General features: G+C 63.9%; 50 protein-coding genes and 1 tRNA gene (1 of these 51 running past the window's edge). 26 read left to right on the forward strand and 25 right to left on the reverse strand.

Annotation, left to right across the window (positions count from 1 at the left end):
• Positions 1 to 301 precede the first annotated feature (301 nt).
• Positions 302 to 1,303: an AraC family transcriptional regulator gene (locus tag I6F33_RS23440; RefSeq protein ID WP_074448034.1), complete on the reverse strand. Its 1,002-nt coding sequence runs from the start codon at positions 1,301 to 1,303 to the stop codon at positions 302 to 304.
• Between the two features lie 424 nt (positions 1,304 to 1,727).
• Between I6F33_RS23440 and I6F33_RS38185 the strand changes: the two genes are divergently transcribed.
• From I6F33_RS38185 to I6F33_RS23460, 4 genes are all read left to right on the forward strand, one after another.
• A complete protein-coding gene (locus I6F33_RS38185; protein ID WP_244429400.1) occupies positions 1,728 to 1,985 on the forward strand; it encodes an AraC family transcriptional regulator in 258 nt (85 codons plus the stop codon).
• Positions 1,986 to 2,130: 145 nt separating this feature from the next.
• Entirely contained in the window at positions 2,131 to 2,799 is a 669-nt protein-coding gene (locus tag I6F33_RS23450) for a hypothetical protein (protein WP_225144267.1), read from the forward strand.
• An 81-nt stretch (positions 2,800 to 2,880) separates the two neighbouring features.
• Positions 2,881 to 4,311 (forward strand): DUF1254 domain-containing protein, encoded by a 1,431-nt coding sequence (locus tag I6F33_RS23455; protein WP_036030373.1) that lies wholly within the window; start codon positions 2,881 to 2,883, stop codon positions 4,309 to 4,311.
• Between the two features lie 236 nt (positions 4,312 to 4,547).
• On the forward strand, positions 4,548 to 5,549 hold the full coding sequence (locus I6F33_RS23460; RefSeq protein WP_225144326.1) for a transporter: 1,002 nt from the start codon (positions 4,548 to 4,550) through the stop codon (positions 5,547 to 5,549).
• A 398-nt stretch (positions 5,550 to 5,947) separates the two neighbouring features.
• On the opposite strand, the gene rpoD is transcribed toward I6F33_RS23460, so the two are convergent.
• Positions 5,948 to 8,083 (reverse strand): RNA polymerase sigma factor RpoD, encoded by a 2,136-nt coding sequence (gene rpoD, locus I6F33_RS23465; protein ID WP_036009578.1) that lies wholly within the window; start codon positions 8,081 to 8,083, stop codon positions 5,948 to 5,950.
• A 377-nt stretch (positions 8,084 to 8,460) separates the two neighbouring features.
• Complete coding sequence (gene dnaG, locus I6F33_RS23470) at positions 8,461 to 10,461, reverse strand: DNA primase (RefSeq protein ID WP_225144268.1); 2,001 nt, start codon at positions 10,459 to 10,461, stop codon at positions 8,461 to 8,463.
• A gap of 253 nt (positions 10,462 to 10,714) precedes the next feature.
• Here dnaG and I6F33_RS23475 point away from each other — a divergent pair, with 253 nt between their 5' ends.
• Complete coding sequence (locus tag I6F33_RS23475; RefSeq protein WP_225126761.1) at positions 10,715 to 11,278, forward strand: chlorite dismutase family protein; 564 nt, start codon at positions 10,715 to 10,717, stop codon at positions 11,276 to 11,278.
• 56 nt (positions 11,279 to 11,334) lie between these two features.
• Here I6F33_RS23475 and I6F33_RS23480 read toward each other — a convergent pair whose 3' ends face one another.
• Complete coding sequence (locus I6F33_RS23480; RefSeq protein WP_225144269.1) at positions 11,335 to 11,733, reverse strand: gamma-glutamylcyclotransferase; 399 nt, start codon at positions 11,731 to 11,733, stop codon at positions 11,335 to 11,337.
• Between the two features lie 76 nt (positions 11,734 to 11,809).
• On the opposite strand from I6F33_RS23480, the gene I6F33_RS23485 reads away from it, so the two are divergent.
• The gene (locus I6F33_RS23485; protein WP_225144270.1) at positions 11,810 to 12,613 is read left to right on the forward strand and encodes an N-formylglutamate amidohydrolase; all 804 of its coding nucleotides are present in this window, start codon (positions 11,810 to 11,812) and stop codon (positions 12,611 to 12,613) included.
• Between the two features lie 4 nt (positions 12,614 to 12,617).
• Here I6F33_RS23485 and I6F33_RS23490 read toward each other — a convergent pair whose 3' ends face one another.
• Positions 12,618 to 13,238 carry a LysE family translocator gene (locus tag I6F33_RS23490; protein WP_081494564.1) on the reverse strand — a complete coding sequence of 207 codons (621 nt, stop codon included), beginning with the start codon at positions 13,236 to 13,238 and terminating at the stop codon, positions 12,618 to 12,620.
• 125 nt (positions 13,239 to 13,363) lie between these two features.
• On the opposite strand from I6F33_RS23490, the gene I6F33_RS23495 reads away from it, so the two are divergent.
• The gene (locus I6F33_RS23495; RefSeq protein ID WP_036009566.1) at positions 13,364 to 13,678 is read left to right on the forward strand and encodes a helix-turn-helix transcriptional regulator; all 315 of its coding nucleotides are present in this window, start codon (positions 13,364 to 13,366) and stop codon (positions 13,676 to 13,678) included.
• Positions 13,679 to 13,706: 28 nt separating this feature from the next.
• Positions 13,707 to 14,219 carry an SRPBCC family protein gene (locus I6F33_RS23500; protein WP_225144271.1) on the forward strand — a complete coding sequence of 171 codons (513 nt, stop codon included), beginning with the start codon at positions 13,707 to 13,709 and terminating at the stop codon, positions 14,217 to 14,219.
• A 172-nt stretch (positions 14,220 to 14,391) separates the two neighbouring features.
• Here I6F33_RS23500 and I6F33_RS23505 read toward each other — a convergent pair whose 3' ends face one another.
• Entirely contained in the window at positions 14,392 to 15,162 is a 771-nt protein-coding gene (locus I6F33_RS23505) for a DUF2189 domain-containing protein (protein ID WP_128264068.1), read from the reverse strand.
• 240 nt (positions 15,163 to 15,402) lie between these two features.
• Between I6F33_RS23505 and I6F33_RS23510 the strand changes: the two genes are divergently transcribed.
• Positions 15,403 to 17,631: an ATP-binding protein gene (locus I6F33_RS23510; protein WP_225114071.1), complete on the forward strand. Its 2,229-nt coding sequence runs from the start codon at positions 15,403 to 15,405 to the stop codon at positions 17,629 to 17,631.
• A 1-nt stretch (position 17,632) separates the two neighbouring features.
• On the opposite strand, the gene I6F33_RS23515 is transcribed toward I6F33_RS23510, so the two are convergent.
• The 7 genes from I6F33_RS23515 to I6F33_RS23545 all read right to left on the reverse strand — a co-directional run bounded on the left by I6F33_RS23515 (position 17,633) and on the right by I6F33_RS23545 (position 23,382).
• Positions 17,633 to 18,076, reverse strand: coding sequence for a hypothetical protein (locus I6F33_RS23515; protein ID WP_036030342.1), 444 nt, complete (start codon positions 18,074 to 18,076; stop codon positions 17,633 to 17,635).
• Positions 18,077 to 18,078: 2 nt separating this feature from the next.
• Positions 18,079 to 18,432, reverse strand: coding sequence for a nuclear transport factor 2 family protein (locus I6F33_RS23520; RefSeq protein ID WP_036009556.1), 354 nt, complete (start codon positions 18,430 to 18,432; stop codon positions 18,079 to 18,081).
• 98 nt (positions 18,433 to 18,530) lie between these two features.
• Positions 18,531 to 18,998, reverse strand: coding sequence for a MarR family transcriptional regulator (locus I6F33_RS23525; protein ID WP_225144272.1), 468 nt, complete (start codon positions 18,996 to 18,998; stop codon positions 18,531 to 18,533).
• A gap of 9 nt (positions 18,999 to 19,007) precedes the next feature.
• Positions 19,008 to 20,618 carry an acyl-CoA synthetase gene (locus tag I6F33_RS23530; protein ID WP_225144273.1) on the reverse strand — a complete coding sequence of 537 codons (1,611 nt, stop codon included), beginning with the start codon at positions 20,616 to 20,618 and terminating at the stop codon, positions 19,008 to 19,010.
• A gap of 190 nt (positions 20,619 to 20,808) precedes the next feature.
• Positions 20,809 to 21,945 carry an epoxide hydrolase family protein gene (locus tag I6F33_RS23535; protein ID WP_225144274.1) on the reverse strand — a complete coding sequence of 379 codons (1,137 nt, stop codon included), beginning with the start codon at positions 21,943 to 21,945 and terminating at the stop codon, positions 20,809 to 20,811.
• A 221-nt stretch (positions 21,946 to 22,166) separates the two neighbouring features.
• A complete protein-coding gene (locus tag I6F33_RS23540) occupies positions 22,167 to 22,622 on the reverse strand; it encodes a GatB/YqeY domain-containing protein (protein ID WP_036009550.1) in 456 nt (151 codons plus the stop codon).
• A 31-nt stretch (positions 22,623 to 22,653) separates the two neighbouring features.
• Positions 22,654 to 23,382, reverse strand: a complete 729-nt coding sequence (locus tag I6F33_RS23545) for an alpha/beta fold hydrolase (RefSeq protein ID WP_225144275.1) — start codon at positions 23,380 to 23,382, stop codon at positions 22,654 to 22,656.
• 146 nt (positions 23,383 to 23,528) lie between these two features.
• On the opposite strand from I6F33_RS23545, the gene carA reads away from it, so the two are divergent.
• Positions 23,529 to 24,719, forward strand: coding sequence for a glutamine-hydrolyzing carbamoyl-phosphate synthase small subunit (carA, locus tag I6F33_RS23550; RefSeq protein WP_225144276.1), 1,191 nt, complete (start codon positions 23,529 to 23,531; stop codon positions 24,717 to 24,719).
• A 245-nt stretch (positions 24,720 to 24,964) separates the two neighbouring features.
• Positions 24,965 to 25,486: a cupin domain-containing protein gene (locus tag I6F33_RS23555; protein ID WP_225144277.1), complete on the forward strand. Its 522-nt coding sequence runs from the start codon at positions 24,965 to 24,967 to the stop codon at positions 25,484 to 25,486.
• A 139-nt stretch (positions 25,487 to 25,625) separates the two neighbouring features.
• On the opposite strand, the gene I6F33_RS23560 is transcribed toward I6F33_RS23555, so the two are convergent.
• Positions 25,626 to 26,150 carry a Dps family protein gene (locus I6F33_RS23560; RefSeq protein WP_036009542.1) on the reverse strand — a complete coding sequence of 175 codons (525 nt, stop codon included), beginning with the start codon at positions 26,148 to 26,150 and terminating at the stop codon, positions 25,626 to 25,628.
• Positions 26,151 to 26,255: 105 nt separating this feature from the next.
• On the opposite strand from I6F33_RS23560, the gene I6F33_RS23565 reads away from it, so the two are divergent.
• From I6F33_RS23565 to greA, 3 genes are all read left to right on the forward strand, one after another.
• Positions 26,256 to 26,957 carry a class I SAM-dependent methyltransferase gene (locus tag I6F33_RS23565; protein WP_225144278.1) on the forward strand — a complete coding sequence of 234 codons (702 nt, stop codon included), beginning with the start codon at positions 26,256 to 26,258 and terminating at the stop codon, positions 26,955 to 26,957.
• A 433-nt stretch (positions 26,958 to 27,390) separates the two neighbouring features.
• Positions 27,391 to 30,855, forward strand: coding sequence for a carbamoyl-phosphate synthase large subunit (gene carB / locus I6F33_RS23570; protein WP_225144279.1), 3,465 nt, complete (start codon positions 27,391 to 27,393; stop codon positions 30,853 to 30,855).
• 213 nt (positions 30,856 to 31,068) lie between these two features.
• A complete protein-coding gene (gene greA / locus I6F33_RS23575) occupies positions 31,069 to 31,542 on the forward strand; it encodes a transcription elongation factor GreA (protein WP_036009537.1) in 474 nt (157 codons plus the stop codon).
• A 239-nt stretch (positions 31,543 to 31,781) separates the two neighbouring features.
• Here the strand turns inward: greA and I6F33_RS23580 are convergent, their stop codons facing one another.
• On the reverse strand, positions 31,782 to 32,261 hold the full coding sequence (locus I6F33_RS23580) for an Lrp/AsnC family transcriptional regulator (protein WP_008135853.1): 480 nt from the start codon (positions 32,259 to 32,261) through the stop codon (positions 31,782 to 31,784).
• A gap of 267 nt (positions 32,262 to 32,528) precedes the next feature.
• On the opposite strand from I6F33_RS23580, the gene trxB reads away from it, so the two are divergent.
• The 5 genes from trxB (at position 32,529) to I6F33_RS23605 (ending at position 36,493) form a co-directional block, all read left to right on the forward strand.
• A complete protein-coding gene (trxB, locus tag I6F33_RS23585; RefSeq protein ID WP_036009535.1) occupies positions 32,529 to 33,494 on the forward strand; it encodes a thioredoxin-disulfide reductase in 966 nt (321 codons plus the stop codon).
• A 4-nt stretch (positions 33,495 to 33,498) separates the two neighbouring features.
• Positions 33,499 to 34,422 (forward strand): LysR family transcriptional regulator, encoded by a 924-nt coding sequence (locus I6F33_RS23590; RefSeq protein WP_025032176.1) that lies wholly within the window; start codon positions 33,499 to 33,501, stop codon positions 34,420 to 34,422.
• A gap of 446 nt (positions 34,423 to 34,868) precedes the next feature.
• Positions 34,869 to 35,777: a 4-hydroxy-tetrahydrodipicolinate synthase gene (locus tag I6F33_RS23595; RefSeq protein ID WP_225142200.1), complete on the forward strand. Its 909-nt coding sequence runs from the start codon at positions 34,869 to 34,871 to the stop codon at positions 35,775 to 35,777.
• A 290-nt stretch (positions 35,778 to 36,067) separates the two neighbouring features.
• On the forward strand, positions 36,068 to 36,217 hold the full coding sequence (locus I6F33_RS23600) for a hypothetical protein (RefSeq protein WP_167361666.1): 150 nt from the start codon (positions 36,068 to 36,070) through the stop codon (positions 36,215 to 36,217).
• Between the two features lie 129 nt (positions 36,218 to 36,346).
• Positions 36,347 to 36,493: a hypothetical protein gene (locus I6F33_RS23605; protein ID WP_197424417.1), complete on the forward strand. Its 147-nt coding sequence runs from the start codon at positions 36,347 to 36,349 to the stop codon at positions 36,491 to 36,493.
• 69 nt (positions 36,494 to 36,562) lie between these two features.
• Here I6F33_RS23605 and I6F33_RS23610 read toward each other — a convergent pair whose 3' ends face one another.
• Together I6F33_RS23610 and I6F33_RS23615 are read right to left on the reverse strand one after the other, a co-directional pair.
• The gene (locus I6F33_RS23610; RefSeq protein ID WP_025032179.1) at positions 36,563 to 37,240 is read right to left on the reverse strand and encodes a ParA family protein; all 678 of its coding nucleotides are present in this window, start codon (positions 37,238 to 37,240) and stop codon (positions 36,563 to 36,565) included.
• A gap of 393 nt (positions 37,241 to 37,633) precedes the next feature.
• Positions 37,634 to 37,984: a hypothetical protein gene (locus I6F33_RS23615; protein ID WP_225126779.1), complete on the reverse strand. Its 351-nt coding sequence runs from the start codon at positions 37,982 to 37,984 to the stop codon at positions 37,634 to 37,636.
• 359 nt (positions 37,985 to 38,343) lie between these two features.
• Between I6F33_RS23615 and I6F33_RS23620 the strand changes: the two genes are divergently transcribed.
• The 3 genes from I6F33_RS23620 to I6F33_RS23630 all read left to right on the forward strand — a co-directional run bounded on the left by I6F33_RS23620 (position 38,344) and on the right by I6F33_RS23630 (position 40,995).
• Entirely contained in the window at positions 38,344 to 39,510 is a 1,167-nt protein-coding gene (locus I6F33_RS23620) for a CaiB/BaiF CoA-transferase family protein (protein WP_225142201.1), read from the forward strand.
• Positions 39,511 to 39,512: 2 nt separating this feature from the next.
• Entirely contained in the window at positions 39,513 to 40,436 is a 924-nt protein-coding gene (locus I6F33_RS23625; protein WP_225144280.1) for a CoA ester lyase, read from the forward strand.
• Between the two features lie 154 nt (positions 40,437 to 40,590).
• Complete coding sequence (locus tag I6F33_RS23630; RefSeq protein WP_225114083.1) at positions 40,591 to 40,995, forward strand: nuclear transport factor 2 family protein; 405 nt, start codon at positions 40,591 to 40,593, stop codon at positions 40,993 to 40,995.
• 28 nt (positions 40,996 to 41,023) lie between these two features.
• Here the strand turns inward: I6F33_RS23630 and I6F33_RS23635 are convergent, their stop codons facing one another.
• The gene (locus tag I6F33_RS23635) at positions 41,024 to 41,521 is read right to left on the reverse strand and encodes a DinB family protein (protein WP_225114084.1); all 498 of its coding nucleotides are present in this window, start codon (positions 41,519 to 41,521) and stop codon (positions 41,024 to 41,026) included.
• 454 nt (positions 41,522 to 41,975) lie between these two features.
• The gene (locus I6F33_RS23640; protein ID WP_225144281.1) at positions 41,976 to 42,182 is read right to left on the reverse strand and encodes a hypothetical protein; all 207 of its coding nucleotides are present in this window, start codon (positions 42,180 to 42,182) and stop codon (positions 41,976 to 41,978) included.
• On the opposite strand from I6F33_RS23640, the gene I6F33_RS23645 reads away from it, so the two are divergent.
• Both I6F33_RS23645 and I6F33_RS23650 read left to right on the forward strand, forming a co-directional pair.
• Positions 42,181 to 42,381, forward strand: a complete 201-nt coding sequence (locus tag I6F33_RS23645) for an AEC family transporter (protein ID WP_225114085.1) — start codon at positions 42,181 to 42,183, stop codon at positions 42,379 to 42,381. The two genes, I6F33_RS23640 and I6F33_RS23645, sit on opposite strands and share 2 nt — an antisense overlap.
• Positions 42,382 to 42,727: 346 nt before the next feature.
• Positions 42,728 to 43,132: a nuclear transport factor 2 family protein gene (locus I6F33_RS23650; RefSeq protein ID WP_036040132.1), complete on the forward strand. Its 405-nt coding sequence runs from the start codon at positions 42,728 to 42,730 to the stop codon at positions 43,130 to 43,132.
• Between the two features lie 181 nt (positions 43,133 to 43,313).
• On the opposite strand, the gene I6F33_RS23655 is transcribed toward I6F33_RS23650, so the two are convergent.
• Positions 43,314 to 44,564, reverse strand: coding sequence for a vanadium-dependent haloperoxidase (locus I6F33_RS23655; RefSeq protein WP_225114086.1), 1,251 nt, complete (start codon positions 44,562 to 44,564; stop codon positions 43,314 to 43,316).
• Between the two features lie 329 nt (positions 44,565 to 44,893).
• Here I6F33_RS23655 and I6F33_RS23660 point away from each other — a divergent pair, with 329 nt between their 5' ends.
• The gene (locus I6F33_RS23660; RefSeq protein ID WP_225144282.1) at positions 44,894 to 45,049 is read left to right on the forward strand and encodes a hypothetical protein; all 156 of its coding nucleotides are present in this window, start codon (positions 44,894 to 44,896) and stop codon (positions 45,047 to 45,049) included.
• 407 nt (positions 45,050 to 45,456) lie between these two features.
• Here I6F33_RS23660 and I6F33_RS23665 read toward each other — a convergent pair.
• Together I6F33_RS23665 and I6F33_RS23670 are read right to left on the reverse strand one after the other, a co-directional pair.
• Positions 45,457 to 45,533, reverse strand: a tRNA-His gene (locus I6F33_RS23665).
• Positions 45,534 to 45,952: 419 nt separating this feature from the next.
• Positions 45,953 to 46,387: a phasin gene (locus I6F33_RS23670; RefSeq protein WP_225144283.1), complete on the reverse strand. Its 435-nt coding sequence runs from the start codon at positions 46,385 to 46,387 to the stop codon at positions 45,953 to 45,955.
• A 719-nt stretch (positions 46,388 to 47,106) separates the two neighbouring features.
• On the opposite strand from I6F33_RS23670, the gene I6F33_RS23675 reads away from it, so the two are divergent.
• Complete coding sequence (locus I6F33_RS23675; RefSeq protein WP_225144284.1) at positions 47,107 to 50,433, forward strand: PAS domain S-box protein; 3,327 nt, start codon at positions 47,107 to 47,109, stop codon at positions 50,431 to 50,433.
• 133 nt (positions 50,434 to 50,566) lie between these two features.
• Here I6F33_RS23675 and I6F33_RS23680 read toward each other — a convergent pair whose 3' ends face one another.
• The 3 genes from I6F33_RS23680 to serA all read right to left on the reverse strand — a co-directional run.
• Positions 50,567 to 52,540 (reverse strand): methyl-accepting chemotaxis protein, encoded by a 1,974-nt coding sequence (locus I6F33_RS23680; RefSeq protein ID WP_225144285.1) that lies wholly within the window; start codon positions 52,538 to 52,540, stop codon positions 50,567 to 50,569.
• Positions 52,541 to 52,744: 204 nt separating this feature from the next.
• Positions 52,745 to 53,917, reverse strand: a complete 1,173-nt coding sequence (locus tag I6F33_RS23685) for an acetyl-CoA C-acyltransferase (protein WP_036030944.1) — start codon at positions 53,915 to 53,917, stop codon at positions 52,745 to 52,747.
• A gap of 355 nt (positions 53,918 to 54,272) precedes the next feature.
• Positions 54,273 to 55,750 carry the 3' portion of a phosphoglycerate dehydrogenase gene (serA, locus tag I6F33_RS23690; RefSeq protein WP_036030940.1) on the reverse strand. Its footprint extends 112 nt past the window's final position, so the window shows 1,478 of its 1,590 coding nt (coding positions 113-1,590); its start codon lies beyond the right edge, outside the window; its stop codon occupies positions 54,273 to 54,275.

Genomic DNA, 55,750 nt, shown 5'->3' on the forward strand with positions numbered 1-55,750 from the left:
GACCCGACCTCGGCCCGCCGAATTGCGCGGCAGCCTCGACGGCGGCGAGCCGCGCGCAACCTCATTGGGAGCAGCATCGAGAGTCGCGTAAAAGAGTGGGAGGTCGGCGCTGGAGATCGAGCGGATTGAAAGGAGGCGAAGAAGAAGCAGGGTTCGGCCCTATCCCCGTCATTGCGAGCGCAGCGAAGCAATCCAGAGATGCGTCTGTGGGGATGGGCGGCAGAGCAGACCTGATTTGCTCAACTTGAGTTCTTCGCATTGTGCCCCCGAAGCGGACATGATGCAGCGAATGACAACTCGACTATCGAGCCCTCCATTGCTCGCGGAATTGCCCGGGCGTCACGCCTGCAACCCGGCGGAATGCACGGGTAAAATGGGCGGGATCTGCGTAGCCCGAAGCAAACGCAATCTCGATGATCTTGGAATCCGTATCTCGCAAAAGCTTTCTGGCATTTTCAAACCTCACGGTATCCAACAGCCGCGAATATGTCATCCCGGCGCGAGATAGCTTGCGTTGAAGGCTGCGTGCGCTGACCCCCGCCATCTCCGCGACTTCCGCCAGCGCCGGAGGCCGCTCGTCCATGTAGGATGGCAGCATCAGCTTAAGTGCGTGGATAAAGTCAAAGTTCGAATGTTCGACAAAGTCGCTCTTCGGATGAGAAGGAGCTTGCTTCAATCTGTTAGGAAGGCCCAGCAATGAAACAGGTACGTCGATCCACGAAGCTTCTTGACCAGACAGGAATTGAGACGTCGGCCAGAAAGACCGACATGCCGGACCCGGCGTGTACCGCGCCTCAAAGGCGATAGTTGCCGGAGCCCAGTCCGGTCCGGCGAATTGGCGGACGATGTAAATCGGGAAAACGTTCTGAAGCCATTGTGAATGCTCGAGATGCTGAAGTCCGGCAGTGCCGGCTAGCTTGCTGCAATAGCGAACATGGTCGCCGTGGCGCTCGACCCAGTTGCTCAAGTTTGAATCTTCGAGCGAAGCTAATCTACAGGCCTGGTGCAGCGCGACGAGCAAAGTCGGAGAATGACTGATTAGATACCTGGTCTTCTCACTAAGGTGTCCGAAATTGAGCGACTTAGCAGCGTGGAATCCAAAATCTTCAATACCTTGCGACCGGCTGGCAAACTCCGCAAATTCGATAGCAGGCAAAATCGGGACGTAATGATCGGCTTTTTCCTCCAGAGAAGCGGGCAGCAGATACTTTTCCAGTAAAGAAGCGGTTGGCGCGCCGAGATTATCCAGAATGTCAGCGAAGGGACTGAGGTGCTGACAACGCGTCAAATGAATCTTTGGCATTGGTGCGTCTCGATCACTTAATTCAGCGCACGAGCGGCGTCGCAGGACGACAACTCCCTAAACAGGGAGCGCCGACGCCTGTCACACGCTTAGATTATCAGGACTGCAAGGCTCTTTGCGTGCTTTTTGTCGCCTGGCTATGCCTCCAGAGGATCGCAGTCTCAGCTCATTCCATTCGACGAACATTTTGGCGCCCAATGGCCAGATGCGCCTCTCAGCTTCCCTAATCCTATGGATCGATTTTCCGCTGTAGGAGCATAGGCTTCAGGCCTGACGTCAAACGATGAGAGCCGTCCGCTTGCCTTCATCCACGGCGGTCCGCACCGCCATCGTTGCATCACTGCGGCACGGTGACGCAACCCTCGATAGCACAGCGCATGCGCTCAGAATTAGCGGGCGCACATTACAGCGTCATCTAGAACGCATGGGCACAAGCCACAGCAAGATCCTCGACGAAGTCCGATTGGAGATTGCGTGCCGCCTGCTGGCCGATACGAGTAAGCGCTTGTCGGATATTGCAGAATTTCTAGGATACACGAACGCCAGCAGCTTCAGCCGCGCTTTCGTGCGTTTGATGAAAATTCAACCCATCGTTTATCGGCGGCAGCAACGCGGCCGCAAGCATGATCGGTCGCTCGTCCGCCGACGTTCTCACCCCACCAACCCGTTGAATGATTCCTGACGATTGGCGCGAAATGGCAAGACGCGCCGCGTGATTTGGCGCGAAATGCAGAGATGCCGCCGCCACTAGCGACGCTCTTGTCGCTTCCGAATTGCTCACGTGCTGTTCGAGGAAGAACGACCAGCCTGCAAAGGAGAGGATCATCATGACAATCCGCGTTGCCTTGATTGCGGTCTGCGCCGCTGGCTTAGTGGCAATTCCGCACAAGCTTCTTGCTCAATCTCAGGCCGAACCCAAGCCGCACATTCCGCTTGAGAAATCGATTGGTCAGGCCAAGCCGGAAGTGGTCCCATCGCTTTTTGTACTCAACTCACGCGGGGTGAGCCTGAAGGAGGGTAAGCTGGTGCTGAGTGCAATTTCTCCGAATGCGATCGTGTTTGCCGACCGGCCGGTTCGTGCCGCCGGGCATGATCTGACCTCCCGGATTATCGAGGACTGGGGCAATGGCAGCGACAACTTCGCTAAAGACCCGCCCAACGCCACGGTGTCAGGATTCAAGAAAGACGGATCGTCGGTGTTGGATGCCGTCGTCGTGTTGAAATCCCCCAAGCTTGAGGGTGATAAGCTGACGTTCGACGTCGATCTCCTCGAAGGTGATCTCGCCGGGGCGGACGGGCCGGCATCTGTCTTTATCGATATCATTGGCCGTCCGTTGACGCCGTTGTCTTTCGCCGGCGTCGCTCGCCGCACCGCCTGGCGCGGAGCGTTCTACCGCGGCGCTGCCGTGGCAGGAGCCGCTGCTGTGGCCGGGGCTGCGGCGTATCCCTATTACTCACCGCGCTGCGGCTACTACCCCTATCCGCCCTGCTATTGAACCGTTCGCCCGAGTGGCTCCGTTACAAAGGCGTGAACTGCGAATCCACGTGACTGGTTTTCTATAGGAAGGAGATTAGCGATGAACATCACCCGTCGATCCCTTGCATTTGGCGGAATGGGGCTGCTCGCGGGAGCCGCCGCCACACGACCGGCTCTTGCCCAGGATTCATTTTTCGGAGTGGGACAAGGCCTGGAGGATTTCTGGCTGGCCAGCGACGCCTACATCTTTGGCTACCCGCTGGTGACGATGGAGATGACCCGGCGGATCATCACGAATGTCGCCGAGCCCGTCGGCACGCGCGGTCCGATGGGACACATCATCAAGCTGCGCCAGTATCCCGATGCCTCCTTCAGGGATGTGACGGCACCGAATGCCGACACCTTGTACACGACATCCTTCTTCGACGTCGGAAAGGAGCCGTGGATACTCAGCATTCCGGACATGAAGGGCCGCTATTTCCTGATGCCGATGCTGGACGGCTGGACCACCGTGTTTCACGTGCCAGGTAAGCGCACCACCGGCACCGGGGCGCAGACCTACGCGATCACGGGGCCGGGTTGGAAGGGCACGCTGCCGGCGGGTGTCAAGGAGTACAAGTCTGCCACCAATATCGTGTGGCTGCTCGGCCGCATCTATTGCACCGGCACGGCGGACGATTACGCTGCGGTGCACAAGTTGCAAGACGAATGCAAGCTCGTTCCGCTCAGCGCTTATGGCAAAGCCTACACGCCCGCCCCCGGGAAGGTGGATCCAACAATCGATATGAAGGCGGCGGTCCGCGAGCAGGTCAATCGCATGGACGCGGTCTCATACTTCAAGCTGCTTTGCGAGTTGATGAAGACTAATCCGCCATACGCCGCGGACGCGCCTCAACTTGCGAAGTTTGCCCGCATCGGCATCGTCCCAGGGCAGGATTTTGATGAGAGTAAGCTGAAGGCAGACTTTCTGAGGCGCCTGCCGGAGGTGTCGTTCGACCGGATCATGCTGCAGTTCAAAATCAACAAGGCCATCAAAGACGAGAATGGGTTCGCGTTCACGACCAAGACCGGCATCTACGGCACCGACTATTTGATGCGGGCTTTGGTAACCGCGATCGGGCTTGGTGCCAACCGGCCGCAGGATGCCGTCTATCCGACCTCGCAAAAAGACGCCGACGGTCACAAGTACAGCGGCGCGAACAAGTACGTGATGCGATTTCCGAAAGGTCACTTGCCTCCAGCGGAGGGATTCTGGTCGCTTACGATGTACGACAGCGGCTATTTCTTCGTGAAGAACCCGCTCAACAGGTACTCCGTCAGCGCTCGGGAAGACTTGAAGGAGAATCCGGACGGATCAACTGATCTGTACATCCAGAAGGACTCTCCCGGCAAAGAGAAGGAGTCGAACTGGCTACCTGCGCCTGAGGGAGATTTCATCCTCATGTTGCGTATGTACTGGCCCCAGGAGACGGACCCCTCGATCATCAACGGCACATGGACGGTCCCGGCCGCCAGAAAAGTCGGAGCCTAGAGCAGGCAATCATGCCGGCGCGCATGCGCCGGCATGATTGCTAGGCCGCTCCCAGATGCCCCACAGCACGCTGTACTCGCTTTGGGTTTTCTGGGGCGAATGACACGGTATTCGCGATGCAGGAGGCCATGATGTCGGCACTTCACCTTGGAAAAGGAAAACAGCGCGTTGGAAGGAGCGCGACAAAGCCGTCTCTCTCTTCTGCGTTCAGGAATGCAGCCATTGCCTCGGCAGTCATGACGCTGTCGGTGCCTGCTGCCACGGCTTACGCCGACGAAGGTGGCGTTTCCTACTGGCTCCCTGGCCGCTTCAGCAGCCTTGCCGCCACCCCTCAAGCCCCCGGCTGGTCAATGGCAGCGGTCTACTACCACACCAGCGTAAGTGCATTCGGCACCGCGGCTGCCGCAAGGGAAATTCACGTCGGCAGAATCCCCGCAACAGTAAACGTCGATCTGAACTTGCGTCTGAATGGGCGGGGGGATCTCGTCCTGCTCAATCCTACATACACGTTCGCAACCCCCGTGCTGGGCGGGCAACTGGCCATCGGAGTGACAGGACTGTTCGGACGATCGAGCGCTGATCTAGCAGGAACGCTCACCGCAACTGTCGGCCCCCTGGCCGTGACGCGCACGGGCAGGTTCGGCGACTCGATCACGTCAGTCGGGGATCTCTACCCGCAGGCGACGCTCAAGTGGAATGCAGGCGTCCATAACTTCATGACCTACGTAACCGGAGATGTTCCCGTCGGCGCTTACAGTTCGTCCCGTCTCGCCAATCTCGGCATCGGGCATGGCGCCATCGACGGCGGCGCCGGCTACACCTACTTCAATCCGCAAACTGGCCACGAGTTTTCCGCGGTGGCGGGCCTCACCTACAATTTCAAGAATCCGGATACGCAGTACCAGAACGGCATCGATCTTCACGTTGACTGGGGAGCCTCGCAGTTTCTGTCAAAGCAAACTTTCGTCGGCCTCGTTGGTTATGCCTATCAGCAGATAACTGATGACGTTGGCCAGCATCCCGCCCTAGGCGGCTTTCGGTCCCGAGTCTTCGCAGTTGGTCCGCAGATTGGCTTTCTATTTCCGGTAGGCGATATGCAGGGGTATTTGAATCTGAAGGGATATGGCGAGTTCGCTGCGGAGAATCGGCCGGCTGGCTGGAACACTTGGCTGACGTTCTCAATATCGCCGATAGCGCCGACCAGAACTGTCGCATCAACCCGGCGGATCACAAAATAGCAGCGTGGCCGCTTAGCCGATCTCGCCGACACACCATGGGTCGGTCGAACGTCTCACGTGAACATATCGAACTGAGCTGGTTATCTGCGTAGCCTCGAACCTTCCACCTGCTGAACAAAGCTGGCGTGAAGGTAGTCGAGAAGATCTACCTGCATCGAAATCCCGCACTTTGAAGAAGGAAAGTCGCCCCCCGGACCCGCACTTCCGCTTTCGGCCCATCTCGGAAGTCGGGCACCGTCCGCACTTTTGTTGCTGTTGGAATGGAATCGGACATGGGTAGGGCAATCGCCTGGTGGATTGCTTCGTCGCAAGCGCTCCTCGCAATGACGGGGCGAGAGCCGAGTCAAAGAAAAACGGCGGGCTGTTGGCCCGCCGTTTTCGTTCTGATTGAAATCGGATCAATTATCCAAAAAGCTCCGCAGCTTCCGGCTCCTTGACGGATGCTTCAGCTTCCGCAGCGCCTTCGCTTCGATCTGGCGGATACGCTCGCGCGTCACCGAGAACTGCTGACCCACCTCTTCCAGCGTGTGATCGGTGTTCATGCCGATGCCGAAGCGCATGCGCAGCACGCGCTCTTCGCGCGGGGTGAGCGATGCCAGGACGCGCGTGGTGGTTTCACGCAGATTGGACTGGATCGCGGCGTCGATGGGCAGGATCGCGTTCTTGTCCTCGATGAAATCGCCGAGATGCGAATCCTCTTCGTCACCGACCGGCGTCTCCAGCGAGAGCGGCTCCTTGGCGATCTTGAGAACCTTGCGCACCTTCTCCAAGGGCATGCCGAGCTTTTCGGCGAGCTCCTCCGGGGTCGGCTCGCGGCCGATCTCGTTGAGCATCTGGCGGGACGTGCGCACGATCTTGTTGATCGTCTCGATCATGTGCACGGGGATGCGGATGGTGCGGGCCTGGTCGGCGATCGAGCGGGTGATCGCCTGCCGGATCCACCAGGTGGCGTAGGTCGAGAACTTGTAGCCGCGGCGGTACTCGAACTTGTCGACCGCCTTCATCAGGCCGATATTGCCTTCCTGGATCAGGTCGAGGAACTGCAGGCCGCGGTTGGTGTACTTCTTGGCGATCGAGATCACGAGGCGGAGGTTGGCTTCCACCATCTCCTTCTTGGCCTGGCGTGCCTCGCGCTCGCCCTTCTGCACGGAGTGCACGATCTTGCGGAACTCGACGATCTCGAGGCCGGTCAGCGCGGCGAGCTGATGCACCTCGTGGCGGAGGTCCTTGATGCGGTCCTTCTCGTGGTGGACGAAGTTCTTCCAGCCCTTGGCCGACAGCTTCGAGACGCGGTTGAGCCAGCGCGGATCGAGCTCCGAGCCGGTATAGTTGCGCAGGAAATCCTCGCGCGCGACGCCGTGGCTGTCGGCAAGGCGCATCAGGCGGCCCTCATGCGAGACGAGGCGCTTGTTGATGTCGTAGAGCTGCTCGACAAGGCTGTCGATGCGGGCCTGGTTGAGGCGCAGCGACTTCACCTCGACGATGATCTCGTCCTTCAGCTTCTTGTACTTGCGCTCCTGGTGCGGCGAGAGCGACTCGTTCTGGAGCTGGTTCTGGATGTCCTGCTCCTGAAGCTTGCGCAGCTTCTTGTAGCTGTCGGCGATGCGATCGAAGATCTCGACCACCTTCGGCTTGAGCTCGGCCTCGATCGCCGCGAGCGACATCTGGTTCTCGAACTCGTCGTCGTCCATGTCGGACTCGGCGGCGGCCTCGCCCGGATCCTTCTCCTCGCCCTCGGGGGCGGCCGCGGGCGCGGCGCGGAACGGCGTCGGCGACGGGGGCGCGGCAGGCGGCGCGACATGCGCGGGCGCAGCGGCGGACGCGGTGGCTTCGCCGCCCTCGGCCGAGGCTTCGCCGCCCTCGCCATTGGGTCCTGCGATCATCGCGGCGTTCATGCCGCCCTTGGCATCCGGGCCGGCATAGGTGGCTTCGAGATCGATGATGTCGCGGAGGAAGATCTTGCCTTCGTTGAGCTCGTCGCGCCAGATGATGATGGCCTGGAAGGTCAGCGGGCTTTCGCAGAGACCTGCGATCATCGCCTCGCGGCCGGCCTCGATGCGCTTGGCGATCGCGATTTCGCCTTCGCGGGAGAGCAGCTCGACCGTGCCCATCTCGCGCAGATACATGCGCACGGGATCGTCGGTGCGCTCGCCCGGCTCGCTCTTCTTGACCTCGGTGACGGCCTTCTGGGTGACCTCGACGAGCTCGTTATCGGTCTCGTCGTCGCCCTCGTCCTTCTCTTCCTCGCCTTCGGTGTCGTCGGCTTCGGTGACGTTGATGCCCATGTCCGAGAGCATCGACATGATGTCCTCGATCTGTTCGGGCGAGGTCTGGTCGGACGGCAAGACTTCGTTGAGCTGATCGAAGGTCACGAAGCCGCGCTTCTTGGCCTGCTTGATCATCTTCTTCACGGCGGCGTCGGACAGGTCGAGCAAGGGCGAGGGTGCGTCCTGGGAATCCTTCTCCGGCGCATCCGCTGCCTTGTCGTCTTTTTCCTTGTCCTTCGCCTGCAGCGTCTTTGCCTTGGTGGCCATCCATTGCTCCTAAACGCGCTTCATGCGAGACGCCCGCCGCGCCTTCGCGTGAATTCACATGAACCTGTTGCTCGACGCTCTCGCTTCGGCAGCTCTCGACACGGAAAGGGCGGCGCACAAACCTCTCGCCACCCCCAACTCTCTCTCGCCGGAATTGCCTAACGCTTCGTCAGCCTCTTTGTCGCGGCGGATGCAGGTGTAGTGCCAACAGCGATTGCGCGGATTCATTCCTGACGCGTCTGTTATGCCTGCGGCCGCCTCTGGGCCAAAGTGCTACAAGACCGTTAAGCCTCGATTAACCCTGTTTTTGCCGCCAAACCTAGGATTTGGCGAGTCTTTTAGCGGTTCCAGCCGTGGCCGTCCGCATGTTTCTTTCATCACATGCTCTTCTGGAGCCGGCCAGACAGCTCGCCAAAACCCTCGATCAGGGCCTCGGTACCGTCGACTTCCCCTATCCGAGCCTTGACGTCACGCAGCCACGCCAAATTGGCCTCGCTGGGATCCTCCCCCAAGGCCAGCTCGGCGTCTTTCAGCTCTCTAAGTAGTGAATGCCATTGCCGATGCAAGGCAACCAGCTGGTGCCAGGTGGCAAGAACGTCGTCCCTCGCCGCGCCCTCGCGGGCGGCCCACACCGCCTGGGTCGTGATGACATTCTCAACCCTTTGAAGAGTTTGAGAAAATCCGCCCTTTGCGAGGTCACCGCGCATCTTTTCAGCCTGCTCGCCGGGGTCCGGCGAGTGGTGATGGTCGTTGGCGAAGGCGGCGATGATGCCGGCCCGGAGCTTGTGGGCCTCGGGATGGGCCAGTTCCAGGGCGGCGACCTCCTCCAGATGCTCGTGCAGCAGCCAGGGGTGGTTGATCAGGCATTGCAGGATCAGCGCCTCCCGGCGGGAGATGGCGCTGCGCTGGCCTCGCAGGATCGGGCTTGCCGCCAACTGCGGGCTCGCCGCCTGGTAGGGGCCGGACGGTAGCGGGATGGAACCGGGCGCGCCGCGGCGGCCGCCGCCGAAGCCTTGTCCACCGAATCGATTCGCCCCGCCTCGCGGCTGGAACGGGCGGCCGCCACCGGGGCGGAAATTGCCCCGGCCGCCAAAGCCGCGGCCGCCTTCGGGCGCGAAGGTGCGTTGCAGCCGCTCGACGAAGTCGTCGCGATAATAGCGCCGCACCACCTCGTCGCGGATGCCGTTCGTGAGCTCCCTGATGCGGGCCTCCAGCGCGGCGCGCCGCTCGGGCGTGGCGAAATTGCCGCCCTCGAGCTCGCGCGACCAGATCATGTCGGCGAGCGGACGGGCAGCGCCGATGACCTCCTCGATCGCGCCGCGCCCGCCCGAGCGCACGAGATCATCGGGGTCCTGCCCTTCCGGCAGCAGCGCAAAGCGAAGACTCTTGCCGGGCGCGAGGAACGGCAAGGCAAGGTCCGCAGCACGATAGGCCGCCTTCTGTCCGGCGCGGTCGCCGTCGAAGCAGAGGATCGGCTCGTCCGCCATCTTCCAGAGCAGCGCGAGCTGGCTTTCGGTGAGCGCGGTGCCGAGCGGCGCGACGCTGCCGGCAAAGCCCGCGGTGACCATGGCGATGACGTCGACATAGCCTTCGACCACGATCAGCGGACTGCCGTCATGGGTGGCTTTGCGCGCGGTCTGGTGGTTGTAGAGATTGTCGCCCTTGTGGAAGAGCGGCGTCTCCGGCGAATTCAGGTATTTGGCCGGAACGTCCTTCTCCAGCGCACGCCCGCCGAAGGCGATGACGCGGCCGCGCAGATCGGTGATCGGAAACATCACGCGATCACGGAAGCGGTCGTAAGGAACGGGGATGTCGTCGCCGCCGATCAGCAGACCGGTCTCGATCATGTCCTCGACGGAGATTCCGAGCTTGCCGAGATGCTCCTTCAGCGCGAAGCGATCGGGCGGGGCATAGCCGAGACGGAACTGCAATTGCGTCGCCGGCGAAATGGCGCGATCGGCGAGATAGCCGCGCGCTTTCGCGCCCACGCGCGAGGCCAGCGTCTCGGCGAAGAATTTCGCCGCGAGATCCATCACCTCATATAGCGAGCGCCGCCGCTGCTCCTCGCGCGCGGCGTTGGGCGTCACCGCCGGCAGCGGCAGGCCCGCCATATTTGCAAGCCGCTCCACCGCTTCCGCGAACGGCAGGCCGTCGGTCTCCATCACGAAGTTGATGATGTCGCCGTGCTTGCCCGAGGAGAAGTCGTGATAAAAACCCTTCTGGTCGTTGACGTAGAAGGACGGCGTCTTCTCCTGCTGGAACGGCGACAGCCCCTTCCACTCGCGCCCGGCCTTCTTCAGCTTGACGCGCTTGCCCACGACCTCGGAGACCGAAAGCCGGGCACGAAGCTCGTCGAGGAACTGGGGCGTGAAGCGCATGGGGCGAGTTTAGCCGAGCGTTTGAGTCGGGCGAAGGATCAGGGATATAGGGACGGCCCGGTCAAAGGCCAGGTTTGTCGGGCTTATCCGCGCTGTTCACAGCCCTCCGTCATTCGGGGCGCCCCGAAGGGGCGAGCCCGGAATCCATCGAGCCACTGGAATGCTGGGAGAAATGGATTCCGGGCTCGCGCTTCGCGCGCCCCGGAATGACGAGCCACTTGAACCGCGCCCGGTTCCACGCTTCCATACCGCCATGTTCAGGACCTTTCGGGGCGGCCAGACCGGGGGTTGGCGGGTGATCTCGCTCTCGCCTGTGACGGGCGAGTCCCTGCCCTTCGTGCCGGCGCTGTCGGTGACCGACAGCGAGGCCGTCTCGTTGCCGCTGGTGCCCTCGCGCAATGCCTGGCGGCTGGTCGGCGTCGCCAGCAGCCTGCGCTACACCGAGCGGGCCGAGAAGCAGCAGCTCGTCGCCGTGCAGGCTGGCCTCGGCCGGCTGGAGGCCACCAGCGCGGCACTGATCCCGATCCGCAAATCGCAGGCCTGGTGGGAGCTGACCCAGGAAGAGCGCCGCAAGATTTTTGAGGACAAGTCGCACCACATTGCCAGCAGTCTTCGTTTTCTGCCCGCGATCGCGCGCCAGCTCTATCATTGCCGCGACCTCGGCGGCCCCTTCGATTTCCTGACCTGGTTCGAATTCGCCCCCGTGCACGCCTCGCTGTTCGAGGAGCTGGTGGCGATGCTGCGGCGGACCGAGGAGTGGAGCTATGTCGAGCGCGAGGTCGACGTGCGCGTGGTCAAGGAAGTGCTGTCGGCTTAGAGCATGATCCGGAAAAGTGCGCAGCGGTTTTCCGAGAAGATCACGCTCGAGAATATCTAGCGATCAAGGAAGCGCCCGGACTCGATGCGCGGCAGATCGGTAACCGGCCAATTGTAGACGTAGGTCCAGGCCTTCCCGGTGGTGCCGTCGGGCAGCGTCACCTCGATCATCTGCCGCAGATATTCCGTCGGTTCGGGAAAGCCCTCGCCGCAAGCCTCGTACATGTCGAGCTCGCGCAGGAGCTCGTCCGGCACGCGCAGCTGAAACAGCTCACCATGGACGATGTCCGACGGCGTCTCGGAGAGCAGCAATCCCGGATAGTGCTTCACCAGAACGAGCCGGCCGCGACAGGTGGCTTCACTGATGAATTCCGCATGGCCGGCCAGCAGCCGCGCCATCGGGTGGTCGAAGCCGCGCATCAGGGTGCCGTAAACGAAAAGTCGATCCGAGCTCATGCCGTTCCAACGTTGCGGCGTCGGTGCGATACCGCTACTCCGTTTACACAGTTTGTCATTCCATAGGCAAATCAGGATGGCTTTGGATATAGCCGACGCAACCGACCAGCTGCTCGGCGAGGACGACATTCCGCCCGTGCATGAGGTGAATACGGCAGGGACATCGCCGTTCCTGCTCACCGCGGACCATTACGGACGGGTGCTGCCGCGCGCGCTCGGCGATCTCGGCGTCGCGGATACCGATCTTGTCAGGCACATCGCCTGGGACATCGGCATCGCCGGTGTCGCCGAGCGGCTCGCCGAGATGCTCGATGCGCATCTGATCGCGCAGCGTTATTCGCGGCTGGTGATCGACTGCAACCGCCCGCCCGGCGTCGCAAGCTCGATTCCCGTGATCTCCGAGGCGACCGCTATCCCCGGCAATGAGGATCTGTCGGCCGCGGCCAAGGAGATGCGCCGGCGCGAGATCTTCGATCCTTATCACGGGCGGATTGGCGCTGCGATCGATGCGCGCATCAGGGCGGGCAGGCCGACGGTGCTGGTGGCGCTGCACAGCTTCACGCCGGTCTATTACGGCGAGCCGCGGCCCTGGCACATCGGCACGCTCTATCACCGCGACACCGTGCTGCCGCGGCTGATGCTGCAGCATTTGCGGGCCGAGAGCGCGCTCGTCGTCGGCGACAACCAGCCTTATGCGGTGAGCGACATCACCGACTATACCATCCCCGTCCACGGCGAGGCGCGCGGCCTCGTCAACACCGGCATCGAGATCCGCCAGGACCTGATCGCCGACGAGGGCGGCCAGCAGCAATGGGCCGAGCGGCTGGCGCGGATCCTGCGCGAGATCGAGGCCGCGCTACGCGAGCAGGGAATGAGTTAAGCGGTCACTTCGCCCGCGTCAGTGCCAGCCAGATGCCGCCGCCGATCATGAAGCCGCCTGAGATGCGCGACACCATCCGCGTGCGCCGCGCCGAGAAGAATTTTCGGGCGCGCCCGGCGGCAATCGCGTAGAGCGCATCGGTCATCACCGCCGTCACCATGAAGGTGGCACCCAGCAGCGCGACCTGCGGGAAATGCGGCTGGCTCATGTCCATGAACTGCGGAATGAAAGCGCCGAAGAACACCAGCACCTTGGGGTTCGACAGCAGCACCAGGAATCCCTGCAGGAAGAAGCCGCCGCGCGGCGGCGGAGGCGGCGCATCGACATCGACGCCTTCGACCGGCTCCCAGATCAGCTTGATGCCGAGCCAGATCAGATATGCGGCGCCGGCAAAGCGCACCCAGTCGAACCAATAGCCCATGGTCGCCATCAGCGAGGTCAGGCCGATCGCAACGATGCCGATGACGATGGCAAGCCCGGCCTGCGCGCCGGCCACGTTGATGAGCGCCGCACGCGTGCCGTGGCGCAGGCCATTGGCGATGACGAGGGTGACGATCGGTCCCGGCAGCAGCGCCAGCGCAATGCAGGCGGCGACGAAGGCGAGGTAGGCTTGCATGGACATCATGGGAGGGACTCGCTGAAGGCGGTTTCGCCGCATTAATGCATGGCGAGCGCTGGAACGGAAGATGCGTCAGTCGCTCCAAGCCGATCCCTTGACATGCAACCATTTAGTTGCCTATTATCGCCGCCATGGATGAGGTCTTCAAGGCGCTCGCGGATAGCTCGCGACGTTCGCTGCTCGACAGGCTTCACGCCAGAAACGGCCAGACACTGAACGAGCTCTGCGAGGGGCTTGCGATGACGCGACAGGCCGTCACCAAGCACCTTGCCATCCTGGAGGAAGCGAACCTCATCACCACCATCAGGCATGGACGCGAGAAGCTGCACTACCTCAACCCGGTGCCGATCCATCAGATCGGCGAACGCTGGATCAGGAAGTTCGAGCGCAGCAAGCTCGCCGCGCTCAACGAGCTGAAACGTCAGTTGGAGAACGGCGACGAGTGAGTCCGCTCAACGAAGGATTTGATGCACGATGAACCTCGATCAATTCAAGCCGCTGACCGTCTACACCATCTACATCGCCTCGACGCCCGAGAAGGTGTGGGAGGCGCTGACGTCCGCCGAGTTCAGCCGGAAATATTTTTCCGGCTTTGCGGTGGAGATGGAGCCGAAGCTCGGCGGCAGTTTCGTCGTGCACGCGCCCGACGGCTCCGAGCACATCCGCGGCGAAGTGTTCGAATACGATCCGCCGACGAGGCTCACGGTGAGCTGGAACGTCAATTGGCCGGACCTCGTGGAAAAGCTCGGCACCACCATCGTCACCTACGAGATCGAGCAGGCCGGCGAAGCCGTCCGCCTCACCCTGAGCCAACGCCACGACCGCGAGCTCAGCGACGACATCCTTTCCGGCGGCCGCACCGGCTGGCCCGCGATCCTCTCCGGATTGAAGAGCCTGCTGGAGACCGGCAAGGCGCCGCATATCGAGATGTCCCCGCCGGTGCGGTTGCTGGAGGCGCTGAAGGCGATGGGGATCAAGGTGCCTTGAGCGAGGCAATCTCCGCTGTCGTCCCGGGGCGCGCGAAGCGCGAGCCCGGGACCCATAACCACAGGATGAAGTTTGGCGAAGACTCGTGGTTACGACTTCGCGCCCCAACTTCTCCCTGGGGTTATGGGCCCCCGCCCCCGTGCGCAACTGCGCACTAGGCGGGGGCGACGGCCTACACCGGCGCCACCAACCGGCGGTACAGATGCCATGTCGCATGCCCGAGCACCGGCAGCGTGACCACCAGCCCGAGAAAATAGGGCAGCGCCGAGACGATCAGCAGCATCACGATCAATGCGGCCCAACCGATCATCGGCAGCGGGCTCGTCACCACCGCGCGCACGCTCGTCACCATGGCCGTGACGAAATCGACCTCGCGATCGAGCAGCAGCGGGAACGACACCACGGTCAGCGAGAACAGGATCAGCGACAGCACGGCCCCGACCGCATTGCCGATGGCCAGGAACAGCAGGCCCTCGCTGGTCGTCAGCACCACCGTCATGAATTCCTGCAAGCTCGAGAACGAGGCGTTGAGGCCGAGCAGCAGCGCGATCAGGAGCCGCACCTGGTACATCCAGACCACGAACACGAACAACGTCACGAAGGCCATCCAGCCGATCTCGCTGCGCGAGCGGATCGCGGACCAGATCGCAGCGAACGAGACCGGCTCGCCGCGCTCGCGGCGCCGGCTGACTTCGTAGAGGCCGATCGCAACGAACGGTCCGATCAGCGCGAAGCCGGCAGCGAGGGGATAGACCAGGTAGACCATGCCGAAGGCAGTGAGACAGAGCATGATGACGATGCCGCCGGCGGCATAGAGCGCGCCGAAGCAGAGACCGTAGAGCGGCAGCGCCTGGAAATCGCGCAGGCCCTCGACCAGCGCCTCGGCGATGTCGACCGCCGCCACGGGACGCACCACCGGATCGACCTTGCCCGAGATGGACATCAGCTTCCTCCGCACATCGGCGCGATCTTCGTCGCGCGCATGCCGCGATATTAGCGCCGCCGCGCGGCGGCGCAACTTGATGCCGGCCGGCGCGAAGGGTGGCAGTGACAAGACGATGCTCGCACGGCGAAATCGTTAGCCTTTCGCGCGATTTTTGCAACGCCCGCTATGGACGGGGCAGATGATCGTGCCGCAAATTGCACCTCCGAATACCGCCGCCCGAGAGCCGATCGCCCACCGATGAGCCTGCGTACCCGGTTACTTATCCTCGTCATCGCGGCCATGCTCGTGCCGGCGATTCTGGTCGGGCTGCGCTTCGTGCAGAACCGGACGAGCGAGATCGACGCGGCGCTGGCCAATCTCGCCGCATCCGCCGACGACATCGCCAGCGATCTCGGCGAGAAGATCCAGGGGACTGCCCAGCTTCATTACGGGCTCGCCCGCGCCCGCGACCTCGACACGCGCGACAAGGCGGCATGCTCGGCGTTTCTGTCGGATGTCCGCGAGGAATATCCGCAGTTCACGGGTATCCTGACCATCGATCCCGACGGCAGGCTGTTCTGCGACTCGCTGCGGACCAACCGCACGCTCGACCTGAACGACCGCGGCTATTTCAAAGAGGTCCAGACTCTTCACGGCCTCGTCGCGGTGGAACCGGTGTTCGGCCGCCTCACCGGACTGTCGGTGCTGCAGATCGCCTATCCGGTGCGATCGGATACGGGCGCGCTGAAATTCGTGCTGCTGGCCTCCTTCAACCTGAACAAATTCGCGGAGTTTCACGACAAGCGGCTGCTCGCCGAGAAGGACATCCTGCTTGTCGACGCCAAGGGCACGGTCCTGGCCGCCCCCAAGCGCGGCGGCTGGAGCGTACCCATCGGCGACTCCATTGCGGGCTCCGACCTGTTCCGCTTCGCGGCAGATCCCGACGGCGAACCATTCCGGGAGATCGCCGATCGCGACGGCCGCACGCAGATCTGGGGCGTTGCCCGCTCGCCCGCGATCCGCAAGGCCGGACTCTATATCTTGGTGGGGCGGTCCAAGGACGGACTGATCGCGGCAGCGAACCGCCGGCTTTACGAGGACATGGCGATCCTGGCGGTGGCCTCGCTGCTGCTCCTCGCCGGCCTCTGGATCCTCACGACGGTGAGCATCGGACGGCAGGTCGGGCGGCTCGCTGCCATGGCGAAGAGCCTGGGGCACGGCGATCTCAGCGCGCGCATTCCGGAGCCCCACCCGGGGGGCGAGCTCGGCGGGTTGATGACGCTGCTCAACAGCACGGCCGAATCGCTCGAGCAGCAGCGCGCCGCCATCGCCGATCTCAGCCACAAGCTCAGCCAGTCGCAGAAGATGGAAGCCATGGGCCAGCTCACGGGCGGCGTGGCGCACGATTTCAACAATCTCCTGACCGTCATTCTCGGCAATTCCGAGCACCTCGCCGACAGGCTTGCAGGTAACAAGGAATTGCACCGGATCGCCGACGACATTGCGACCGCCGCCGAGCGGGGTTCCGACCTGACGCGGAGCCTGCTCGCCTTCGCGCGCAAGCAGCCGCTGCGGCCGCGCGAGATCGACATCGCCGAGCAGGTGACCGGCATGAAGCAGCTTCTGCAGCGGACCCTGGGCGAGCACATCGAATCCAGCTTCACGTTCGCGCCGGATCTCTGGCTCGCCAGCGTCGATCCCGGCCAATTGGCGACGGCCGTGCTCAACCTCGTGCTCAACGCGCGCGACGCGATGCCTGACGGCGGCAAGCTGATGGTCGAGGTGCGGAATGCATCGCTCGGTGAATCCGACCTCGACGTCAACGGCGAGCCGCGGCCCGGCGACTACGTCATGCTGGCCGTGAAGGATACCGGGTCCGGCATGAGCAGCGAGGTGTTGCAGCGCGCGTTCGAGCCGTTCTTCACCACCAAGGAGGTCGGCAAGGGCACCGGCCTTGGCCTCAGCATGGTCTACGGATTTGCGCAACAATCCGGCGGACTCGTGCAGATGCAGTCCGAACCGGGTCAAGGCAGCGTGGTCAGGCTGTTCTTTCCTCGCCTGCCGACGTCGTCGAGCGAGGAGCCGTCACCGGCAGCGCGTGTCGCCGCACCCGAGGGATACGAGACGATCCTCGTCGTCGAGGACGACGACATGGTGCGCGCCTATGTCGAGAACGAGCTGAAGGCGCTCGGCTACCGCGTCATCACGACGGCAAACGGACCCGCGGCGCTGGACGTGCTGCGCCAGTCCGCGGACATCCAACTGCTGTTCACCGACGTCGTGATGCCCGGCGGCATGTTCGGGCCGGAGCTGGCGAGGCAGGCCGTTCAACTGCGGCCTGGCCTCAAGGTGCTCTTCACGTCCGGCTACAGCCAGGATCCGGTCAAGACGCCCGACGGGATCGACGCGCGCATTCTGACCAAGCCGTTCCGGCGCAAGGAGCTCGCCGCAATGCTGCGCGCGGCCCTCTCGGAGCCGCCGCGCTAGATCAGGACGCGATGGTGAGCTGCAGCGCCACTGCGAGATTGGCGGCGAACAGAGCCGCATCGATCACGAAGATCCGGAGCATCGGGCCCTTCAACACCGGCCAATAGGCCACCCCGACGCGGCCGCCGCGCATCAGCACCGGGACGTTATAGGCGAACTGGCTGAAATGGCAGGCGGCAAAGAACAGGAACAGCGCGAGCTGCGCTTCGACCGGTTGAAAGAAGGACGGACGGGCGGCCAGAAGATAGAGCGACAAGAGCCCGATCGGCAGATTCATGCCGCCGAGAAACGCGACGCTCGCTGCAAGGGTCGGCGCGATCGGATTGCTGCGCTCCTCTCGCGGCAGCAGGATCTTCAACGTGTTGGTTTGCGCGATGCTGAACTGGATGAACGCGCCCACGAACCAGAGCGTGTTGAGAAGCAGGACGATATCCGAAAATCGCATGGTCATTTTCCGTAGAAGGCTTCGCTGCGCACCACACGGCCCGCATCGTCGAAATCCATGAACTCGCTGGCGCGCGTATCGCCCAATTGCCACCACACCGTCAGTCGCGCGATCGCCTCGTCCCAGCTCCAGTCAAGGATCTTCAGGTCGGCGCTTTCGATGTGGCCGTAGGCTTTCCGCCAGTAGGCGCGAATGTTCTCGGCGCCGGTGACGGTCGGAGACCCCGTCAGGGTGAGCGCGAGAGGGCTGCGCATCTGCGCATCGTCGGCGAAATGGGCGACGACCGCGTCGATGTCCACTTTGCACCAGTTCGCGCACCATGCCGCGACGAAGCTTGCAGCGGCCGCGCGGTCCATTGCCTGTCCGCTCACGACACGGATCCTCCCTTCGGCTTGTGGCCCGGAAGGTGGCAAAGCGCGCGCCTCATGTCAACTATGTTGACTTGAGATTTCGGTCAGTTGTTGTCGGCGATCGCCTCCATCACGCCGATCCATCCGGCCGCACCGCTCGCCCCGGCGCGCGCGAACGCTTCGCGCAGGACCTGGCGCTCGTGGTCCGAGGCCCGTTGCTCGATGCGCCGCCCCGCTTCCGTCAGGCGCAGCAATTTCGAGCGGTGCTGCTCCGGCGCCCGCTTCGAGGTCAGGAGCTTGCGCTCGAGGAGCAGATTGAGCGGCCGGTTGAGAGCCTGCTTGGAAATGCCGAGGATCTCGATCAGCGCTCCGATGGCGATGTCGGGCCGGCGCGCCACAACGTAGAGGATGCGATGGTGCGGACGCGACAGGCCCTGCTTGGCCAGATATGTGTCGGCCTCAAGCGTCATGCCGCGCCAGCCGTAATACATGAGCTCCAGCGCCGTATCGAGCTCGTGCAGCTTTGCAAGCGAGGCGCGGTGAAGCCCCGCGGCTTGAGACGTCTTTGCCATGATTGGAAGCTAGCCTCTCGCCCGCAGCTCGCGGCGCAGCACCTTGCCGGTCGCCGTCATCGGCAGCGTCTCCGTGAACTCGACGAAGCGCGGATATTCGTGCGCGGCGAGCTGCACCTTGACGAAGTCCTGAATCTCGCGCGCCAGCGCGTCGCTGCCGGAAAAGCCCGGACGCAGCACGATCCAGGCCTTGATCGATTCGGTGCGGATCGGATCGGGAATGCCGACCACCGCAGCCATTGCCACCGACGGATGTTTCATCAGCGTGTGCTCGATCTCGGAGGGGCCGACGCGGTAGCCGGCGGTGGTGATGACGTCGTCCTCGCGGCTGACGTACCAGAAATAGCCGTCCTCGTCCTGCAGGCCGAGATCGCCTGTGAGCAGGAAGTCGCCGGCATATTTCTTGGCGGTCGCCTCCTTGTTGCGCCAATATTCGAGCATGGTGACGGGGCACGGCTGGCGCACGCCGATGATGCCGCGCTGACCCCGCGGCAATTCCTCGCCCTTGTCGTTGACGATGCGGACATCGAAGCCCGGCGTCGCCTTGCCCATCGAACCCGGGCGGATCGGAAACAGGTTCGCGTTGCTGCCGATCACGAGGTTGCACTCGGTCTGGCCGAACACCTCATGCGCGTCGACACCAAACGTCGCGCGCACCCAGCCGAGCAATTCACCCCCGAGCGATTCGCCGCCGGTGAAGATGCTGCGCAGCTTGACGCCGGAATGCTTGACGCCGGCCTGCCGCATCAGCTTCAGCGCCGTCGGCGGCAGGAAGACGTTGCGGACGGCAAGATCGGCCATCATCTGCATCGCCGCTTGCGGCTCGAATTTCCGCGCGCGATGGCCGACCAGGGGAATGCCGTGGTACCAGAACGCGAGCAGACCGTTGATGAGCCCGCCGATCCAGGCCCAATCCGCCGGCGTCCACATGAGATCGCCGGGCTTGGGCAAGAAGTTGTGGCACATCTCCACGTTCGGCAGATGGCCGAGCACGACACGATGCGCATGCAGCGCGCCCTTCGGGTTACCCGTCGTGCCCGAGGTGTAGATGATCAGGGCGGGATCGTCGGCCGAGGTGTCCGCGCGCGTAAAGTCGGGCGAAGCGGCCTTTACCGCATCCCAGAACGATGTCGTGCCGGCGGGCACTCGCGCGCCGGCGATGTAGACGTTCCTCAGCTCCGGCAGGCGGTCGCGGATCTTGGACAGCTTTTCCCAGCCGGCTTCGTCGGTGACGATCGCCTTGGCCTCGGAGTTCGACAGACGGAATTCCAGCGCGTCCTCGCCGAACAGGGCGAACAGCGGGATCGAGATTAGGGCCGAGCGAAACGCCGCCATGTGCACGATCGGCAATTCCAGCGACTGCGACAGGAACACCGCGACGCGGTCGCCCCGCACAAGCCCGTCCGCCCACAGCACATTGGCGAAGCGGCGCGACATCTCCGCGATCTCGTCGAAGGTGGTGCGGCTGGTGGCGCCGGTGTCGTCGACATAGATCAGCGCAAGCCGGCCGGTGCCGTCGGCATGGCGATCGCAGCACGCCTCCGCGATGTTGAAGCGCGCGGGGATATCCCAACGGAAGTTGCGGACGAGTTCGTCGTAGCTTGCGGCTTCGGTCAGCATGGGCTTGGTCGTCTTCCCGGTGTCTTGTTGTTATGACCCAGTCTAAAGCTGTGAGTGCTCGGAACAAGAGCCCCGCGACGTCATTCCGGGGCGACGCGTCAGCGTCGAGCCCGGAATCCATTGCGCAGCGTTTGCTGCGGCCCGATGGATTCCGGGTTCGCCCTACGAGCGCCCCGGAATGACGGCGTGGTTAGCGCACGGTCGCAAAAAACTTCCGGACATCGCGCACGAACAGCTCCGGCTGCTCGAAGGCGGCGAAGTGACCGCCCTTCTCCATCTCGCTCCAATGCGTGATGTCATGGAAGTTCAGCTCCATCCAGCGCCGCACCGGCGTGACGATCTCCTTGGGGAACACCGCGACACCCGTCGGCACCTTCACCACCGGCGTGGTGCGGCGCTTGCCAAAGCTCTCCCAATAGAGCCGCGCCGACGAGGTCGCCGTCTGCGTCGCCCAATAGAGCATGACGTTGTCGAGCAGCTCGTCCTTGCTGAAGATGTTTTCGGGGTGGCCATTGCAATCGGTCCAGGCCCAGAATTTTTCCAGGATCCAGGCCGCCTGGCCGCTCGGCGAATCCGTCAGGCCATAGCCGAGCGTCTGCGGCCGCGTCGACTGCTGCTTGGAATAGCCGGAGTCGAGATCGGCGTAGTGCTTGAGGCCGGCCAGCGCCCGCTTCTCCTCTGGCGTCGGCTCGCCCTCGACCTTCGGTGCCGCGTTGAAGGCGAGCGTGATGTGGATGCCGGCGCAATGAGTGGGGTCCTGCGCTCCGAGCGAGGTCGTCACCGCCGAGCCCCAGTCGCCGCCTTGCGCGCCATAACGCGCGTAGCCCAGGCGGTCCATCAGCTTGGCCCAGGTCGCGGCAATGCGATCGACGCCCCAGCCGGTGGTCCCCGGCTTGCCCGAGAAGCCGAAGCCAGGCAGCGAGGGGCAGATCACGTGAAAGGCATCGGCGGGATTGCCGCCATGCGCGGCGGGATCGGTGAGCGGCGCGATCACCTTCTGGAACTCGACGATGGAGCCGGGCCAGCCGTGGGTGATGATCAACGGAAGCGCCGACGGCTCCTTCGCGCGCGCATGAATGAAGTGGATGCCGAGGCCGTCGATCTCCGTGGTGAACTGCGCAAAGCGATTGAGCTTTACCTCGCGCGAGCGCCAGTCATACTCGTTGGCCCAATAGGTGCAGATCTCCTGGATCCATTTCAGCGGCGCGCCCTGGCTCCAGTCGTCGACCAACTCGGCCTCCGGCCAGCGCGTGCGGGCAAGGCGTGACTTCAGGTCGGCGAGGATGTCGTCGCCGATGGCGATGCGAAACGGATTGATGGCGGTCATCGGTTGCTCCCGATTTGTTTCTGCCGGGAGAGTAGACCGAACCTATGCGACATCAAAGGTGCCCCTTCTCCCCTTGTGGGAGAAGGTGGCGCGAAGCGCCGGATGAGGGGTCTCTATCCGCGTGAACTACTGGGAGAGGATCGCTCGCGGAGAAAGACCCCTCACCCGTCTCGCCGCTACGCGGCGAGCCACCCTCTCCCACAAGGGGAGAAGGGAAGAAGCTAGCCCGACAGCGCTGCCTTCACGAGACCAGACGCCTTGCCAAAATCCATCTGGCCCGCGTATTTCGCGCGCAGCACGGCGATCACCTTGCCCATGTCCTTCATGCCGGCAGCGCCGGTCTCGGCAATCGCATCCGCGATCGCCTTCTTCACGTCGTCATCGGACATCTGCTTCGGCAGATACGCCGAGATCACCGCGATCTCCTCGCGCTCCTGCGCGGCAAGCTCGGCGCGGCCGCCCTTATCGTAGAGCTCGACCGCCTCCTGACGCTGCTTGATCATCTTCTGCAGCACCGCGAGGATGTCAGCGTCCGACAACGGCGGCTTGCCGCTGCCGCGCGCGTCGATGTCGGCGTTCTTGATGGTCGAGTTGACCATGCGCAGCGTGGACAGCTTGCGCTCGTCCTTGGCCTTCATGGCCTCCTTGACCGCATTGTTGATGTCGTCGCGCAGCATGATCGTGATCCCTTCGATATAAACGCCTGATCTAGGCCCTTTGCGGCCGTCGCACAACCTGGCTCCCCAGCCATTCGGTCAGCGCCTGAACCGTCGCCTCCGGCTGTTCGGCTTGCGGCAGGTGCCCGCAGCGATCGAGAATCACGAGCCTGGCGCCGGCGATGCCTTCGGCCATCTCCTTGGAGAAGGCGTTGGGGATGGTGTTGTCGGCATCGCCCGTCAGCACCAGCGTCGGGCATGTGATCGTCGCCAGCAAGGGCCGCGAATCCGTCCGTGCGATGATCGCGCTCTGCTGCCGCAGATAGCCTTCGACGCCGACGTCCTCGTCCTGCGCATGCACGAGCCTGAGAATCCCGGCATCGTCGCGCCGCGACGGATGCACGAGCTCCGGAAAACTCTCCTCGCGCACGGCGCGCAGCTCGCCGCGTCTGGCGCGCTCCATCTGGGCACGGCGGCGCGCGGTGGCCTCCGGCGAGTCGGGCCGCGCCTGCGTGTTGATCAGCGCGAGTTTTGTCACGCGCTCGCTGGCCTGGCGCATGATCTCGAAGGCGATGTAGCCACCCATGGAATGGCCGGCGAGGGCGAAGCGCGGCGGCGCCTCGGCGAGGATGCGGCGGGCGATCGCAACCATGCTGTCGTCGCGGATGTGGTTGGCGACCGTCACCGGCCCGAAACGCCAGAGCGCAGGGATCACGGGCGCATAGATCCGGGCCGAGGACGCCAGCCCCGGAACCAGCACAATGGGGGTGGTCTGGTCCATTATTGCCTCGCAAGCCCAGGAAATTGCCGGAAATTGTGCGTCCGAGCTTAAGGGTGGGAGGAGGCCTGTCAAATATGCAAAAACGCATGTGAATCGGCCCTCTCTCGCTTTGACGTGCACACGCGGGGGGCTTATGAAGCGGGCTCATGACACAACATGACAACGATCCCGCTTGGCCGGACCACAAACCGACCGCGCTCCTCGTGCTTGCCGACGGCACGGTGCTGGAGGGCTTTGGTCTCGGCGCCGAGGGCCACGCCGTCGGCGAGGTCTGCTTCAACACCGCAATGACCGGCTATGAGGAGATCCTGACCGATCCCTCCTATGCCGGCCAGCTCATCACCTTCACCTTCCCGCATATCGGCAATGTCGGCACCAACGACGAGGATATCGAGACGGTGAACATGGCCGCGACGCCCGGCGCGCGCGGCGTGATCCTGCGCACCGCGATCACCAATCCCTCGAATTACCGCGCCACCAAGCATCTCGACGCCTGGCTTAGGGCGCGCGGCATCATCGGGCTCTCCGGCATCGACACCCGCGCGCTGACCGCGCTGATCCGCTCCAAGGGCATGCCGAACGCCGTGATCGCGCACTCGAAGTCTGGCGAGTTCGATTTGCACGGCCTCAAGGAAGAGGCGCGCGAATGGCCGGGCCTCGAGGGCATGGACCTCGTGCCGATGGTGACGAGCGGCCAGCGCTTCACCTGGGACGAGATGCCCTGGGCCTGGGACAAGGGCTTCGGCCGCCAGGACAAGCCCGAGTTCAACGTCGTCGCCATCGACTACGGCATCAAGCGCAACATCCTGCGCCTGCTCGCCGGTGTCGGCTGCAAGGTGACGGTGGTGCCGGCGACGACCCCCGCCGAAGACATCCTGGCGTTGAAGCCGGACGGCGTGTTCCTGTCCAACGGTCCGGGCGATCCGGCCGCGACCGGCAAATATGCCGTGCCCGTGATCCGCGACGTGATCAAGTCGGGCACGCCGACCTTCGGCATCTGCCTTGGCCACCAGATGCTGGGCCTTGCCGTCGGCGCCAAGACCAAGAAGATGCATCAGGGCCATCACGGGGCCAATCACCCGGTGAAGGACGAGACCACCGGCAAGGTCGAGATCACCTCGATGAACCACGGCTTTGCCGTGGACGAGACGACGCTGCCGAAGGGCGCGACGCAGACCCACATTTCCTTGTTTGATGGATCCAACTGCGGCATCCAGCTCGACGGCAAGCCGGTATTCTCCGTGCAATATCATCCCGAGGCCTCACCCGGCCCGCGCGACTCGCATTACCTGTTCCAGCGCTTCGCCGACCTGATGCGGCAGAGGAAGAGGGCGTAAGGCGCGTTCTCCACGGATACTTCACGACAAAAGCCCGGGCTCGCCCCGGGCTTTTCGTCATTCCGGGCGCGCGTAGCGCGAGCCCGGAATCCATCTGACAACAGACTTTGCAGTGTCATGGATTCTCTGATGCGCAATTGCGCATCATAGCTCGACGCTGCGCGTCGCCCCGGAATGACGGTGGAACGAGGAACGTCGCCGCACGCGTTTGGTTGATCCCTGCTATTCTTGCGCAGGAGCCCGTCATGTCCGTCGTCCGCGACAAGGCCGAGCCGCTCGCCATTGTTTTCGAGGATGACGGGCTCGTGCCGAACAACATCCTTCCGTTCCTGGTTTACCAGGGCGCGGTGAAGCTCGATCCGGGACACCCGGAAGAGACCATCGAAAACCTGTTCGAAGCGAACGGCTGGGGCGGGACGTGGCGCAACGGCGTCTACGATTATCTGCATTATCATGCGACGGTGCATGAGGTGCTCGGCGTCGCGCGCGGCAGCGCCCGCGTGCGTTTCGGCGGCGATCACGGCCAGGAGCTTCAGATCAAGGCCGGCGACGTTGCGATCCTGCCCGCCGGCACCGGACATCAATGCATCAAGGCGAGCGATGATTTTTGCGTGATCGGCGCCTATCCGCCAGGCGCAAAAATGGAGATCACGCGCGCAACGCCGGAGAACCATGCGAAAGCGCTGAAGACGATTCCGCAAGTGGCGCTGCCGCCCGCTGATCCCGTAACGGGAAAGGACGGCGCGCTGATGCGGCTGTGGCGGTAGCCACACGCGTGGTGCAGTAGGGTGGGTTAGCCAAACGCGTAACCCACCTCTTCTGTTTCCGCGGACAGAGACAGTGGTGGGTTACGCCTTGCAGATGCGCTTCGCGCTTCTGCGAGGCTAACCCACCCTACGCATCCCGTTACGCCTCGTTGCCGCCCTCCTGCCTCGTCGCTTCAAACAGGAACCAGGTCCGCCGCTCGGTCTCGTCGATGAAGTTCTCCAAAATGCTGGCGCTGGCGACGTCGCCGGCCTCGTCGCAGACGTCGTGCGCCTTGCGCATCGCGGCAGCGACGTGCTTGTTGTCCTGCATCAGCTCGCGCAGCATCTCGCGCGGCGGGACGTAGTCCTCGTTATTGTCCTTGATGGTCTGGAGCTTTGCGACCTGGCCGATCGACTTCAGCGTGGTGCCGCCGATCTTGCGGACGCGCTCGGCGAGCTGGTCGGTGGTGGCGAAGATCTGGTCGGACTGCTCGTCGAGCAGCAGGTGGTAATCGCGGAAGTGGCGCCCGCTGATGTGCCAGTGGAAATTCTTGGTCTTCAGATAAAGCGCGAACGCGTCGGCCAGAAGCACGTTGAGCGCCTCAGAGACTTTCTTGACCCCGTCGGGCGACAGATCCGTGGGGGTATCGAGTTCGGGCGAGACCTTGTTGTTGGTTTTGCTCACGGGAGACCTTCCTGTTAGGACGCGGACATTGACGGCGCGCCGCCGCACCCCTAACGCAAGGTGGGCAGCGCGGTTCCTAGATAGGAACCCCTGGGCGGGATACCAATGGACGATTGGATCGATTATTACGACTCGACGCATACGATCTATGTCAGCAAGCTGCATCGCAACTTGCACTTCCAGATCATTGCGCGGGACATCATCGGCTACATCCCCTCGCCCGATGCGACGGTGCTGGACTATGCCTGCGGCGAAGCGCTGTCGGCGAGCCAGGTGGCGGCCGCCTGCGGCATGCTGATCCTGGCCGAGCCCGCGCCGGGCGTGCGCGGCCGGCTGATCGCGCGATTTGCCCCAAACACCAAGATCCGCGTCCGCTCGCTCGAGGACGTCCGCAAGATGCAGGATCAGTCGATCGATCTCGTCGTGATGAACTCGGTCGCACAATACATGACGCCGGACGAGCTCGATGCGGCGCTATTGAACACCCGCCGCATCCTGAAACCCTCCGGCAAGCTGGTGCTGGGCGACATTCTACAGCCCAATGTCGGCATGGTCAGGGATGTGATGGCGCTGCTCGGGTTCGGCCTGCGTCACGGATTTCTGAAGGACGCGCTGATCGGGCTGATCAGCACCGCGCTGTCGGATTATCGCCAGCTGCGCTCGAAGATCGGACTGCAGCGCTACAGCGAGAACGAGATCACGGCCAAGCTGAAGGCGGCGGGCTTCGCGGTCCAGCGCGCCCACAGCAATATCGGGCACAACCGCTGGCGCATGACCTTCATCGCGAGGCCGCCTCTGGTCCGTTAAGCATAACGATCAGCTGAGGTGGCCTGGCGCACGCCGATCGGGAATAATCCTGATGGCCCGGTGGCGGAAATGTCTACGCGGGGGCGGTGCATCGCTCTTCATCCTGGTTCAAATCCAGGCCGGGTCTCCACGCTTCGCCCGTGTGGGGCTACGCGTGGCGCAGCCAGGCAAGACCCGAAGGGGCGAAGCGTGTCCGGCGTAGCTGGAGCATAGCGGAAGCGGAGACGGACTGCCCGCCCGCCCCGACGATGCCGGCAACGCACCGTCAAACCCCTGAAAATTGGCGGTTGATGGGCGTTTTTCGGGGTTTCGCCGCTCCAAAAACTGGTTTAAGACCCACCCGCGCGCGAGGGAGACCCCGCGCTCTCGCCAAATGGGGACGCGCGGCAAGCGCGCCCTTTTTTTGTGCCCAGATCCCAGCCCGTGAGCGGTGATGCCCAAACGAACCGACATCTCGACCATCCTGATCATCGGCGCCGGTCCCATCGTGATCGGCCAGGCCTGCGAGTTCGACTATTCGGGCACGCAGGCGGTGAAGACGCTGAAGGAAGAGGGCTATCGCATCGTCCTCGTCAATTCCAACCCGGCCACCATCATGACCGACCCGGAATTGGCGGATGCGACCTATATCGAGCCGATCACGCCCGAGATCGTCGCCAAGATCATCGAGAAGGAACGTCACGTCGTCCCCGGCGGCTTCGCGCTGCTGCCGACCATGGGCGGCCAGACCGCGCTGAACTGCGCGCTGTCGCTGCGCCGCCAGGGCACGCTGGAGAAGTTCGACGTCGAGATGATCGGCGCCACCGCCGATGCCATCGACAAGGCGGAAGACCGCCAGCTCTTCCGCGAGGCCATGACCAAGATCGGGCTCGAGACGCCGAAGTCTCGGCTCGCCAACGCCTCCGAGCTGAAGAAGTCGTTCCGCGAGAAGTACCAGGCCGAACGCGAGAAGCTGTCGGGCGCCGCGCTCGAAGAGCTCGATCGGCAGTGGACGCTCGGCGAGAGCGAGCGTCGCAAGCGCTACCAGGAATACGCCTTCGGCCAGGCCATGATGGCGCTGTCCGAGATCGGCCTGCCCGCGATCATCCGCCCCTCCTTCACGATGGGTGGCACCGGCGGCGGCATCGCCTACAACAAGGAAGAGTTCCTCGACATCATCGAGCGCGGCCTTGACGCGTCTCCCACCAACGAAGTGCTGATCGAGGAGTCCGTGCTCGGCTGGAAAGAGTACGAGATGGAGGTGGTGCGCGACAAGAAAGACAATTGCATCATCGTCTGCTCGATCGAGAACCTCGATCCGATGGGCGTGCACACCGGCGATTCCATCACGGTCGCGCCGGCGCTGACGCTGACCGACAAGGAATATCAGATCATGCGCGACGCCTCGCTGGCGGTGCTGCGCGAGATCGGGGTCGAGACCGGCGGCTCCAACGTTCAGTTCGGCGTCAATCCCGAAGACGGCCGCATGGTCGTCATCGAGATGAATCCGCGCGTGTCGCGCTCCTCCGCGCTGGCCTCGAAAGCCACCGGCTTTCCGATCGCCAAGGTCGCCGCCAAGCTCGCGGTCGGCTACACGCTCGACGAGATCGCCAATGACATTACCGGCGGTGCCACGCCGGCGTCATTCGAGCCGACCATCGACTACGTCGTCACCAAGGTGCCGCGTTTTGCCTTCGAGAAATTCCCGGGCGCCTCGACCACGCTGACCACCTCGATGAAATCGGTCGGCGAGGTCATGGCGATCGGCCGCACCTTCCAGGAAAGCCTGCAAAAGGCGCTGCGCGGGCTCGAGACGGGATTGACCGGCCTCGACGAGATCGAGATCGAGGGCCTCGGCCGCGACGACGACAAGAACGCGATCCGCGCCGCGCTCGGCACCCCGACGCCGAACCGCATCCTCCAGGTCGCCCAGGCCATGCGGCTCGGCTGGTCGAACGAGGACATCTTCAACTCCTGCAAGATCGATCCGTGGTTCCTCGCCGAGATGCGCGGCATCGTCGAGATGGAGGAGAAGGTCAGGAAGAACGGCCTGCCTGGCAACGCCTTCGGCATGCGCACGCTGAAGGCCATGGGCTTCTCCGACGCGCGGCTCGCCGTGCTGGCCGAGACGACGGAGGCCGAAGTCAAGGCGAAGCGCCACGCGCTCGGCGTCCACCCGGTGTACAAGCGCATCGACACCTGCGCGGCCGAGTTCGCCTCGCCGACCGCCTACATGTACTCGACCTATGAGGCGCCGTTCGCCGGCCTGCCCGCGGACGAGAGCGCGCCGTCCGACAAGAAGAAGGTCATCATTCTCGGCGGCGGTCCCAACCGCATCGGGCAGGGCATCGAGTTCGACTATTGCTGCTGTCACGCCTGCTTCGCGCTGCACGACGCCGGCTACGAATCCATCATGGTCAACTGCAATCCGGAGACGGTGTCGACCGACTACGACACCGCCGACCGGCTCTATTTCGAGCCGCTCACCGCCGAGGACGTGCTGGAGATCATCGCCAAGGAGCGCAGCAACGGCACGCTGCACGGCGTGATCGTGCAGTTCGGCGGCCAGACGCCGCTGAAGCTGGCGCGCGCGCTGGAAGCCGCCGAAGTGCCGATCCTCGGCACCTCGCCCGACGCCATCGACCTCGCCGAGGACCGCGACCGCTTCAAGCGCGTGCTCGACAAGCTGCGCCTCAAGCAACCGAAGAACGGCATCGCCTATTCGGTCGAGCAGGCCCGCCTCGTCTCCGCCGATCTCGGCCTGCCGCTGGTGGTGCGCCCGTCCTACGTGCTCGGCGGCCGCGCGATGCAGATCATCCGCGAGGAGAACCAGCTCAATGATTATCTGCTCGGCACGCTGCCGGAGCTGGTGCCGGCCGACGTCAAGGCGCGCTATCCGAACGACAAGACCGGCCAGATCAACACCGTGCTCGGCAAGAACCCGCTGCTTTTCGACCGCTATCTGTCGGATGCCACGGAAATCGACGTCGACTGCCTGTGCGACGGCAAGGACACCTTCATCGTCGGCATCATGGAGCACATCGAGGAAGCCGGCATCCATTCCGGCGACAGCGCCTGCTCGCTGCCGCCGCACTCGCTCGATGCGGAAATGATCGAGGAGCTGGAGCGGCAGACCCGCGAGCTCGCGCTCGGCCTCGACGTCATTGGCCTGATGAACGTGCAATACGCCATCAAGGACGGCGAGATCTACGTGCTCGAGGTCAATCCGCGCGCCTCGCGCACCGTGCCGTTCGTCGCCAAGGTGATCGGCACGCCGGTCGCCAAGATCGCCGCGCGCATCATGGCCGGCGAGAAGCTTGCCGATTTCAAGCTGAAGAAGGCGGCACTCAAGCACGTCGGCGTCAAGGAATCGGTCTTCCCGTTCGCACGCTTCCCCGGCGTCGACACTGTGCTCGGCCCCGAGATGCGCTCGACCGGCGAGGTCATGGGAATCGACCGCTCGTTTGCGGTCGCCTTCGCCAAGAGTCAGCTCGGCGGCGGCACGCGGGTGCCGCGTAAGGGCACCGTGTTCGTCTCGGTGCGCGAAAGCGACAAGACGCGCATCGCGGATGCCGTGCGCGAATTGCATTCGCTCGGCTTCAAGGTGCTGGCGACCTCGGGCACGGCGCGCTTCCTGACCGACCAGGGCATCCCGACCGAGAAGGTGAACAAGGTGCTGGAAGGGCGGCCGCACATCGTCGATGCCATCACCAATGGCGACGTCCAGCTCGTCTTCAACACCACCGAAGGCCCGCAGGCGCTGGCCGACAGCCGCTCGCTGCGGCGCGCGGCCCTCTTGCATAAAGTGCCATATTACACCACTCTTTCCGGGGCCGTGGCGGCCGCGCAGGGCATCCGCGCCTATCTGGGCGGGGACCTTGAGGTTCGTACCCTGCAGAGCTACTTTTCGGAAACCTGATCGCTAGCGGCAGCGAAGCTTCCGCTAAGTGATTGGCAATGAAGCCACAATGGCCGGAGGAACCGATCCGGCCAGGTGGCAGTTCTGTTCCGGCGCTAAAGCCCATATCTGTCAAGGTCCGGCAGCCCCTCTTTGGGCTCTGGAGGACTGACGAATCAAGGTTGCGGCGCCCATCCGCATTCTGGGGCGCACGATCGAAGGACGAGAGAGACGATGGAAAAGGTTCCGATGACCCAGGCCGGCTTTGTCGCGCTCGGGGAAGAATTGAAGCAGCGCCAGTCCGTGGACCGTCCGCGGATCATCGAGCATATCGCGGAGGCGCGCTCGCACGGAGACCTGTCGGAGAACGCGGAATATCATGCCGCGAAGGAAGAGCAGTCGCACAATGAGGGTCGCATCGCCGAGCTCGAGGACAAGCTCGCGCGCGCCGACATCATCGACATCTCCAAGCTCTCCGGCGACACCATCAAGTTCGGCGCCACCGTGACGCTGGTCGATGAGGACACCGAGAAGAAGACGGTGTGGCAGATCGTCGGCGAGGTCGAGGCGGACGCCAAGAAGGGCCGGATCTCGATCACCTCGCCGCTCGCACGCGCATTGATCGGCAAGAAGAAGGGCGCCACGGTCGAGGTCAACACGCCGGGCGGCGCCAAGGCGTACGAGATCACCAAGGTGGAGTGGCGGTAAGGACTTGCCGCTGCGTCTGCTGACGTTTCAAAAAGGCCGCGCAGTGCGCGGCCTTTTTGGCGTGTTGCTGGAGTTGTGGCGGACACACGTTCTCACCACACGTCATTGCGAGCGGAGCGAAGCAATCCAGACTGCCTCTGCGGAAAGACACTGGATTGCTTCGCTCCGCTCGCAATGACGGAGAGGACCGTGGACTGGTCTTCACCTCTCCCCGTAAGAACGGGGAGAGGGAGAAGACCCTAACGTCGTCCCTTCACCTCGAGCGGCACGGCCGCCTCGTACTTCGAATTGTGCAGCACCAATGACGTGCGCACGTTGCGGACATGCGGTGCCGCCGTCAGATGCGTGACGAAATCCTGGAAGGTCGCCATGTCGGGTGCGACGCATTTCAGGATGAAATCGACCTCGCCGGACAGCATCCAGCATTCCCGCACCAGGGGCTCGGCGCGGACGAACTCCTCGAACGCGCGCAAATCCGCTTCGGCCTGGCTGGACAGGTGCACGGCGGCGAAAACGGTCACGTCGAAGCCCAGCTTGCGTGCGTCCAGGAGGCCGCGATAGCCGTGGATGTAACCCTCCTCCTCCAGCGCCCGGACGCGGCGCAGACAGGGGGGCGGCGAGATGCCGACGCGCTTGGCCAGTTCGACATTGGTGATTCGACCGTCGGCCTGAATCTCGGTGAGAATTTTCAGGTCGATCTCGTCTAGGTTCCGCGACACGTGATTGGAACTCCTGGCCTTTGCGGCGGTATTGGGTGGACTTGTCGAAATCCTCATAGCCCAATCCGCACCGCCGGCGCAATTTTATTGCGCGTGCAGCGCAATCGACTTTTGTTCCCTGTTGGAAAAATCCGCCGATAGGGAATGCAATTCTTGCATGGCTCGCCAGATTGCTTAGATTAGCTCTGATATTTCAGCGCCTCCGCTAGGCCTCCCGGCACATTCCGCGCCCGCGCTGCAAATTCCCCGTGAAAGGCGTCCATCGAAATGTCCGCTCCTGTTCATGCAAAGGTCGTCATCATCGGCTCCGGCCCGGCTGGCTACACCGCCGCGATCTACGCCGCGCGCGCGATGCTTGAGCCGATCCTGATCCAGGGCATCCAGCCCGGCGGCCAGCTCACCATCACGACCGACGTCGAGAACTATCCAGGCTTCGCCGACGTGATCCAGGGCCCCTGGCTGATGGAGCAGATGGAGAAGCAGGCGGTCCATGTCGGCACCAAGATCGTCTCCGACCTGGTGACCAAGCTGGAGACGGCGCAGCGGCCGTTCCGCCTCACCTGCGATTCTGGCGACGTCTATCTCGCCGAGACCGTGATCCTGGCCACCGGCGCGCAGGCGCGCTGGCTCGGGCTGCCGTCGGAAGCCAAGTTCCAGGGCGGCGGCGTGTCAGCCTGCGCCACCTGCGACGGCTTCTTCTACCGTGGCAAGGAGGTGATCGTGGTCGGCGGCGGTAACACCGCGGTCGAGGAAGCACTGTACCTCACCAACCATGCCTCGCAGGTCACGATCGTACATCGTCGCGATCATTTCCGGGCCGAGCGCATCCTGCAGGAGCGCCTGTTCAAGCACCCGAAGATCAAGGTGATCTGGGACGCCGCCGTCGACGAGATCTGCGGCACCGAGAACCCCAACAAGGTCACCCATGTCCGGCTCAAGAACGTCAAGACCGGCGCGCTCACGGACGTCAAGGCCGACGGCATCTTCATCGCCATCGGGCATGCGCCGGCCACCGAGCTCGTCAAGGATCAGGTCAAGCTGAAACCCTCCGGCTATATCGAGGTCGCCCCGAACTCGACCGCGACCTCGGTGCCCGGCCTGTTCGCCGCCGGCGACGTCGCCGACGAAACCTATCGCCAGGCCGTGACGGCCGCCGGCCTCGGCTGCATGGCCGCACTCGAAGCCGAACGTTTCTTGGCCCTTCGCGCCAGCGAGCGCGCGGCAGCGGAATAGAATCATGCCCCGAACACGCGACGGATTTACGGATATGGACTGGGACAAGCTGAAGGTGTTTCACGCCGCGGCGGAAGCGGGCAGCTTCACGCATGCGGGCGAGCAGCTCGGCCTGTCGCAATCGGCGGTGTCGCGCCAGGTCTCGGCGCTGGAGCAGGAGCTCTCGGTCTCGCTGTTCCACCGCCACGCCCGCGGCCTGATCCTTACCGAGCAGGGCGACCTGTTGTTCCGCACGGCGCATGACGTGTTCATGCAGCTGCAGGCGGCGCGCGCCAAGCTGACCGACAGCCGCGAACGGCCGAGCGGCGATCTCAAGATCACCACCACGCCCGGCGTCGGCATCAACTGGCTGATCCCGCGGCTCGGCGAATTCACCGCGCTCTATCCGGAGATCCGCATCTCGCTGATCGTCACCGACGAGGAGCTCGATCTGTCGATGCGCGAGGCTGATGTCGCGATCCGCACCCGCAAGCCGACGCAGCCGGATCTGATCCAGCGCAAGCTGTTCGCGATGGGCTTCCACGCCTATTGCTCGCCGGAATACATCAAGCGCTTCGGCACGCCGCGCACGCTGGAGGAGCTCGACTCCCACCGCATCATCACGCTCTCGGACGGCAACTTCGCGCCGCACCTGCAGAACCGCAACTGGCTGATCGAAGCCGGGCGCAACGGCTCGGGTCCGCGCGAGGCCTATTTCAAGGTCAACAACATCCTCGGTCTCGTGCGCGCCTGCGCGCAGGGCCTCGGCATCGCCGCCCTGCCCGATTACCTGGTCGAGGAGCAGAGCAAGCTCGTGCAGCTGTTCGGCGAGTCGGACTCGATCCAGCTCGACACCTACTTCGTCTATCCCGAGGAGTTGAAGACGGTCGCGCGCGTGCAGGTGTTCCGTGACTTCGTGGTGAGCAAGGCGCAACGCTGGCCGTCCTGATTTCCGCATGACTGACATGCGGCCTCGGCTGTTGCTGCAAGGCACTCGGCAAGCCCATAATGTTTGTACGCTGAGCCTTCGCGTTGCGCATTTGTCCCCCTCCTCCAGTGGCGCGGGAGTTCAGTAATCCCTCTTGGAAGGTGATTGTGTCGGCCTCACGTGGCCAATACCTAAGCCGGGCCCTCGGGTCCGGCTTTTTTTCGTCAAAATGTGCTTCGCTCTCCGCGTGTGTTGACAGTTCCGCGCATACCCCGCATCATTCGCCCATGATCACGAAGTCGTGCGCAATCGTTTCGAAAAAGGGCCCCCATCCCGGGGCCTCGGAATATTGCGCGCGCTAAGCTGACTTCGTCATCGCGAGCCAATCCCGAAAACCCCGCCGCCTGGACGGGGTTTTTTCATGTGCCCTCCGTCTCAGGCATTTTTCCCGAGAAGGAGATGGAAACATGACCGGACTACGAGACCAATTGCACGGGCTGTGGTTGCCGCTGGTGACGCCGTTCCAGGACGGCGCGCTGGACGAGAGGTCGCTGCGGCGGCTGACCCGGCACTATTGCGCGCACGGCATCGACGGCCTCATCCTGGGCGCGACCTCCGGTGAAGGCATGACACTGCGCGCGGCCGAGCTCGAACGTCTCGTCGCCGTGGTGCGCGAGGAGATGGCGACCGCCGGCCGCAACTTGCCGATCTGCCTCGGACTGTCCGGTGCGGACACCTCGCGTCTGCAAGAGCGCCTCGACGAGACCGCGGACTGGCCGATCGACGGTTACCTGATCGCCAGTCCCTATTATGTGCGGCCGTCGCAGCGCGGCCTGCTGGCGCATTTCGAGACGCTCGCCGACCACGCCGCATGGCCGATCGCGCTCTACAACATTCCCTATCGCTGCGCCGTCAACATCACCAACCAGACCATGCTGCGCCTTGCCGAGCACAAGAACATCGTCGGCCTGAAGGATTGCGGCGCGAGCCGGGAGCAATCGATCGCGCTTTTGCGCGACCGGCCGAAGGGCTTTCGCGTGCTCACCGGCGAGGACGCCAATTTCTTCGAGGCACTCAGTGACGGCGCCGACGGCGGCATCGTGCTCTCAGCCCATGTCGAGACCGCAACGTTTGCGGCAATCTATAGCGAGCACAAGCGCGGCAACCACGATGCGGCGCTGGCGCGCTGGCACGAGGTCGCCGAGCTGACGCGGCTGTTGTTCGCCGAGCCGAGCCCCGCGCCGGCGAAGTACTGGCTGTGGCGATCCGGCCTGATCGACAGCCCGGAGGTGCGCCTGCCGATGGTGGAAGTGAGCAGCGAACTCGCGGCAACGATCGATCGCGAGATCGAGCGACGGATGACGATCGCGGCGTAGTTTTCTCTCCGTGCACGCTGCTCTTCCTTCTCCCCTTGTGGGAGAAGGTGGCGCGAAGCGCCGGATGAGGGGTTTTCTCCAAGCGCAAGACTGTTTGTGTGGAGACAGACCCCTCACCCGTCTCGCCGCTCCGCGGCGAGCCACCCTCTCCCACAAGAGGAGAGGGTGAAGCGTGCCCGTTTGGTTAACCGCGCCCCAACGGCCTTCGCAGCTGCTGCAATCCGTATCCACGTCTCGTTTACGCAATCGCGCCTATCGTTCTGTCCAAAGTTACCGAAGGGGAAATGACCATGGGGTATCGCACCCGGCCTACGGCCGCGAGCCAGTTCGCGCCCGCCGATCTCTTGAAGGGAATTCTCGTCGTCTCGTCGTTCGGGTTCTGGGCCGTGATGCTCGGCCTGATGCCGGTGCTGCTGTTTCGCGTCTGGCTGGTCGGCTGAAGCTGCGCGCGCAGGATGGTTAATCCGTGGTAGCACCTGTGTTCAAAATGCACGGGCAGATGTGATCCGGATCTTAAAACATCGCTGCTATCACTGACGTCCATAAGCGAAGAAATCGCGGGGGCGTTTGTGAATAGTCAGAATGAAATGGCGTCGCATTTCGACGCCGAACAGCAGGGCTTCAGCACCGAGGACATTCTCTGGGCCGTCGGCATCTGGTCGGTGATCCTGACTCTGTCGCCGGTCATCGTGTTCTACATGCTGATGGTAGCGTGAGCGAAATCAGAAACGCAAAACGCGCGGACTTCCCGCGCGTTTTTCGCCGTTCGACATGATCAATGAAAATTAAGCTGCCTGTTTGTGCATTGCGCCGGAGGCCGACGCGGTGCCGCGGATAGCCTTCACCGAACGCTCGATCGCCGCCCACAGTCTTGCGATTTCCTGAGCCGCACGGCTCTCGGCCTGATATTCGCGCGCGCCTTCGCCGTGGCTGAGCGCCATCAACAAATCCGAACGATTGGTGATCTGGCCGCCCCACACCGGAGCGCGGAATTTCGCCAGTGCTTCGCGGGCGATGGTCACGATCGGGCTTTCGGCTTCGTCGCGCTTGGCCGGGGCACCGTTGAGCACGACCGCGTAGGGCTTGCGCGCGGCGCGACACATCTGGATGGTTTCCTGCACGGCGTTGACGTCGAACACGCCGGGACGCGCCGGGATGACCACCATGGTGGCGTTCTTGATCGCGTCGTCGACGACGGCCGACAGGTTCGGCGGCGTGTCGATCAACACCCATTCATAACCGTCGCGCTTGGCCGCGGAGACGATGCCGCTGACGGAGTTGACGGCAGCCTTGATCGGGGGCTCGTTGGTGCCGCGGAGCTTGTGCCACAGCGTCAGGGAGCCCTGCGGATCGGCGTCAACCAGCATGACCTGCTTGCTCGCCTTGATCTGCGCGGCGAGATGCGCGGCGAGGGTACTCTTGCCCGAACCGCCTTTACGTGATGCGAAAACAATGACGTTCATACCTTCCGCCTCCAGATTGACCCCAGGCCGCGAAAATGAATCAGCGCGCTGATTCGTGAAAGAAAAATTTGTCGGGAGCTGCGCGACAGCCACGAAATAACAAGACGTGTTGGCTTTTGAGTCACACTGCTTCGCAGGACGGAGACACGGGCCGCATCGAAATGCCGCTCGGGCGCGCGTCTGTGCGTTTTTTGAGCAATGCGCGGGACAAAAGCGGAATGCAACCTTGCCGCGCAACCTGCCGCGCGCTTTCTTTTCAGGGGCGCACGCCCGTCAATCGATGCAAGCCTTCCGGCGTCGTGCGAACAAAACGAGTCCGCAATCTGTCGCGAAGCCGATGTCAGGGCCGGAACGAGGAAAGCGCGCGATGGCGCGGCTTTGGTCGCTGGGCGCTCAGCCTTGGCTGGATTTCTTCTTCGGCGCCGGCTTGGCGGTCTTCTTCGCAGCCTTGGGCGCGATCTGGGTCGGCTTGCCGGCGCGCTGCTCGCGCGGCGCCGGTCCGCGGCGGAAGAACACCGCGCATTGCGGCGAGAGCTGCGCCTTCTTCTTGATCATGCAGGCGGTGATGGCATCGACGTTCGGGACGAACTCACCGCACAGCCGCATCGCGTCCGGCGTGCAGGCCTGCTGCTCCTCCTGGGTGTAGGCGAAACCGGCGCGCGGCAGCGCCAGGATGGCCAGGGCAAGCGCGAGGCTTGCAACGGCCACGGGCTTTGCAAAGGACTTGAAGCGAAACGCCGGCATCGATCCCCCCCATCACGAGTCAGCGCGAATAGTGGGTGAACGGCGGTTCGTTGGCAACCGAGGGCAAGTGCGAAAGCCGGCACGTGTGCGCTCTCGGCAACAGGTCAGGGGCCTTGGCAGTTCCGGGAAACGAAACGAAGGCGCCGTTGTCGGCCCCAAACCAAAAGTGCGAAAACAACCCCATGCACAGTAGCCAAGTCATTGCAAACACTCAGGTCGCCAAATTTTAGGATTTTTCGAAGCCAAATTTGACTTGTCGGGCAAAACAGGGGCATCATGTCACCCTCAAGAAGATGCGCGTGGGGTGGCCGGCCTGTCTCCTGCGCTGGTCGAAAAGCGCACACGAGGAGGACAATCACATGACGGGGAATGAAGCGGAGCTGCCGCTGTCGGGTGTGACGGTGGTTTCGCTGGAGCAGGCGATCGCGGCGCCGCTGGCGAGCCGGCATCTCGCCGATTGGGGCGCGCGGGTGATCAAGATCGAGCGGCCGGGCAGCGGCGATTTCTGCCGCGACTACGATCACGTCATGAACGGCATGTCGAGCCAGTTCGTCTGGACCAACCGTTCCAAGGAAAGCCTTGCGATCGACATCAAGAGTCCCGAGGGCCGCAAGGTGCTCGACGCCCTGCTGCCGCGGGCGGACGTGTTCATCCAGAACCTCGCGCCGGGCGCGGCGGAGCGACTCGGCCTCGATGCCGCTTCGCTGCTGCGCAGATTTCCGCGGCTGATTGCCTGCGACGTCTCGGGCTATGGCACTGATGGCCCCTACAGCGACAAGAAGGCCTATGATCTCCTGGTGCAGTGCGAGGCCGGCGTGCTCGCCATCAACGGCACGGAGGCCGAGCCGGCCAAGGTCGGGCTTTCCGTCGTCGATATCGCCACCGGCATGTACATCCTCAACGGCGTGCTGATGGCGCTATATCGGCGCGAACGGACCGGCAAGGGCACGGCGTTCCAGGCCTCGCTGTTCGATTCCATCACGGACTGGATGAGCTATCCCGCCTTCTACACCGAGAGTACGGGCCGGCCGCTGCCGCGCACCGGCGCCAAGCATGCGACGATCGCGCCTTACGGCCCGTTCCGCGTCGGCGACGGCAACACCATTTTCTTCGGCATCCAGAACGACCGGGAATGGCGGTCGCTGTGCCGCATCGTGCTGGGCGACCCCGACTTCGCCGACGACCTGCGCTTCCGCACCAATCCGCTACGCATGCAGAACCGCGACGAGCTGCAAGCGCATATCGAGCGGCGCTTTGCCTCGATGACCAGCGAGGAGGTGCTGCGGCTGCTGGACGAAGCCGCGATCGCGAATGCGCACCTGAACTCGGTCGAGGCGTTCCTGCAGCATGAGCAGCTGCATGCCCGCGCGCGGGTGAGAAGCGTGGGATCGCCGTGCGGGCCGGTGATGAGCTTCCTGCCCGCGCTCACCATTCCCGGCGTGACGCCGCGGATGGATCCGGTGCCTGATGTCGGCGAGCACAACGAGAAGATCCTCGGCGAACTTGGCCTCGTTAAGGGAACGTGAGAATGGCCTCGCAGCGCCCGACGCGGGCTTATCTCGCCGTTCCCGCGCATCGCGCCCGTGTCGTCGACAAGGCGGCGGCATCATCGGCGGACGCGGTGTTCATGGACCTCGAAGACGCCGTGCCGCCCGCGGAGAAGGGCGTTGCGCTGACGGAAGCCGCCCGCGCGCTGTCCTCGCTCGACTGGGGCAGCAAGCACGTCGCGGTCAGGCTCAATGCCGTCGACAGCCCGTTCATCGCAGAGGAGATCCGCAGCTTGGCGGCCCTGCCCCGGCTGGATGCTTTGATCGTGCCGAAGGCGGAGCGGTTGAGTGACATCGTTGCCATCGCCGGTCAGCTGCACGCGGCCGCGCCCGATCGGGCCGCGCCTGTTACGCTCGAGCTGCTGATCGAGACCGCGCTCGGCCTCGTCAATGTCGACGCCCTCGCCGCGTGCCACGACAGCGTGGCCGCGCTGCATCTCGGCGTCGGCGACCTCGCAGCCTCGCTCGGCGCCCGCACCTCCGACATCGGCATTTCGCCGGATGGTTATCGTCATGTCGGATCAGCTCAAAGCGGCTACGCCGCCGCGCCGCTCGACCTGTTCGCCTATCCGATGATGCGCCTGCTGGTCGCCGCTCGCGCGCACGGCCTGCGCGCGATCGATGGCCCCTGCGGCGCGTTCCGCGATGCTGGACTGACCGAGGCCAGCGCGCAAAAGGCCGCTGCGATGGGCTTCGACGGCAAGCAGGTGATCCATCCCGACCAGATCGAGCCGACGCTGCGCGCGTTCACGCCCTCGGCCGAGGAGCTGGCCCAGGCGCGGCGGATCGTCGAAGCCATGGAGCAGGCCGAGGCGCTGGGACAGGGCGCGGTGACGCTGGACGGCAAGATGATCGACTACGCCAATGTGCGCATGGCGCGGAGGATCATTGGGCTGGGGTCGTAGGGACCGAAACGCGCGCTCAGGCGGTGTCGCTGTACAGCCAGCTAACGGGCCTGGATCGCGCCACGCTGAGCAATCGCAGCACGATTGCAATCACTTTGCCTTTGCACGCAAAGGTCGCTAGGCTGCCCCGATACACATTGCAGGGAGGGGGCACATGGCGAACCGCGAAGACATGCTTGCATTGATCAGGGCCGGCTACGCCGCGCGCGATGGCGGTGACACCGATAGCCTGGTGACGGCCTTTCATCCCGAGGGCGCATTCACCCTGATGGGCGACAAGGGTGCGCTCGAATTGACAGGACGCATACAGGGCCACCCGACCCTGCGCGAAGCTTTCCATCAATTCACCGAAGGCTTCGGCTTCGAAGGCCGCGAGATCCTCGCCGAGCTGGTCGACGGCGATCGCGTCGCTGTCCACTCCCGCGTCACCGTGCGATACCACCCGACCGGCAAAGCGGTCAGCACCGAGATCGTGGACCTGTTCACATTTCAGGATGGCAAAATCGCGGAGCTGGTCGAGTTTGCGGATACGGCGCAGATCAAGGCGATGATCTCCTGACCTGCGAGATGGATGAAGCGTCCTCGCGCTACGCCAGAAGATGAAGGTCAGTCGGCTCTGGGTCTGCACCCGCTGCCGTCAACATCGCGTGCACCTGACCTCGATGGTGGGTCTGGTGATTGAAGAGTTGAACAGCCACGAGCGTCTTTGGTTTCTCGATCCGAGTCGAACCGTCTGCAGGATACCAAACGAGCATCCCGTTCAGATCCGCGTCGCGCAATCGCGCTGACCACGCTTCGATTTCCTCGTTCCGTTGCAAGCGGAGCGCCTTGAAGGCCTCCCAATCCGAGGGATTTGCGAGGGAGTGCTTGATGGTTTGCTCTGGACGCGCATTCCCTTTCAGCCGCTCCAGTATGAGGGCATCAGCCCAATAGAGATGGTTCAACGTAGCTGCAATCGACCGGAAGAACGCCCCTCGATCCTTCCAGCGATCCTCGTGGGTCAGCCGGTCGGCGGCAGCTACCAAAGAGGCGTTCTGCCAAATGTTGTAGCGGGACATAAGCCGGCAGTATTCGGCTGAGATCATTTTCTCAGGCTCCAAAGATTGTCGATGCTGGCTGATCTCGGGATGTTGCCCCAGACGTGAGGCAGCTACAGTACCGTGACAGTCCAGAAAATTGGCCTTCGCCAGTGGTCTAATGAACGCCCCACGAAATCGGGGTTTGGTGCACTGTCACCGTAGGGGGGAGGTAGCGCCGCGCCGACAGAAACTCAGCTGCTGGTTTACGGTGCTCGGCATGACCAATCGAGAGCGAGTATTCTGACTTTAGCCTAGGCAGCCCAGTCCATGATCGCGTCGATGAAGGTCTGAGCCTGGCGGATCGCGTCGAGCCTCGTCGCACAGACACCGACCGACACTGTTCGGCCCTTTCCGACAGTCCACTTCCAACCAGCCGGGTAGCTCATCTCAACGACCGAGAAGCTTACGCCGCGATGTTCCACGGAGAACCTCCGCCAACATGTTGCTGTGTCTGAAAAGGCTACTCCAAATGGCGAATTTGTCCAGCCGAACGCAGGCCCACAATTCGATCGCGCGGCTTGATATAAGTGTTCAGGAGCAGACTTTCCGGGAAACTCAGGCGGCTCGCGTAGTACTGCGCGAGGTTAGGGTGACCGCGGGCGGTGACAAGATCGATCTCGCCCGATGTTGTGCAGTTTCGTGCACTATCACCGAAATATCCGTTCATGCTGGCCAAGCTGCCGGGCCTGCCGCCGATCGCCGCCGGCGCCATCGTGCTTTTCGCGGCGATGCCGCCCGGTGCGAACGCGTACATCTTCGCCATGCAGTATCAGCGGCGGGTGAAACCGGCGTTGGGCGCAGTGGCGCTGGGCGCCCTGCTGGCGGCGACGACGCTGCCGGTGATGGTGTGGGTGGTGGCGGGGTGAGGCGTCAAAGGCTTTGCCGGCGACGCCTCACGGCCTCGCTGCGCCCAATCCATCATCAGCGCAGGCCGAAGAACGAGAGCACCGCAGCAATCACGACGATCAGCCCGATGATATAGATGATACCGTTCATAGCTCAGCTCCCTCAGCGTTGTCAGTCCTGCCGCAGCTACAAACACCTGGGGTCGTGAAAAGGTTCGCCGGTGCTCGCCGCCGTTTTCTTGCAGTATCGGGGAACGAAAACGAACGATGCTGCTTCGGCGCGCTGGAGCCCTCGCACCACCCGCGATAGTTTTGCGTTTACACGCAAAGGTCGCTAGTCTGCCTGATACGTTGTAGGGAGGGTAACATGGCACAGCGCGAAGACATGCTCGCAACGATCCGGCACGCCTACGCCGCGCGCGGCGACGATGACGTCGAGGGCTTGGTGACGACCTTTCATCCCGAGGGCGCATTCACTTTGAAGGGCGACAAGAGCACGCTCGAACTGGCAGGAAGCGTGCAGGGTCACCCAGCCCTACGAGGGGTTTTCGGTGAATTGATCAAGAACTTCGGCTTCGAAAACCGCAAAATCCTGGCCGAGCTGGTCGACGGTGATCGCGTCGCGGTCCATTCCCGCCTTGACGTCCGCTACCATCCAACTGGCAAGACGTTCAGTACCGAGCTTTTGGACCTGTTCAGATTTCAGGATGGCAAGATCGTCGAGCTGATCGAGTTTGCGGATACGGCGCAGGTCAAGGCGATGATCTCCTGAAGGACGATGAAGTTCGATTTGCTTCAGAGCGGGCAGCAAGCCGCCATATGAGTGGGCAGAGCACTGGCGGCCCTGCCCACCATGTTCGAACGTCGACTTGTTCTGCCATCTCGAGCCTGGATGCCTCGATGTCGAGCGCTTCTCGACCTCTGTGTGGTTCGCAGTGTACCTGCACGCCGGCTTACTGCTTCGGTTCAGCTCGCGCTTCCAGCCCGCGAAGCTGTGTCCCGACAGTCAAGTCACCGATCTTACGGCCCATGTCCTTTCCGACCTCCGTCGAGAAACGGTAATGGAAACCGGCATAGATGCGGGCATTTGCGACCTCATCGCTGTAATCCTGGAGCTTGGTCCATTTGCGAGTCACCCCTGGCGCAGTGGGGCTGGTCATCGTTAGCTCTCCGACCTCGTCGCCCGCGATGGACCGGAGAACCGTGGACACCGCCGCCGATACGATGCAGTGGGCGCAGGGGTATTCGGGATGCATCGGCGTTTCACCCAGCGGCAACCAAGACGCTTCGCGTGGCGTCATCGGGTTGTGCGTGATGTCCGCGTTGCGTATGGCCGTTACAGGCCGCCAGAAGTTGTAATGATACTTCGCATCAAGGACGGCAACGATTGCGTCGTTCGCAGCGATCTCGGTGAGGGCGAAGAGGCGCGAGCAGTCAACGACGTCCATGTGCTTGGCCAAGGCGACCTGCCGGACGATTGGATTGAAGCTGGGAGGCCCGACCAGAAACCAGACTCGTCCGATCGCGGTCTGCTCTGCCGTTCGGGTGGTGCTGTTGCGAGCGCCGAGCTCCCGAATTTCGTTGACGTCTCTGGTCCAGGTCTCGGAATCAAGCGCCGGAGGTGGCGCTGGACGGAATTGTGAGACCGATGTCATGACCCAAGGGGACATTATTCCAGCCGTCGTGCCGATCGGCACCACGGTCGGCACATAGGCCCCCGGGGCTGTATAGGGACGATAAGTCTCCTGGACATCATTGCCGTCATCCCTGCGCAACGCCATCACGCCGGAAGCGGCCACCTTTCCAAGCTCGATTCCCTTCGCCTTTCCCTCCGTGTCCGGAATGCCGGAAAGCGATGCAATCAATGCCGCATCGAGGGCAGCTTTTTGGTCCGGATAGATCGTCAGAAGAATGTTGTAAGCCGCAGTCGACGCTGCGGCTTCCTTGGACGTGGAGCGGTCTGCCACGAGATCCAGCTTGTATGGCGTGTATCGCCTGTCGATCGCGTTCACGGCCTCGAACATGGCAACGTGAAGCATCGACATCGTGCGGGCCTGTGGCACAGGCAGCACCTTCTTTTCAGCGGCAATCGCATCTGCTTTCGCATTCCAGTCCATGATGACATCGGCACGCGCAGTGCCGATGCAAACTGCAAGAGTGGCGATGATCAGGAATGGAGATTTCGTTGCAAGAAACGTCTTCATCTTCATGCTCCTCGTTGTTTCAACAGAGAGCGACATCTTGTACGGACGAGCCGCACAAGAACGTAGAAGTGCAGAACGATCTTAAGGTCGCAGCCAGCCGGCTGCTGTGAAACAGTTTACACCCGTCCTCGCTTTCGTCGAAAAGAGTTTGAGGCGCGCCCCAAACAGTAAGATCGACTGGCTTACCTGATGCACGACCTGCAATCTCGGCAGTCTTCCGAACAATCATCACATCCTTTGCGCATTCGGGCTCGCCGACGGCGCTGATCAATCTCGGCATCTGTTTGTTTCGCGCGAGGTGAAGAGCGAGCGGCAGAGCATTTTTGGTGATGCGCGCGCTCGAGCTTGCGGCAATGCCGGCCTCTGCATTCCTGTTTGCAAGACTGCTCGACCTGCCGCCGATCGCCGGCGTCATCGTGCTGTTCGCGGCGATGCCGACCGGCGCAATGCGTACATTTGCGCCGTGCAGTATCAGCGGATGGTGAACCCGGTGTCGGGCGCAGTGGCGCTGGGCACGCTGCTGGCGGCGGTGACGTTACCGGTGGTGGTGTGGGTGGTGGCGCGCTAGCGCTGAGCCTGAGGTTTGCGTCTCGAGTTGAGGCCGGAAACTGGCGTTCCTAAGAAGTGCGAAGCGCAACTCGGGAAAGCATCGAAAGAGCGCGGCAAGTTTGGCTCCGCCGCAAACTTATTGTTTCCACTCGCTGCCACGCCGCGTCGTTCGGCGATTTCGAGACGCAGTCCGTCAGTTCTTGACGATCTGGAGATCGCCGGGAGTGGCTTTGCCTTAGGATCCCGTCGAGAGGCTCGCCGATCTGTTTAAGCCGCGGCCGTAGGGAGCGCGCCACTCAAACGGTCGAGCAAATAGCGACCGATGCTAACTGGTTGATCCCGCTGGTACAGTTGGGTGGGCTCGAACCACCGACCTCCTGTTCCACAGACAGGCGCTCTAACCAACTGAGCTACAACTGCATCCTTGCGAGCCGCGCCTTGGGGCTGCCTGAAAAGGCTCATCGCCGAGGGGGCTGGACGGGGCGGAAACTAGGTGCAACGGCCCGGTTTGGCAAGGCCGCAATGGGGTGAAAAACCGGGTGAAATCATCGTCGGCGCGGGGAAATCGGGCGCGGTGGGGAGACCTCGCATATGACCCCGACGATTGGGGCGTTCTAGGTCCCACATCGTCATGGCCGGGCTTGTCCCGGCCATCCACGGCTTCTGCCCGCGGCCCCAAGAACGTGGATGCCCGGGCCTTCGCCGCGCCGAAGCGGCTTCGGCCGCGCAGGCGGGACAAGCCCGGGCATGACGACCTTCCCAAATGCGAAGCGGGAGAGGCGAAGAAAAAACCCGGGCCTCTCGACCCGGGTTTCGCATCTCACACCGATCCGCTCCGCTCAGGCGGCGGGCGGATAATACTTCGAGGCGCTGGCCTTGATCGGCTCGGCGGTCTCATTGGCGACGCGCTGGGTGAGCTCGACCAGCTCCTTGGCCTGGGCCTGGAAGGTCTCGAGCTGCTTGCGGGCGTGGCCGGTCCACAGCTCCATCGCTTCGGTCGGCGACTTGGCGCCGAACAGCTGCTGGGCGAAGTCGAGCTGGGCGTTCGAATTGGCCTTCATGAACTCGACCAGCTTGGCGGTGTACTCGCTTGCGCCCTTGGAGGCCGAGGTGAACACGGCCTCGACGGTGCCGTTGTGGGTCTCGGCGGCGTCCTTGAACTTGGCGTAGTTCTCGCGGGCCTGCGCCGCGCCCTTCTCGGCGAACGCACGCACCTGCTCGGGAACCTCGAACGGGATGATCGAGGCAGAAAACGGATCAGTCGCACCTGTCATGTTGGTCCCTCACGCAAATTGAAAAAATGGAGTGAGCCTTTCTGGCGCGCCCGCCGGCCCCGACCATGGGCCCTGCGCATTGAGCGGGTACGAAGACTGGAAACGCGAAACAAAGGTGATGGCTCGCCCAGCGCCAGAATTATGGCTGCCTATCATGTCAACATTGTGCATCGCAACGCGGCAGAGGGGTGCGATGCGAAATTTAATCTCGGGGAGGATGAGGTTCCGGTATGGGGGAACCGGGGGTTGAGGTAGTGGGATGCGCCCGGCAACACACGCGCTCTTCCTGGAGGGGTCCGGGACGAGCGTAGCTCGTCCGTAGGTCGATCGCGCGCAGCGCGAGCGGGGTGGAGTGATCTCTCCACTCGGGGACCGCCTGTGGGGAGAGACTTTCACCCCACCTCGGTTCGCTCTCCGCTTCGCTGCGTGCGAACCGATCCACGGGCGAGCTACCCTCGTCCCGGACCCTCCAGGGGAGGATGGGCACCGTAGATGCCGCGAGCCCTGCGTCTCTTCGCAAGCGCCCACGCCTTGAATCCCTTGGATGCAACGTCGGCTCGGCTTGCGGGGTTGGCGGGATTAAGGTTATCGCCGCTTGGGGGACGCTTGCGGGCGTTGGGCCGTGGACCTGGTCGCGCCTTCCGGGCGATACTAACCCTTTCTTAAGGCTGTCATTCCCGGCAGCCGCCACTCGTGAAGCGTGAGATGCAGCCGGCCTGATGACGCGTTCGGATTTCCAGTTGCGAGGGGTGGGCGATCCGCGGCTGGCCGTGCATGCGACCTCTGCCCTGCCGGTCTGGCTCTGGTCGACCGACGGCGCGCGCGTGCTGTGGGCCAATCCGGTCGGCGCAAAACTGTTCGGCGCGGCCAACAGCGCCGGCCTTGCGGACAAGGTGTTCGGCCCCGCCGACAGCCATCGCCGCCAAATCGTCAGGCTCGCCCCCCAGCTGCCGGCGAACGGCACGGTGCGGCTGCAGCGGCTGCGCGGCTTCGGCGCCCGGTTAGGGGCGCTGATGACCTGTGCTTGCGCGCGGCTCGACTTTGCCGACGGCAGTCACGCCGTGCTCGTCATCGCCATGGACCCGACGCTGCGCACCATGCCGCTGGTGGAGCGGCTGCATCGGCTGGTCGCCGGCGCCAAGGTGCCGATGGCGGCGTTCGCGCCGGACGGGCTGTTCGTCGGCGCGAGCGAGGCCGCGCGCTCCCTGCTCGGCTTTCGCGATCTATTCGAGGCCGGGCTCGACCGCGCCCGCAGCGATGCGCTGGCAACCGGCCGCGCCGCGACGCCGATCGGCATCGGCCAGATGGTGCTGCAGCGGGTCGGCAGCGGCGCCGATATCGGCCTGGTCGCGCTGATCGATCCCGCCGCGGCCACAGCGGCGCGCGAGGCCGCGCCCGACGTGACGCCCGCGCAGCCTCCGGCCGCGGTGCCGGAGGACGCACAGCCTGCGCCAGACGAGGCATCGTCTGCGATTGCGCTGTTCGACGCATTCACTGAGCCGGCCGAACCGCCCGCCGAGACGATTGCGCCGACGCCGGAGCCGGTCGTCCCCGCGGCGGCCAAAACTCCGGTTGAAAACCAGCCGCAAGCCATTGTGTCGCCGCAGCCCGCGCCGATCAATGCAGGCATGGTCGAGCCGACTTCGGGCCAGGACTCTGCTAGCCACCAAGAGCCGCCCGCACCGCGTCAGCATCCGCTGCGCTTCCTCTGGCAGATGGATGAAGAGGGCCGCTTTGTGCTCGGCTCCGATGAATTCATCCGCCTGATGGGCACGCATACGGCCGCCGGCTTCGGCCGCCCCTGGCGCGAGATCGCCGAGGAATTCTCGCTCGATCCCGAGGGGCGCGTGGCGAAGGCGCTCGAAAGCAAGGATACCTGGGCCGGCATCACAGTGAACTGGCCGGCCGACGGCGGCGAGCACATTCCGGTCGAGCTCGCGGGCCTGCCGGTCTACGACCGCAACCGTGAATTCGCCGGCTTCCGCGGCTTCGGCGTCTGCCGCGATCTCGACGCGCTCAACCGGCTCGAGGCGCTCAGGCGCTTCGAGCTGCTGGTCGAGCCGCCGGCACAGGATCGCTCCACTGAGGCCGTCGCGTTCGATGCGGAGCCCGAGCCTGAAGCGGCGGCGGAAGCTGAGGCGGAGGGCGAAGCAGAGGCACCGCCGATCGCGCCATCCGAGCCTGAGCCGCAAGCCGAGCCTGAACCGCAAGCCGAACCCGACCTGCCAGAGCCCACAAGCGAGACTTCACACCCAACCGAACTGGACACGCCCGTGGAAACGCCTCCCAATGTCGTGCCGTTCCGCGTCGCCGGCGATACGCGGCCGCCGACGCTGACGCCGGTCGAGAACAGCGCGTTCAACGAGCTCGCGCGGCAATTGTCCGAGCGGCTCGAACGCGAGCGCGAGACCATCACGACCGACGCGGCCGGACCAGTGGCGGAGACCAGCGCCGAAGCACCGGAGCCGGAGCCGCCGCAGGCCGCCGCCGAATGGCTGACCGAGCCCGCACCGCCGCCGCGCGGGATGAGCGCGCGCGACCGCACGCTGCTCGACCTGTTGCCGACGGGCATCCTGATCTACCGGCTCGACCGCCTGCTCTACGCCAATCCCGCCTTCCTCGCGCGCATGGGCTATGACGGCCTGAACGCGCTGGAGCATGCCGGCGGGCTGGATGCGCTCTATGTCGAGCCGGGCGTGTCGGCGGCCAGCAGCACCACGCAAGGCGGCACGCCTGTGACGATCAGCGCGACAATCGCGAACGGCGAAACGCCGCCGCCCGCGACGGAAGCGCATCTGCACACGATCGAGTGGGACGGCGACAGCGCGCATGCGCTGATCTGCGCGCTGCCGCAGGCGGCGCCGATCGCGGCGGCTGCCGTCGCAGAGACCGTGGTGGCCGCAGAGCCTGACGCCGCGGACGCGGAGCCCGCGGCCGGCGATGCCGATGCCGAGGATCTCGCCGCCATCCTCGACACCACGGCCGAGGGCATCGTGATGTTCGACGCCGAAGGCAACATCCACGCCTGCAACCGCAGCGCGGAGGCGCTGTTCGGCTATGACGGCGAGGCGCTGCTGCAGCAGAATTTGCTGACGCTGTTCGCCCCCGAGAGCCAGCAGATCGTCGCCGATTATCTGGAAAGCCTGAAGAGCCAGGACATCGCGAGCCTGCTCGATCACGGCCGCGAGGTGCTGGGCCGCGAGAAGAAGGGCGGCGTCATTCCGCTCGCGATGATCATGGGCCGCACGCGCCCCGACGGGCCGAACTTCTTCGCCGTGTTCCGCGATCTCTCGCACGCCAAGAAGGGGGAGAGCGAATTGACGAAGGCCCGCCGCCTCGTCGACGGCGCGGCCAACGCCAAGGCCGACATGCTGGCGCGGATCAGCCACGAGATCCGCACGCCGCTCAACGCCATCATCGGCTTTGCCGAGGTGATGATCTCCGAGCGCTTCGGCGCGCTCGGCAACGAGCGCTACGGCGAATACATGAAGGACATCCGCGCTTCCGGCGAGCGCGTCATCGCCATCATCGACGACCTCCTGGAGCTGTCGCGGATCGAGACCGGCAAGCTCGACCTGAATTTCGCGAACTTGAACCTGAACGATTTGGTCGAGGCCTGCGTGACGGTGATGCAGCCGCAGGCCAACCGCGAGCGCATCATCATCCGCACCTCGCTCGCCCATGCGCTGCCGCAGGTGAGCGTCGATGCGCGCGCGATGCGGCAGATCACCATGAACCTGATCTCGAACTCGATCCGGCTCGCCAGCGCCGGCGGCCAGGTCATCGTCTCGACCGCGCTGACCGATCGCGGCGAGATCGCGCTTCGCATCCGCGACACCGGCCATGGCCTTTCCGAGCGCGAAGTCGCCGCCGCGATGGAGCCGTTCCGCACGCCGCCGCCGGGCGATGCCGCCGACAGCTCGGCGCTGAGCCTGTCGCTGACCAAAGCGCTGGTCGAAGCCAACCGCGCCCGGTTCAACATCAAGAGCGCCGGCCACGGCACGCTGATCGAGGTGGTGCTCGCGCCCGCGCTGGCGGGGGCGTAGGGCGCGGCACGCTCAAGTCGTCATTCCGGGGCGCGCCTCTTGGCGCGAGCCCGGAATCCATCGATCCGCATCAATGGTGGTGCAATGGATTCCGGGCTCGTCGCTTCGCGACGCCCCGGAATGACGGCGGGGCTCACGCTGCCCGCACCGTCCCCAAAAACCTGCTCACCTCGATCTTCAGCCGGCTGCTGTCGTTCGACAGCGATTGCGCCGCGGACAGCACCTGCGAGGAGGCAGATCCCGTCTCGGTCGCGCCCTGGCGCACGCTGGAGATGTTGGCGCTGACCTGCGTGGTGCCGGCGGCGGCGCTTTGGACGTTGCGCGAGATCTCGCTGGTCGCGGCGCCCTGCTCTTCCACCGCGGCCGCGATGGTGGAGGAGATTTCGGACAGGCGCTCGATGGTGCCGCCGATGGTCTTGATCGCACCGACGGAATCTTGCGTCGCGACCTGGATGCTCGAGATCTGCTGACCGATGTCACCGGTCGCCTTCGCGGTCTGCTCGGCCAGGGCCTTCACTTCCGAGGCCACCACGGCAAAGCCGCGTCCGGCTTCGCCCGCGCGCGCGGCCTCGATGGTGGCGTTCAGCGCCAAGAGATTGGTCTGGCCGGCGATGGCGTTGATGAGCTCGACCACGTCGCCGATGCGCGCGGCCGCCTTGGACAATTCGCTGACGCGATCGTTGGTCTGCCCGGCCTGGGTGACGGCCTCGCCCGCCATGCGCGCGGAGGCCTGCACCTGGCGGCTGATCTCGTTGACGGAGGCGGTCAGCTCCTCGGCGGCGGACGCCACCGACTGCACGTTGGTCGCCGCTTCCTCGGACGCCGCCTCGACCAGCGTGGCAAGCTCGGTCGAGCGGCTGGCGGTCGTGGTCAGCGACGTCGCCGACGCCTCGAGCTCATTGGCCGCCGACGACACGGTCTCGACGATCTCGCCGATCGCGCCTTCGAAATCGTCCGCCATCCTGATCATGTCGGCGCGGCGGCGCTCGGCGGCGAGCTTGTCCTGCCTGATCTTCTCTTCGGCCTCCTCCTGCGCCTTCCGCTCGGCGTTGATCTTGAATGTCTCGACGGCTTGCGCGATCTCGCCGATCTCATCGGGCCGGCCGAGGCCGGGAAGAACGATGGCGAAATTGCCGTTGGCAAGCTCAATCATCGCCGCGCGCATCGCGGTCAAAGGCCTCGAGACCGAACGTCCGATGAAGATGCCGAGGCCGAGCACGCTCGTCGCAATCAACGCGATCGCCACTGCAATCCAGAACTGGATGCTGGTGCGCTCGGCCTCGTTGAGACGGTCGGCATGGGCGCGGATGCGGTCGACCGACGTCGAAACCTGCTCGATCACCGGCTCGACCGACGCGAAGGCCTCGGACATCGCCTTCGATTCAGCCGCCAGCTTCAGCGCGGTCTCCATCCAGGCGGAGAAGTCGCGCTGATAGTCGGCGAGCTTCTGGCGCAGCTCGGCCTTGGCGCCGTCGGCAATGGCTGCCGCGTCGAGGCCTGCGGCAAATTCGGACGCGCGCTTCTTCATCTCCTCGCCATATCTGGCGTTCCGACGCAGCATGAAATCCTTCTCATGCCGGCGCATCATCAGCATGATCACCTTGAGCTCGGAATTCTGGAACTGGTCGACCTGGCTCTCGATACCGTGGACGGAAGCGCGCAGGCGGCCTTCGAGCCCGGACTTCTCGTCGAGGCCGAGCCGCTGCCGTTCCTCGACCACCGCGGCGAAGCGGGCCTGATAGGTCTTCAGCGACGCATTCATCGCGTCGATCTTGTGCGCCAGCTCGGGCTGGCCGAGCGCTGCGATCTTGCCGCGGAGCGTCTCGATGTCGAGGGCCACCTGCCGGCCGATCTCGACCTGTCGCTGCGCCCTGGCCGGATCGCTGCGCAACAGAAAATCCTTCTCGGCGCGGCGCGCCTCGAGCAGCTCGACCGCGATCCTGTTGTTCAGCTCGAACACGGTGCGCGCATCCTCGGCCGCGTCGCGATAGACGCCCATCCTCCGCTCGCCGTAGAGGTGAATGCCGCCGATCAGGACGACGCCGATGACGCCAATGACGCCGATCGCGGTGATCTTGTGAGTGAGTCGCAGGGAGAGGAGCCGCATCGTGAACCAAGCTGGTGGTGAGCGATGCCATTGATGAAGCGATATTCAGTGAAAGCTTCCGTTAATTTGCGGGCACGTATTAATACGTGTATTTCACTACAATGCTCGCCGTTGTGCACGGTGACGTGCACAGGCACAGTTCCAAAAAAGAAGCACGGCGCTTCACCAGCGCCGTGCTTCCTTGTCTGCGCGAGACTTGGGCCTTTAGTGATAGATCTCGAACAGGCCGGCGCCGCCCTGGCCGCCGCCGATGCACATCGTCACCACGCCCCACTTGGCCTTGCGGCGGGCGCCTTCCTGCAAGAGATGGCCGGTGAGACGGGCGCCGGTCATGCCGAAGGGATGGCCGATCGCGATCGAGCCGCCGTTGACGTTGTACTTGGCGGGATCGATGCCGAGCTGGTCGCGGCAATACAGGCACTGGCTGGCGAAGGCCTCGTTGAGCTCCCACAGATCGATGTCGTCGATCTTGAGGCCGGTGCGCTTGAGCAGCTTCGGGATCGCGAACACCGGGCCGATGCCCATCTCGTCCGGCTCGCAGCCGGCGGTGGCCCAGGCGACGAAGCGGCCGAGCGGCTTGAGGCCGCGCTTCTCGGCGTCCTTGGCTTCCATCAGCACCACCGCGGCGGCGCCGTCGGAGAGCTGGCTGGCATTGCCGGCGGTGACGAACTTGCCCGGGCCCTTCACCGGCTCGAGCTTTGCCAATCCTTCCATCGTCGTTTCGGGGCGATTGCATTCGTCGCGATCGACGGTGTAGTCCACGATCGACTCGGCCTTGGTCTGCTTGTCGACGACCTTCATCTTGGTCTTCATCGGGACGATCTCGTCCTTGAACTTGTTCGCCTGCTGGGCCGCGGCCATGCGGCGCTGCGATTCCAGCGAGAACTCGTCCTGATATTCACGGCTGAGCTTGTAGCGCTCGGCGACGATGTCGGCGGTGTCGATCATCGCCATGAAGATGTCGGGGGCGACCTTGAGCAGTTCCGGATCGACCGATTCCTTCGGCGTGCCGCCGCCGGGAATCGAGATGCTCTCGACGCCACCGGCGACGATGCAATCGGCGCCGTCGGAGCGGATCGAGTTGGCGGCCATCGCGATGGTCTGCAGGCCCGACGAGCAGAAGCGGTTCACCGACACGCCGGCGGTGGTCTTCGGCAGCCCCGCGAGCAGCGCGGCCTGGCGGCCGATGTTCGGTGCGCCATGGGCGCAATTGCCGAGATAGCAGTCCTCGACATAGTCCTTCTCGACGCCGGCGCGGTCCACCGCGTGATGAATGGCGTGGGCCGCGAGCGACATCGGCGGCGTGATGTTGAACCCGCCGCGGCCGGATTTCGCCAGGCCCGTGCGCGCATAGGAAACGATGACGGCTTCACGCATTGCTTTCTCCCTTGTCGAACGATTTGGAACGGAGCGTCCTGACGCCATTGGTACACAAAGATTGGGGGTGGGGAAAATGAAAACGCCGCCTCCGGCGATGGAGACGGCGTTGTTCCGCGTGTCGGAATATATGATATGATGATCGTCATTCCGGGGCGTGCGCGCCCGCTCTATCCACACGTCATGCCCGGGCTTGTCCCGCCTGCGCGGCCGAAGCCGCTTCGGCGCGGCGAAGGGCCGGGCATCCACGTTCTTCGCGCCGAGCGGCAAGACGTGGATGGCCGGGTCATAGGCGAGCGGAAGCGACGCCGTCCTTCGGACAGCTATGCCCGGCCATGACGCCGGTGGGAGCCGCTCAGAACGTCAGCGCCTTGGCCTGCTTGACCTGCGGCAGGGCCTGCACCTTGGCGAGCACGTCGGCCGGCACCACACCGTCGACCTCGACCAGCGCAATGGCATCGCTGCCCGGAGCGACCCGGCCGAGATGGAAGGTCGCGATGTTGATCTTGGCGTCGCCCAGAAGCCCCGCGAACTTGCCGATGAAGCCCGGCTTGTCCTCGTTGGTGACGTAGATCATCGACTTGCCGAACTCGGCGTCGACGCGGATGCCCTTGATGTCGACGAGGCGCGGCTTGCCGTCTGCATAGACGGTGCCCGAGACCGACCGCTCCTGCCGCTCGGTGGTGACCGTGACGGTGATCAGGCTCTCATAATCGCTCTGCGCGGCGCGGACGATCTCGTCCACCACCATGCCGCGCTCCTTGGCGACGACCGGCGCGGACACGACGTTGACCTCGCCCAGCATGGGCCGCAGCAGGCCCGACAGCACCGCGGAGGTGATCGCCTTGATCTTCATCTCGGCGACGTGGCCCTCATAGGTGATCTCGACCTTGAGGATGCCGCTCTCGGTGAGCTGGCCGGCGAACGAGCCGAGCTTCTCGGCGAGCGCGATGAACGGTTTCAGCTTCGGCGCTTCTTCCGCCGTGATCGAGGGGAAGTTGACCGCGTTCGAGATCGCGCCGGTGAGCAGGTAATCCGACATCTGCTCGGCAACCTGCAGCGCGACGTTCTCTTGCGCCTCGGTGGTGGAGGCGCCGAGATGCGGCGTGCAGATCACGTTGGGATGGCCGAACAGCACGCTCTTGGTCGCGGGCTCCTCGACGAAGACGTCGAAGGCGGCGCCGGCAATGTGCTTGGCGTTGAGCGCATCGACCACCGCCTGCTCGTCGACGAGACCGCCGCGGGCGCAATTGATCAGGCGCACGCCCTTCTTCATCTTGGCGATCGCGGCCGCGTCGATGATGTTCTTGGTCTTCTCGGTCAGCGGCGTGTGCAGCGTGATGAAGTCGGCGCGCCTGAGCAGATCGTCGAGATCGACCTTCTCGACGCCGATGTCCTTGGCGCGCTCCGGCGACAGGAACGGGTCGAACGCGATCACCTTCATGCGCAGGCCGAGCGCGCGGTCGGCGACGATCGAGCCGATATTGCCGCAGCCGACGACGCCCAGCACCTTGCCGGTGATCTCCACGCCCATGAAGCGGTTCTTCTCCCACTTGCCGGCCTGCGTCGAGGCATCGGCCTGCGGGATCTCGCGGGCGAGCGCCAGCATCAGGGTGATGGCGTGCTCGGCGGTCGTGATCGAATTGCCGAACGGCGTGTTCATCACGATGATGCCCTTGGCCGTCGCGGCCGGGATCTCGACATTGTCGACGCCGATGCCGGCGCGGCCGATCACCTTCAGCCTGGCCGCCTTCTCGAGGATCTTGGCGGTCGCCTTGGTCGCGGAGCGGATCGCAAGGCCGTCGTAATTGCCGATGATCTCGGCCAGCTTGT

It is taken from the genome of Bradyrhizobium sp. BRP20, from assembly GCF_020194215.1.
GTDB classification, from domain to species: domain Bacteria; phylum Pseudomonadota; class Alphaproteobacteria; order Rhizobiales; family Xanthobacteraceae; genus Bradyrhizobium; species Bradyrhizobium yuanmingense.

What these genes read in the sequence shown, in the direction of transcription:
- I6F33_RS23440 (WP_074448034.1), bottom strand. Translation starts at nt 1,303, where the DNA reads ATGCCAAAGATTCATTTGACGCGTTGTCAGCACCTCAGTCCCTTCGCT.
- I6F33_RS38185 (WP_244429400.1), top strand. Translation starts at nt 1,728, where the DNA reads ATGGGCACAAGCCACAGCAAGATCCTCGACGAAGTCCGATTGGAGATT.
- I6F33_RS23450 (WP_225144267.1), top strand. Translation starts at nt 2,131, where the DNA reads ATGACAATCCGCGTTGCCTTGATTGCGGTCTGCGCCGCTGGCTTAGTG.
- I6F33_RS23455 (WP_036030373.1), top strand. Translation starts at nt 2,881, where the DNA reads ATGAACATCACCCGTCGATCCCTTGCATTTGGCGGAATGGGGCTGCTC.
- I6F33_RS23460 (WP_225144326.1), top strand. Translation starts at nt 4,548, where the DNA reads ATGACGCTGTCGGTGCCTGCTGCCACGGCTTACGCCGACGAAGGTGGC.
- rpoD (WP_036009578.1), bottom strand. Translation starts at nt 8,083, where the DNA reads ATGGCCACCAAGGCAAAGACGCTGCAGGCGAAGGACAAGGAAAAAGAC.
- dnaG (WP_225144268.1), bottom strand. Translation starts at nt 10,461, where the DNA reads ATGCGCTTCACGCCCCAGTTCCTCGACGAGCTTCGTGCCCGGCTTTCG.
- I6F33_RS23475 (WP_225126761.1), top strand. Translation starts at nt 10,715, where the DNA reads ATGTTCAGGACCTTTCGGGGCGGCCAGACCGGGGGTTGGCGGGTGATC.
- I6F33_RS23480 (WP_225144269.1), bottom strand. Translation starts at nt 11,733, where the DNA reads ATGAGCTCGGATCGACTTTTCGTTTACGGCACCCTGATGCGCGGCTTC.
- I6F33_RS23485 (WP_225144270.1), top strand. Translation starts at nt 11,810, where the DNA reads ATGGCTTTGGATATAGCCGACGCAACCGACCAGCTGCTCGGCGAGGAC.
- I6F33_RS23490 (WP_081494564.1), bottom strand. Translation starts at nt 13,238, where the DNA reads ATGATGTCCATGCAAGCCTACCTCGCCTTCGTCGCCGCCTGCATTGCG.
- I6F33_RS23495 (WP_036009566.1), top strand. Translation starts at nt 13,364, where the DNA reads ATGGATGAGGTCTTCAAGGCGCTCGCGGATAGCTCGCGACGTTCGCTG.
- I6F33_RS23500 (WP_225144271.1), top strand. Translation starts at nt 13,707, where the DNA reads ATGAACCTCGATCAATTCAAGCCGCTGACCGTCTACACCATCTACATC.
- I6F33_RS23505 (WP_128264068.1), bottom strand. Translation starts at nt 15,162, where the DNA reads ATGTCCATCTCGGGCAAGGTCGATCCGGTGGTGCGTCCCGTGGCGGCG.
- I6F33_RS23510 (WP_225114071.1), top strand. Translation starts at nt 15,403, where the DNA reads ATGAGCCTGCGTACCCGGTTACTTATCCTCGTCATCGCGGCCATGCTC.
- I6F33_RS23515 (WP_036030342.1), bottom strand. Translation starts at nt 18,076, where the DNA reads ATGCGATTTTCGGATATCGTCCTGCTTCTCAACACGCTCTGGTTCGTG.
- I6F33_RS23520 (WP_036009556.1), bottom strand. Translation starts at nt 18,432, where the DNA reads ATGGACCGCGCGGCCGCTGCAAGCTTCGTCGCGGCATGGTGCGCGAAC.
- I6F33_RS23525 (WP_225144272.1), bottom strand. Translation starts at nt 18,998, where the DNA reads ATGGCAAAGACGTCTCAAGCCGCGGGGCTTCACCGCGCCTCGCTTGCA.
- I6F33_RS23530 (WP_225144273.1), bottom strand. Translation starts at nt 20,618, where the DNA reads ATGCTGACCGAAGCCGCAAGCTACGACGAACTCGTCCGCAACTTCCGT.
- I6F33_RS23535 (WP_225144274.1), bottom strand. Translation starts at nt 21,945, where the DNA reads ATGACCGCCATCAATCCGTTTCGCATCGCCATCGGCGACGACATCCTC.
- I6F33_RS23540 (WP_036009550.1), bottom strand. Translation starts at nt 22,622, where the DNA reads ATGCTGCGCGACGACATCAACAATGCGGTCAAGGAGGCCATGAAGGCC.
- I6F33_RS23545 (WP_225144275.1), bottom strand. Translation starts at nt 23,382, where the DNA reads ATGGACCAGACCACCCCCATTGTGCTGGTTCCGGGGCTGGCGTCCTCG.
- carA (WP_225144276.1), top strand. Translation starts at nt 23,529, where the DNA reads ATGACACAACATGACAACGATCCCGCTTGGCCGGACCACAAACCGACC.
- I6F33_RS23555 (WP_225144277.1), top strand. Translation starts at nt 24,965, where the DNA reads ATGTCCGTCGTCCGCGACAAGGCCGAGCCGCTCGCCATTGTTTTCGAG.
- I6F33_RS23565 (WP_225144278.1), top strand. Translation starts at nt 26,256, where the DNA reads ATGGACGATTGGATCGATTATTACGACTCGACGCATACGATCTATGTC.
- carB (WP_225144279.1), top strand. Translation starts at nt 27,391, where the DNA reads ATGCCCAAACGAACCGACATCTCGACCATCCTGATCATCGGCGCCGGT.
- greA (WP_036009537.1), top strand. Translation starts at nt 31,069, where the DNA reads ATGGAAAAGGTTCCGATGACCCAGGCCGGCTTTGTCGCGCTCGGGGAA.
- trxB (WP_036009535.1), top strand. Translation starts at nt 32,529, where the DNA reads ATGTCCGCTCCTGTTCATGCAAAGGTCGTCATCATCGGCTCCGGCCCG.
- I6F33_RS23590 (WP_025032176.1), top strand. Translation starts at nt 33,499, where the DNA reads ATGCCCCGAACACGCGACGGATTTACGGATATGGACTGGGACAAGCTG.
- I6F33_RS23595 (WP_225142200.1), top strand. Translation starts at nt 34,869, where the DNA reads ATGACCGGACTACGAGACCAATTGCACGGGCTGTGGTTGCCGCTGGTG.
- I6F33_RS23600 (WP_167361666.1), top strand. Translation starts at nt 36,068, where the DNA reads ATGGGGTATCGCACCCGGCCTACGGCCGCGAGCCAGTTCGCGCCCGCC.
- I6F33_RS23610 (WP_025032179.1), bottom strand. Translation starts at nt 37,240, where the DNA reads ATGAACGTCATTGTTTTCGCATCACGTAAAGGCGGTTCGGGCAAGAGT.
- I6F33_RS23615 (WP_225126779.1), bottom strand. Translation starts at nt 37,984, where the DNA reads ATGCCGGCGTTTCGCTTCAAGTCCTTTGCAAAGCCCGTGGCCGTTGCA.
- I6F33_RS23620 (WP_225142201.1), top strand. Translation starts at nt 38,344, where the DNA reads ATGACGGGGAATGAAGCGGAGCTGCCGCTGTCGGGTGTGACGGTGGTT.
- I6F33_RS23625 (WP_225144280.1), top strand. Translation starts at nt 39,513, where the DNA reads ATGGCCTCGCAGCGCCCGACGCGGGCTTATCTCGCCGTTCCCGCGCAT.
- I6F33_RS23630 (WP_225114083.1), top strand. Translation starts at nt 40,591, where the DNA reads ATGGCGAACCGCGAAGACATGCTTGCATTGATCAGGGCCGGCTACGCC.
- I6F33_RS23635 (WP_225114084.1), bottom strand. Translation starts at nt 41,521, where the DNA reads ATGATCTCAGCCGAATACTGCCGGCTTATGTCCCGCTACAACATTTGG.
- I6F33_RS23645 (WP_225114085.1), top strand. Translation starts at nt 42,181, where the DNA reads ATGCTGGCCAAGCTGCCGGGCCTGCCGCCGATCGCCGCCGGCGCCATC.
- I6F33_RS23640 (WP_225144281.1), bottom strand. Translation starts at nt 42,182, where the DNA reads ATGAACGGATATTTCGGTGATAGTGCACGAAACTGCACAACATCGGGC.
- I6F33_RS23650 (WP_036040132.1), top strand. Translation starts at nt 42,728, where the DNA reads ATGGCACAGCGCGAAGACATGCTCGCAACGATCCGGCACGCCTACGCC.
- I6F33_RS23655 (WP_225114086.1), bottom strand. Translation starts at nt 44,564, where the DNA reads ATGAAGACGTTTCTTGCAACGAAATCTCCATTCCTGATCATCGCCACT.
- I6F33_RS23660 (WP_225144282.1), top strand. Translation starts at nt 44,894, where the DNA reads ATGCGCGCGCTCGAGCTTGCGGCAATGCCGGCCTCTGCATTCCTGTTT.
- I6F33_RS23670 (WP_225144283.1), bottom strand. Translation starts at nt 46,387, where the DNA reads ATGACAGGTGCGACTGATCCGTTTTCTGCCTCGATCATCCCGTTCGAG.
- I6F33_RS23675 (WP_225144284.1), top strand. Translation starts at nt 47,107, where the DNA reads ATGACGCGTTCGGATTTCCAGTTGCGAGGGGTGGGCGATCCGCGGCTG.
- I6F33_RS23680 (WP_225144285.1), bottom strand. Translation starts at nt 52,540, where the DNA reads ATGCGGCTCCTCTCCCTGCGACTCACTCACAAGATCACCGCGATCGGC.
- I6F33_RS23685 (WP_036030944.1), bottom strand. Translation starts at nt 53,917, where the DNA reads ATGCGTGAAGCCGTCATCGTTTCCTATGCGCGCACGGGCCTGGCGAAA.